This window comes from Pseudomonas sp. JV245A, from assembly GCF_032424515.1.
Lineage (GTDB): Bacteria > Pseudomonadota > Gammaproteobacteria > Pseudomonadales > Pseudomonadaceae > Aquipseudomonas > Aquipseudomonas protegens.
This window is the reverse complement of record NZ_VYKE01000019.1, coordinates 1-55,624: the sequence shown is the minus strand read 5'-3', so window position 1 is coordinate 55,624 and position 55,624 is coordinate 1. Positions and strand designations below refer to the sequence as shown.

The following is a 55,624-nucleotide window of genomic DNA, read 5'->3' as shown; positions in this document are numbered from 1 at the left end:
GTTGTCGCTGTACTTGACCAGTTTTTCTGCCACTTCCAGGCCGATGTTGGCCTGGGCTTCAGCGGTGGAACCGCCGATGTGCGGGGTCAGGATCACGTTGTCCAGGCCGCGCAGCGGGCTTTCGAACTCTTCGTCGTTGGAGCGCGGCTCCACCGGGAATACGTCGATGGCCGCGCCGATCAGGTGCTTGTCCTTGATCGCGTCCGCCAGGGCGTCCAGCTCGACCACGGTGCCGCGGGCGGCGTTGATCAGGATGCCGCCCTTCTTGATGGCGCGGATTTCCTTCTCGCCGATCATCCACTGGGTGGCCGCGGTTTCCGGCACGTGCAGGGTGACGATGTCGGACATGCCCAGCAGTTCGTGCAGGTTGCCCACCTGGGTGGCGTTGCCCAGTGGCAGCTTGGTCACGGTGTCGTAGAAAAACACCTGCATGCCCAGGCCTTCAGCCAGGACCGACAACTGCGTACCAATGGAGCCGTAGCCGACGATACCCAGCTTCTTGCCACGGATTTCGAAGGAGTTGGCCGCGCTCTTGATCCAGCCGCCACGGTGGCAGGAAGCGTTTTTCTCGGGGATGCCGCGCAGCAGCAGGATGGCCTCGGCCAGCACCAGCTCGGCTACCGAACGGGTGTTGGAGTAAGGCGCGTTGAACACCGCGATGCCGCGCTCGCGAGCGGCGGACAGGTCAACCTGGTTGGTACCGATGCAGAAGCAGCCCACTGCGACCAGTTTCTTCGCGTGGTCGAAGATCTCTTCGGTCAGTTGAGTGCGGGAGCGAATGCCGATGAAGTGTGCATCGGCGATCTTTTCCTTGAGCTGGGCTTCCGGCAGAGAACCGGTGAGGTACTCGATGCTGGTGTAGCCGGCGGCCTTGAGGACGTCGACAGCGGATTGGTGGACGCCTTCGAGGAGAAGGAACTTGATCTTGCTCTTATCGAGAGAAGTCTTGCTCATCTGCGTAAACCTGTGTCCCGGAGAAAAATGGCAGGGAAGTGGACAGCTTGAGCTGACCTGGGCGGCACTGGGCCGACACCGCAGAAAGGCCCTTGGGCACTCTCCTGCGGGGGCGGTATGCTAGCATACGCGCCCCGCTAAACACTCATTCCTGCGACGTGAAGCGTTCTCAGGATGACCATGAATTGTTCGAGAGTTCTGTCGATGACCAATCCTGCCCTGATTGATGAGCTGAAGACCCTGGTTGAGCCTGGCAAGGTGCTGACCGACGCTGACTCCCTGAATGCTTACGGCAAGGATTGGACCAAGCATTTCGCCCCGGCCCCGACAGCCATTGTGTTTCCGAAAACCATCGAACAGGTCCAGGCCATTGTGCGCTGGGCCAATCAGCACAAGGTTGCGCTGGTGCCTTCGGGCGGTCGCACCGGGCTTTCGGCGGCAGCGGTGGCAGCCAACGGCGAGGTGGTGGTGTCCTTCGACTATATGAACCAGATCCTCGATCTGAACCTGACCGACCGCACCGCAGTGTGCCAGCCGGGCGTGGTCACCGAGCAGTTGCAGAACCTGGCGCAAGAAAACGGCCTGTACTACCCGGTGGATTTCGCTTCTGCAGGTTCCAGCCAGATTGGCGGTAATATCGGTACCAATGCCGGCGGGATCAAGGTCATTCGCTACGGCATGACCCGCAATTGGGTGGCCGGCATGAAGGTGGTCACCGGCAAGGGCGACCTGCTGGAGTTGAACAAGGACCTGATCAAGAACGCCACCGGCTATGACCTGCGCCAACTGTTCATCGGCGCCGAGGGCACCCTGGGCTTCGTGGTCGAGGCCACCATGCGCCTGGACCGGGCACCGAAGAACCTCACGGCGATGGTCCTGGGCACCCCTGATTTCGACTCGATCATGCCCGTGTTGCACGCCTTCCAGGGCAAGCTGGATCTGACGGCCTTCGAGTTCTTCTCCGACAAGGCCCTGGCCAAGGTCCTGGCCCGTGGCGACGTACCGGCACCGTTCGAGTCCGACTGCCCGTTCTATGCGCTGCTGGAATTCGAAGCCACCACCGAGGAAGTGGCCAACCACGCCCTGGAAACCTTCGAGCACTGTGTCGAGCAGGGCTGGGTGCTGGACGGCGTGATGAGCCAGAGCGAAACCCAGTTGCACAACCTGTGGAAGCTGCGCGAATACATCTCCGAGACCATTTCCCACTGGACGCCGTACAAGAACGACATTTCGGTCACTGTGTCGAAAGTCCCGGCCTTCCTTCAGGAAATCGACGCCATCGTCGGCAAGCACTACCCGGACTTCGAAATCGTCTGGTTCGGCCACATCGGCGACGGCAACCTGCACCTGAACATCCTCAAGCCGGACAACCTGAGCAAGGACGAATTCTTTGCCAAGTGCGCGACGGTCAACAAGTGGGTGTTCGAGACGGTCGAGAAGTACAACGGCTCGATTTCCGCGGAACACGGCGTGGGCATGACCAAGCGTGATTACCTGACCTACAGCCGCTCGCCGGTGGAGATCGAGTACATGAAGGCGGTCAAGGCCGCGTTCGACCCGAACGGCATCATGAACCCGGGCAAGATCTTCGCGATCTGAAGCCGGGTAGTGTCCAGATAAAGCACACAAGCAGGAGTCGGTAATGAGCTATCAGCACCAGTATGTCGACGGTACCCGGATCCATTTTCCGGTGGGCAAGGTGGTGTGCATCGGTCGCAACTACGCCGAGCACGCCAAGGAGCTGGACAACCCGGTACCTACCGAACCCCTGTTGTTTATCAAGCCGGGCAGTTGTGTGGTGCCCCTGGAAGGTGGGTTCGCCATTCCCTCCGAGCGTGGTTCGGTGCACTACGAAGCGGAAATCGCGGTGTTGATCGGCAAGCCGCTCTCCACCAAACCCAGCCGCGAAGAAGTGCTGGATGCCATTTCCGGCTTTGCCCCGGCACTGGACCTGACCCTGCGGGACAAGCAGGCCGAACTCAAAGCCAAGGGCCTGCCCTGGGAAATCGCCAAGTCGTTCGACGGCGCGGCGGTGATCGCGCCCTTTGTGGTGGGCAGCACCTTCGCCGACCTGACCGACATCGGCATCCGCCTGACCATCAACGGTGAAGTACGCCAGGACGGCAACAGCGCCATCATGCTCAACCCCATAGTGCCGATGATCCAGTACATGGCCGGTTGTTTCTCCCTGCAGGCTGGCGATGTGATCCTCACGGGCACGCCGGTCGGGGTTGGGCCGCTGAATGTCGGCGATGAGCTGGTGCTGGAGCTTCCCGGTGCCAGTCGTTTCACCAGCAGCGTCCGTTGATCCGAATCTTTCTGCGCTGGGCCCGGTAATCCGGGGCCCGACGCAGAGAGATCAGCGCCTTTAACCGTTTTTTCACATTTTTCCCGGATAATTACGAAGCTCATGGTTCGCGGATCTGAAATTCGTGTGCTATTACCTTTGGCCGCGCTTCTGGAATCTGTGTGATGGACGTCCACCCTCTGCCCAAACCTCACCTCATCCGCCGCTTGCGATTGCGCATGCGCTGGTATTCCTGGCTGCTGTTGGCGGGCGTGATCTGCTATGGCGTAGCCAGCCTCATGCATTGGGATGACCGTGGAGCACTCTGGGTTCAGGAAGGTTTTGTCAGTACCGCTGAACGCAGCTCCAGTATCTGGCTGCCCAGCTACCGGGCGGTGATCGACGCCAAGGTCCTGCCAGGCATGGAGCGGGACGAGGCCTCCGATCTTTCCTATAACCCCCAGACCAAGACCTTGTTTTCGGTTATGGGCAAGCACCCATTTCTGGTGGAGTTGTCGCTGCAAGGCGACGTCCTGCGCAAGATGCCTCTGGTGGGCTGGAGCAACCCGGAAGGGGTTGCGGTCCTGGAGAATGGCCTGCTGGCGATTGTCGATGAGCGCGAGCATTCGCTGGTGATCGTCAAGGTCGATGCCAATACCCAGTCGCTGAATGTCGCGGACTTCCCCAAATACGACCTGGGCCCTTCGGCAGACCAGAACAAGGCGTTCGAAGCCATTGCCTGGAACCCGCGCAAGCAACAGTTGCTGCTGGGGGAGGAGCGCCCGCCGGCGTTGTTTACCTGGAGCAGCGACGGTAGCCAGGTACTCAAGGGCAACAAGCAGAAGCTGGCCAGCGACGAACTCGACTTGCGCAACCTTTCGGCCCTGGGTATCGACCCGCGCACCGGCCATACCCTGGTGTTGTCGGCTGATTCCCATCTACTGCTGGAGCTGGACGAGCAGGGCGAACAGGTCAGCTTCATGGCCCTGCTCGGTGGCTTCAATGGCCTGGAAAAAACCATTCCCCGGGCCGAAGGCGTGGCCATGGATGAGGCCGGCAACCTGTACATGGTCAGCGAGCCCAACCTGTTCTATCGCTTCGAGAAACAGTGAGCCCGGGCCTGTCACCCGAGCCGGGCCGCTCAGGGCATTAAGCTTGAATTCAGGCAGCTGTGATATTTCATCAGCCTGTCCTGATTTCGAGCCTGCCCGCCATGTATCGCCTCACCCGCTTGCGACCTCTTTACCTGATCCTCTGCCTGATGGCCGTGCTGCTGGCGGTGTTTGTCCATAACCACAGGTTGTGGCAGCGCGCATGGTTCGACTGGCAATCCTACTGGCAGGTGACGGCCCCCCAATCCCTGGGGCTGGGCGATTATCGGGTCGTGCTGGAGGCGCAGCCCATCGAGGGCCTGGATGAGGTCTCGGCGCTGACCTACGATCCGCTGCGCAACAGTCTGTTCACCGTGACCAACAAGAATTCCGAACTGATCGAGCTGTCCCTGGACGGGCATATCCTGCGCCGCATCGCTCTGGTGGGCTTTGGCGATCCGGAAGCGGTGGAGTTCATCAGTGCCAATACCTATGTGATCAGCGACGAGCGCCAGCACCGGCTGATCAAGATCCAGCTGGACGATGAAACCACGGCGGTGGATGCGGCAGAAGCCGAGCAGATCACCCTGGGCGTGCACCTTACCGGCAACAAGGGCTTCGAGGGGCTGGCCTACGACTCCCAGGGCAAGCGCCTGTTCGTCGCCAAGGAACGCGACCCGATGCTGATCTATGAAGTGCAGGGCTTCCCCCACCAAGATCCGGAACAGTCCTACGGGATGCATGTGGTGAACAACCCCAAGCGCGATGCCGGTCTGTTCGTGCGTGATCTCTCCAGCCTGCAATACGACGAGCGCAGTGGCCACCTGCTGGCACTGTCGGACGAGTCGCGGCTGGTGGTGGAGCTGGATGTCGAGGGGCGCCCGCTGAGTACCCTGGCCCTGGGCAAGTGGCGCCAGGGTCTGAGCAAGGCGGTGCCTCAGGCGGAGGGGATGGCCATGGATGACGCCGGCACCCTGTACCTGGTGAGCGAACCGAACCTGTTCTACGTCTTCAAGAAACCGATGTAGGAGCCGGCTTGCCAGCGAAGAGGCCTTCAAAACCGCCTTCGCCCGCGCGCCGGCTCCTATCCGCGGGGCAGGCTCAGGCCTTGAGGGTCTTCACCCCTTCGGCGGTACCCAGCAGCAGCACATCAGCGGGGCGTGCAGCGAACAGGCCATTGGTGACCACGCCGACAATGGCATTGATCTGGCTTTCCAGTTCCACCGGATTGGTGATCTGCATGTTGTGCACATCGAGGATGATGTTGCCGTTGTCGGTGATCACGCCTTCGCGGTACACCGGGTCGCCGCCCAGTTTCACCAGTTCACGGGCCACGTGGCTGCGGGCCATGGGGATCACTTCCACGGGCAGCGGGAAGTTGCCCAGCACCGGCACCAGCTTGCTGGCGTCGGCGATGCAGATGAACGTCTTGGCCACGGCGGCGACGATCTTTTCCCGAGTCAGGGCGGCGCCGCCGCCCTTGATCAGGTTCAGGTGCTCGTCGCTTTCGTCGGCGCCGTCGATGTAGAACTCCAGGTCGCTCACGGTGTTGAGCTCGTAGACCGGAATCCCGTGGCCCTTGAGGCGCGCGGCGGTGGCTTCGGAGCTGGCCACGGCGCCGTCGAAGGCGCCCTTGTGCAGGGCCAGGGCGTCGATGAAGCAGTTGGCGGTGGAGCCGGTACCGACCCCGACGATGCTCTTGTCATCGAGTTTCGGGAGGATAAGGTCGACGGCGGCCTGGGCAACGGCCTGTTTGAGTTGATCCTGGGTCATGCGGGCTCCGAAGCGGGCAAGGGGGGGGCACAAAGGCCGGCATTATAGGCGCCGCGGCAGATCAGGTCATTGCCCGTTTGGCTAATCGGCCGGGCTTCAGAGAAGGCGAGGGGGCGGCTAAAACCTCGGTATTCGTGTGGTCGCCCGGGCAAACGCTGGGTTAGACTCCCTGGCCCTGCCCAACCCGCTCAGTGATGCTTTCCGATGCTCGAACAGTACGTCAAGAAGATCCTCACCTCGCGCGTTTATGACGTTGCCGTAGAAACCCCATTGCAGACTGCCCGCCAGCTCTCCGAGCGGCTGGGCAATCAGATCTGGCTCAAGCGTGAAGACTTGCAGCCGGTGTTCTCGTTCAAGATCCGTGGCGCCTACAACAAGCTGACCCAGCTCAGCGATGCCGAGCGCGCCCGCGGCGTGGTCACTGCGTCGGCGGGCAACCACGCCCAGGGCCTGGCCCTGGCGGCCAAGGTGCTGGGGGTCAAGGCCACTATCGTGATGCCCAAGACCACCCCCGAGATCAAGGTCGAGGGCGTGCGCTCCCGTGGCGGCAAGGTGGTGCTGCACGGCGATACCTTCCCTGAAGCGCTGGCCTACTCCCTGAAGCTGGTGGACGAGAAGGGCTACGTCTACATCCATCCCTACGATGATCCGCACACCATTGCCGGGCAGGGCACGGTGGCCATGGAGATTCTGCGTCAGCACCCCGGCCCGCTGGATGCGATCTTCGTTCCGGTCGGCGGCGGCGGCCTGATCGCCGGCATCGCGGCCTATGTGAAGTACCTGCGCCCGGAGATCAAGGTCATCGGTGTCGAGCCGGACGACTCCAACTGCCTGCAGGCGGCCATGGCTGCCGGTGAGCGCGTGGTGCTGCCGACCGTGGGGATCTTCGCCGACGGCGTGGCGGTGGCGCAGATTGGCCAGCACACCTTCGACATCTGCAAGGATTATGTGGATGAAGTGATTACCGTCAGTACCGACGAGATCTGTGCGGCAATCAAGGATATCTACGACGATACCCGCTCGATCACCGAACCTGCCGGCGCCCTGGGCGTTGCCGGGATCAAGAAGTACGTCGAGCAGCGCGGTATCAGCGGGCAGACCCTGGTGGCCATCGACTCCGGGGCCAACGTCAACTTCGACCGCCTGCGCCACGTCGCCGAGCGCGCCGAGCTGGGCGAAGGCCGCGAAGCCATCATCGCCGTGACCATCCCCGAGAAGCCCGGCAGCTTCAAGGCCTTCTGCGAGGCGGTGGGCAAGCGCCAGATCACCGAATTCAACTACCGCTACAACACCGGCAGCGAGGCGCACATCTTCGTTGGCGTGCAGACCCACCCGGAAAACGATCCGCGCAGCGCCCTGATCGCCAGCCTGACCGAGCAGGGCTTTCCGGTGATCGACCTGACCGACAACGAACTGGCCAAGCTGCACATCCGCTACATGGTCGGCGGCCATGCCGAGAAGGTCAGCGACGAAGTGGTGCTGCGTTTCGAATTTCCGGAGCGTCCGGGGGCGCTGTTCAACTTCCTCAACAAGCTGGGCGGGCGCTGGAATATCTCGATGTTCCACTACCGCAACCATGGTGCGGCGGATGGCCGGGTAGTCGCCGGCCTGCAAGTGCCGGCCGATGAACGTCACCTGGTGCCCGCGGCGCTGGAGCAGATCGGCTATCCGTACTGGGATGAAAGCGACAACCCGGCCTACCAGCTGTTCCTCGGCTGAACGACTACGCTGAGGATCGGAGCCTTAAGGAAGCGAAAACATGGAAACACTGACCACGCTGAAGACGCTTCATGTACTGGCCACCGTGCTGCTATTGGGCAGTGCGCTGGGGCTGGCGATCTGGGTCTGGCGCCTGCGCCGCCAGGGGGATGCCACGGTTTATAGCCGGGTGCTGCACCGTCCGGGCCTGTTCGGCTGGCTGTTGCTGGCGCTGGGCATGCTGACATTGCCGTTCAGCGGTTGGTGGCTGGTGCATCTGGTGGGTTGGCCGCTGGGGCAGACCTGGGTCCTGGGTTCCAGCGTGCTCTACACCCTGGGGGCCCTGGCCTGGCTGTGGCTGATGGTGCGCCTCAACCGCCTGCGGGTGGCCAAGGTCGCCAGCGGCCTGGCGTTCACCCTGGTGCTGGCGGTGTTCAGCGCCGCATGTTTCGTGACCATTGCCGGTCTTATGGGCGCCAAGCCGGTCTAACTCTCAAGGATTGCCATGAAGGTCGTTCTGGTGGGGGCCACAGGGTTTGTCGGCCGTCATCTGCTGGCGGCATTGCACGCTGCCGGCCATCAGTTGATTGCCACCAGCCGCCGCCCGCAGCCCCAGGGGTTGCCCGGGGTGGAGTGGTGCCAGCTGGATCTCGATTGCCTGGGCCGCGAGCCCCAGCCCTTTGCCCTGCCTGCCGACACCGACCTGCTGATCAACGCCGCGGGGCTGTTGAGCACTGATGCGCGGGCGTTGAGCCTGACCCAGGACCTGGGTACCCGCGCGCTGTTCGATCTGGCGGCGGCCCGGGGCGTGCGGGTACTGCAGATTTCCGCATTGGGGGCCGGGATCCTGCCTCAGGTGCCGTTCCTTGCCAGCAAGGCGGCGGCGGATGATTACCTGCTGCAGTTGGGGGTACCGGCGGTGGTGCTGCGGCCCTCGCTGGTGCTCGGCGCTGGCGGTGCCAGCAGCGGCTGGCTGACGAGGCTGTCGCCCTGGCCGCTGATTCCCTTGCTGTCCGCCAAGGCGCAGATGCAGCCCTTGCATATAGAGGACTTGAGCGCCGCGGTGCTGGCGCTGCTCAGGCAGTGGCCGCAGGAATCCATGGTTCTGCCCCTGGTCGGCCCGGAACGCATGACCATGGCGCAACTGCTCGATCACCTGCGGTCGGCCCAGGGCTGGGCCCCGGCGCGCTACTTCAAGCTGCCAGCGGTCTTGCTGCGGCTGGTGGCCGCTGCTGGCGATCGCCTGGGCTGGCGAGCCTTGAACCGGCAGAGCCTGGCCATGGCCCGCCACGACAACCTGGCGGATCCGCAGGTGCTGGCCTCGGTCTGCGGGTATCACGCGGCGCCGCTGGCGGCCCGCTTGCAGGAGTGGCCGCAGGCGGCGCAAAGCACCCAACTGGCCCTGCGCCCGCTGTTGCTGGCAGTGATGGTGCTGATCTGGCTGGGTACCGCGCTGGTGTGCATCGGCCCGGGTTACGACTGGGGCCTGCGGATCATGGCCGAGGCTGGCGTGCATGGCGTCTGGGCGGCCCTGGCGGTGATCGGCGGTTCACTCTGTGATGCGCTGCTGGGTGTCGGCCTGCTGCTGCGGCGCTGGCGCCGGCGGGCCTTGCAGGCGCAGTTGGGGCTGATGCTCGGCTACACCCTGATCATCAGCCTGATCCTGCCGCACTTCTGGTTTGACCCTTATGCCGCCGTCGCCAAGAACCTGGTGCTGATGGTGGCGACCCTATGGCTGCTGTGGACCGAACCCCACCAATGAGCGCTTACCTGCTGTTGAAAACCCTGCATATCCTGTCCTCCACCGTGCTGTTCGGCCTCGGCGCGGGGTCGGCCTATTACGCCCTGCGGGCCTGGCGCAGTGGCCGGGTGGAAGTGATTGCCGTGACCTTCAAGCACCTGGTGTTCGCCGACTGGGCCTTTACCGCCACGACGGCGGTATTCCAGCCGTTGAGCGGGCTGGGGCTGGTGCACCTGGCAGGCTGGTCGCTGCAGCAGGCGTGGCTGATGTGGAGCCTGGGCCTGTATGTGGTGGCGGGGCTGTGCTGGCTGCCGGTGGTCTGGTTGCAGATCCGAGTGCACAAGATGGCCGAGCAGGCCCTGCAGGACGGGACGCCGATGCCGCTGCGAGCAACCCTTTATATGCGCTGGTGGTTCGCCCTGGGCTGGCCGGCGTTCCTGGCCTTCATGGCGATTTTCTATCTGATGGTGGCCAAGCCGGCGTAGGTTTTTTTCGCTGGCAAGCCAGCGCCTACAGCCGGCTCGCCGGCGAGCTGTCTAGTCGCGCAGGCTGATGACCTGCCAGCCACGTTTCTCGGCCTCGGCCCGCAGGTTCGGATCCGGGTCAACGGCCACGGCGGTAGTCACTTGCTCCAGCAGGGGCAGGTCGTTCATCGAATCGCTGTAGAAGTAGCTGTCTTCCAGGCTGTGGCCGGTCTCTTCCAGCCAGCGGTTGAGGCGGGTGACCTTGCCTTCACGGAAGCACGGCACATCGGTACTGCGCCCGGTGTAGCGGCCATCCTGCATTTCGCATTCGGTGGCGATCAGGGTTTCCACGCCCAGGCGTTCGGCGATCGGCGCGGTCACGAAACGGTTGGTCGCGGTGATGATCACCAGCTTGTCGCCGGCAGCGCGATGCTTGTCCAGCAGGGCCTGGGCCTTGGGCAGGAGGATCGGCTCGATGCAGTCGCGCATGAAGTCGCGGTGCCACTCTTCGAGCACGGCCATGTCGGTGCGGCCGAGGATTTCCAGGCAGAAGTTCAGGTAGGCGGCATTGTCGAGCTTGCCGGCCAGGTAATCCTGATAGAACTCGTCGTTGCGGGTCTTGTAGGCGACGGCGTCGAGGAAGCCCCGCTCGCACAGATAGTCGCCCCAGGCGTGGTCGCTGTCGCCGCCCAAAAGCGTGTTGTCCAAGTCGAATAAAGCCAGGCGCATTGCAGTTACTCGCTGAAAAGTCGCGGAAAAAGGTGCCCAGAATACGGTCTTTTCACAAGAGTGCACATAAGGTAAGCAGCCTCGTTGCTGCATTCCCAAGCTTTGTGGAACAATGCGGCGACATGCGTTTGCGAGGTTGTAGCCGTGATCGACCCCGATGGTTTCCGCCCCAATGTCGGGATCATTCTGACCAATGATGCCGGACAGGTGCTATGGGCTCGCCGTATCAATCAAGATGCCTGGCAGTTTCCTCAAGGGGGAATCAACCCCGATGAGACGCCGGAAGACGCCTTGTATCGCGAGCTGAACGAAGAAGTGGGGCTGGAGCGCGAAGATGTGCAAATTCTCGCCTGCACCCGGGGCTGGTTGCGCTATCGTTTGCCGCAGCGTCTGGTCCGGACCCACAGCCAACCGCTGTGCATCGGCCAGAAGCAGAAATGGTTTCTCCTGCGCCTGATCTCCAACGAGCAGCGGGTGCGGATGGATTTGACCGGTAAACCGGAATTCGATGGCTGGCGCTGGGTCAGTTATTGGTATCCGTTGGGCCAGGTGGTGACATTCAAGCGCGAAGTGTATCGCCGCGCTCTCAAAGAGCTTGCCCCGCGCCTGCTAGTGCGCGACTGACGACGGAGTTCGACCCCGAGCCATGCTCAATACGCTGCGCAAGATCGTCCAGGAAGTTAACTCCGCCAAGGATCTCAAGGCGGCGTTGGGGATTATTGTATTGCGCGTCAAAGAGGCCATGGGCAGCCAGGTCTGCTCGGTCTATCTGCTGGACCCGGAAACCAACCGTTTCGTCCTGATGGCCACCGAGGGCTTGAACAAGCGCTCCATCGGCAAGGTCAGCATGGCGCCCAACGAAGGCCTGGTAGGCCTGGTGGGCACTCGCGAAGAACCCCTCAACCTGGAAAACGCCGCCGACCACCCGCGCTATCGCTACTTCGCCGAAACCGGTGAGGAGCGTTACGCCTCGTTCCTCGGTGCGCCGATCATTCACCACCGCCGGGTGGTGGGCGTGCTGGTTATCCAGCAAAAGGAGCGGCGCCAGTTCGACGAAGGCGAAGAAGCCTTCCTGGTGACCATGAGCGCCCAACTGGCCGGGGTTATCGCCCATGCCGAGGCCACCGGTTCGATCCGTGGCCTGGGTCGCCAGGGCAAGGGCATTCAGGAAGCCAAGTTCGTTGGCGTACCGGGCTCGCCCGGCGCGGCGGTGGGCAGCGCGGTGGTGATGCTGCCGCCGGCCGACCTGGATGTGGTGCCGGACAAGCACGTCACCGACATCGACGCCGAACTGGCCCTGTTCAAGAGCGCCCTGGAAGGGGTGCGGGCCGATATGCGCGCGCTGTCGGAAAAGCTCGCCACTCAATTGCGCCCTGAAGAGCGCGCGTTGTTCGACGTCTACCTGATGATGCTCGACGACGCCTCCCTGGGCAGTGAAGTGAAGGCCGTGATCAAGACCGGGCAATGGGCCCAGGGCGCGTTGCGCCAGGTGGTCACCGATCACGTCAACCGTTTCGAACTGATGGACGATGCCTACCTGCGCGAGCGGGCCTCGGACGTCAAGGACCTGGGCCGCCGGCTCCTGGCCTACCTGCAGGAAGAGCGCCAGCAGACCCTGGTCTATCCCGACAACACCATCCTGGTCAGTGAGGAACTGACCCCGGCCATGCTCGGCGAAGTGCCGGAAGGCAAGCTGGTGGGCCTGGTCTCGGTGCTGGGTTCGGGCAACTCCCACGTGGCGATCCTGGCCCGGGCCATGGGCATCCCGACGGTGATGGGCCTGGTGGACCTGCCGTACTCCAAGGTCGACGGCATCCAGATGATCGTCGACGGCTACCACGGCGAGGTCTACACCAACCCCAGCGACGTGCTGCGCAAGCAGTTCGCCGATGTGGTGGAAGAAGAACGGCAACTGGCCCAGGGCCTGGATGCCCTGCGCGACCTGCCCTGCATCACCCCCGATGGCCACCGCATGCCGCTGTGGGTCAACACCGGCCTGCTGGCCGATGTAGCCCGGGCGCAGAAGCGCGGGGCCGAAGGCGTGGGCCTGTATCGCACCGAAGTGCCGTTCATGATCAACCAGCGCTTCCCCAGCGAGAAGGAACAGCTGGCGATCTATCGCGAACAGCTGGCGGCCTTCCATCCGCAACCGGTGACCATGCGCAGCCTGGACATCGGCGGCGACAAGTCGCTGTCGTACTTCCCGATCAAGGAAGACAACCCCTTCCTTGGCTGGCGCGGGATCCGCGTGACCCTCGACCACCCGGAGATCTTCCTGGTACAGGCCCGGGCGATGCTCAAGGCCAGCGAAGGCCTGAACAATTTGCGCATCCTGCTGCCGATGATTTCCGGCATCCACGAGCTGGAAGAAGCCTTGCACCTGATCCACCGGGCCTGGGGCGAAGTGCGCGATGAAGGCACTGACGTACCGATGCCGCCAGTGGGGGTGATGATCGAAATCCCCGCCGCGGTGTACCAGACCAAGGAGCTGGCGCGCCAGGTGGACTTCCTCTCGGTAGGCTCCAACGACCTGACCCAGTACCTGCTGGCGGTGGACCGCAACAACCCACGGGTGGCCGATCTCTACGACTACCTGCACCCGGCGGTGCTGCAAGCGCTGCAGAACGTGGTGCGTGATGCCCATGCCGAAGGCAAGCCAGTGAGCATCTGCGGCGAGATGGCCGGTGATCCGGCGGCGGCGGTGCTGTTGATGGCGATGGGCTTCGACAGCCTGTCGATGAACGCCACCAACCTGCCGAAGGTGAAGTGGATGCTGCGTCAGGTCAGCATGACCAAGGCCAAGGAACTGCTAGCGGAAATGATGACCATCGACAACCCGCAAGTTATCCACAGTTCGCTGCAACTGGCGCTGAAGAAACTCGGGCTGGCGCGGATGATCAATCCGGCTTCGAGCAAGACCCTGTAACCGGGTTGTTTTCTTCGCCGGCAAGCCGGCTCCTACAGAAGCGTTCGTGGGAGCCGGCGTGCCGGGGAACGCTTCAGACCTTCAGTTCGACCTCTCCCAGATGCCCGCCATAGGGGCCGAAGCTACGCTCCAGCAGATGCCGCGAGCCATCGGCGTGGACGATCAGTGCCGTGCTGGCTCGTGTGCCGTAGCTGGGGCTGGCGATGAACACGCTGGACAGCAGGCTTTCGGTGGCCAAGCCCACGCCGGTGTCCGGCAGGTCGGCGAAGGGCGCTGTCTGCGGGTCGCTCAACAGCGCCAGCAGTGCCTGGGGCTGTGGATCATGCAACACCTCCTGCAACGCCGCCCTGGCCTTGAGCAGCTTGGGCCAGGGCGTATCCAGCCCGGCATTGGAAAGGCCGTAGACCCCAGGCTCCAGCCGTTGCGGCTGCGGGTCCCGAGCGTTGTAGTGCCACAGCTGCTCGGCATTGCCCAGCAGCAGGTTGAACCCGGCGTACTCCACCGAGCGCCCGACTACATCGCGCAAATAATCATCCAGGGGCACGTCGCCGGCGAGAAAGCGCGCCACCAGTTCACCCCGCGAGCGCCGCGCCGGAGGCTGGTGCGGGTTGCGGATATTGGTCAGGGCGGCAAAGCGGCCATCGGCGCCGACCCCGAGCCAGGTGCCGCCGGCTTCCAGGTCGCGACCGGCGTGGATCTGCGGCAGTTCCGGCCACTGCCCCAGGGGCAGGCTCGGCCGCGCGTAGAATTCATCACGGTTGGCCGCGACGATCAGTGGCTGAGCATGACCCGGCCGCCAGGCGAAAACGATCAAGCACATTAAGGTGGCCCCCTGTGTGTTTTTGCCCACTTTACGCACAGATCCGGCGGGTATCCATCGCCATCCAGTGGAGTCCGGGGCGGCGCTTCCGTTACCATGCCGATCTATTTTTCGGATGCTCCCATGGAATTTCTGCTCTATCTGCTGCTGGGCGCCTGTGCGGGCGTGCTGGCCGGGCTGTTCGGCGTGGGCGGCGGGATCATCATAGTCCCGGTGCTGGTGTTCAGCTTCACCCTGCAAGGCTTCGATGTCTCGGTGCTGACCCATCTGGCGGTCGGCACCTCCCTGGCCAGCATCATCTTTACCTCGGTCAATGCGGTGCGCGAGCACCATCGGCGTGGCGCTGTGCGCTGGCCGATCTTCGCCTGGATGACCGTGGGTATCCTCCTGGGCGCCGGTTTCGGCGCACTGACCGCCGAGGCGATCTCCGGCCCGCACCTGCAGAAAATCATCGGTGTGTTTGCCCTCGTGGTGGCCCTGCAGATGACCCTGGAGCTCAAGCCCAAGGCCAGCCGCCAGGTGCCCGGCAAGCTGGGCCTGACGGCCGCCGGCGGTGTGATTGGCTGGGCCTCGGCGATCTTCGGCATCGGCGGTGGCTCCCTCACCGTGCCTTTTCTCACCTGGCGCAGCGTGCCCATGCAGCAGGCGGTGGCCACCTCATCGGCCTGCGGTTTGCCCATTGCCCTGGCCAGTGCCTTAAGTTTCATGATTCTGGGCTGGCATGATCCGCTGCTCCCGGCCCATAGTCTCGGTTTCGTTTATTTGCCGGCCCTGTTGGGCATTGCCCTGACCAGCATGGTGTTCGCCCGCATCGGCGCGCGCCTGGCCCACAAACTGTCGCCACGCCTGTTGAAACGCATGTTCGCCGCGCTACTGTTCTGCGTGGGGCTCAGCTTCCTGTTCTGAGTGGTGACGCAATCCTGGCTTAATCCTGGGCTGGCAGTTTGCCCCGGGAATCTGAAGTTCTAACCCTTACGAGGAGTCGCAATGCTGCCTTACCCGCAGATTGATCCGGTGGCCCTGGCCATCGGCCCGCTGAAAATCCACTGGTACGGCCTGATGTACCTGATCGGCATTGGCGGTGCCTGGTTGCTGGCGTCGCGCCGCCTGAACCGTTTCGATCCGACCTGGAGCAAGGAGAAGCTCTCGGACATGGTGTTCTGGATGTCCATGGGGGTGATAGTCGGTGGTCGCCTGGGTTATGTGCTGTTCTACGACCTGAGCGCCTATTTGGCCAACCCGACCCTGATCTTCGAAGTGTGGAAGGGCGGCATGTCGTTCCACGGTGGTTTCATCGGGGTGATGCTGGCGGCCTGGTGGTTCGGCAAGCGCAACAACAAGACCTTCTTCGAGCTGATGGATTTCGTCGCGCCGATGGTGCCGATCGGCCTGGGCGCCGGGCGCATCGGCAACTTCATCAACGCTGAATTGTGGGGCAAGCCCACCGATCTGCCCTGGGCCATGGTGTTCCCGCCGTTCAGCGATCCGGCACAATTGCCGCGCCATCCCTCGCAGCTGTATCAGTTCGCCCTGGAAGGCGTGGCGCTGTTCCTGATCCTCTGGCTGTTCTCGCGCAAACCACGGCCGACCATGGCGGTTTCCGGTATGTTCGCCCTGTTCTACGGGATCTTCCGTTTCATCGTCGAGTTCGTCCGGGTGCCGGACGCCCAGTTGGGCTACCTGGCCTGGAACTGGCTGACCATGGGTCAGGTTCTGTGCGTGCCGATGATTCTCGGTGGCCTGGGGTTGATCTGGCTGGCTTATCATCGCGCTCCGGCCAAGAGCGCGGCGCAATAAATTCGAACCCCGGGGCGTGCCCCGGGTTCAAGGATGCAGGTAATTCATGAAGCAATATCTTGATCTGGTGGCCCACGTCATCAACAACGGCACCAAGCAGGCCAACCGCACCGGTGTGAACACCATCAGCTTCCCCGGGGCCATGCTGCGCTACGACCTCAAGGAAGGTTTCCCGGCCATCACCACCCGCAAGATGGCCTTCAAGTCGGCCATCGGCGAGATGGTCGGCTTCCTGCGCGGGGTAAACAACGCCGCCGAGTTTCGTGCGCTGGGCTGCAAGGTCTGGGACCAGAACGCCAACGAAAACGCCCAGTGGCTGGCCAACCCGTTCCGCCAGGGCGACGACGACCTGGGCGAGATCTACGGCGTGCAGTGGCGCAAGTGGCCGGCCTACAAACAGATCAAGACCAGCAACCAGGCGGCCATCGACCTGGCGCTGAGCCAGGGCTACCGGCAGATCGCCGCGGGCGAGGAAGACGGCCAGGGCTACGTGGTGCTGTACAAGGCCATCGACCAGGTGCGCCAGTGCGTCGACACCATCATCAACGACCCGGGCAGCCGGCGGATCCTGTTCCACGGCTGGAACTGCGCCCAGCTGGATGAAATGGCCTTGCCGCCGTGCCACCTGCTGTACCAGTTCCACCCCAATGTCGAGACCCGGGAAATCTCCCTGACCCTCTACATCCGCTCCAACGACCTGGGCCTGGGCACGCCGTTCAACCTCACCGAGGGTGCTGCGCTGCTGAGCCTGATCGGCCGCCTGACCGGCTACACGCCGCGCTGGTTCACCTATTTCATCGGTGATGCCCACGTCTATGAAAACCATCTGGACATGCTCAACGAACAGCTCAAGCGCGAGCCGTTCCCGATGCCCAAGCTGGTGATTTCCGAGCGTGTGCCGGAGTTCGCCAAGACCGGCGTCTACCAGCCGGAGTGGCTGGAGCTGATCGAACCGAGCGACTTCTCCCTGGAAGGCTATGAGCACCACGCGCCCATGACGGCGCCGATGGCGGTCTGAGCATCCAGCTACTGCAGCAAGGGCCGCGCGGCCCTTGTCGATTGATCCTGTTGCCCTTATCGACCTGTGCCCGGAGCCGTTCCGGGCATGGCTGTGCCCGGCGGCCAGCTACGCTCTGAGTAGCGGCCCTGCCAGGTGCGGGGTGTGGTCCTTGTGACATTCAACGTGAGCCCCGAATGGAAGAACTCAATCACAGCCTGTTCCTGGCCATCAACGCCAGTGCCGGGGCGTCCATGCCGATGCGTGCACTGGCGGGTTTTCTCGCGCAATGGGTGGTACTCAGCGTGCCGCTGCTGCTGGTGGTGTTCTGGGTTTTCGGCGAGCGCCGCCAGCGCATGATCGTGTTGCTCGCCGGCCTGAGCATTGTCCTGGCCCTGGTCTGCAACCTGCTGATCCGTGAGCTGTGGTTCCATCCGCGGCCGTTCATGATCGGCCTGGGGCAGAACTTCCTCGCCCACGCGCCCGGGGCATCCTTCCCCAGCGACCACGCCAGTGGCATGTTCGCCATGGCTTTCGCGCTGATCCTGGCCAGCCTGCGCAAGACCGGGCTGGTGATGCTGGGCCTGGCGCTCCTGGTGAGTTGGGCACGGGTCTACCTGGGTGTGCATTTCCCTTTCGACATTCTGGGTGGCTGCCTGGTGGGGGGGCTCAGCGCCTGGCTGGTGCGCCAGGGGCTGGCCTGGCAGCAACTGGACCAGCGGCTGCTGGCAATCCTCGAAGGGGCTTATCTGCGGCTGACGGCCAGCGTTCGGCGCGGCGCCTGAAACCGCGCCAGGGGTTCAGTGCCCGTGGCTGCGCCCGACATGGGAGGGCTCGCTCTCATTGGGGGCCACCGAGCCGCTGACTTCCAGGCGCTGGAGAATTCCGCAGTGCTCAAGGTCCGGGCCCTCGCTGCAGCGCTGGCGCAGGTCCAGCAGTTGTTCCTGCAGGGCCAGCAAGCCGTCGATGCGCGCCTTGACGTGATGGATATGCTCGTCGATCAGGGCGTTGACGCTGGCGCACTGGCCCTGGGGGCTGTCGCGCAGGTTGAGCAGGCTGCGGATCTCCTCGAGGGTCATGTCCAGGCTGCGGCAATTGCGGATAAAGGTCAGGCGCTCGGTGTGGGCCTGGGTGTAGAGGCGATAGTTGCCTTCACTGCGGGCCGGTTCCGGCAGCAGCCCTTCGCGCTCGTAGTAACGGATGGTCTCGACCTGACAGTCGGTGAGTTTCGCCAGTTCGCCAATCTTCATTGCCGTCGTCTCCGAATGGGTGCTTGACCCTATAGTGGCTACAGGGTGTTCACTTGGCAACAAGCACCTTAATTCGGAAGGGACCCTAATGAGCGATTCTCTCCACAGCCCGCGCAAAACCGCGGATCAGCAGCCCCAGGCTGATCACGATCACGATCACGATCACGATCACAGTCATGGCCACAGCCATTCCCATGCGCCCGCGGGCAAGTTGCAGCCGGTCAAGGCACACGATCATGCCGCCCACGGCGCATCCTGCTGCGGTTCCGCCGACCTGGCGCCGTCCAGGGTCACCCTGAGCGAGACCCCGACCGCCGGCGCGCGCTTGAGCAGCTTTCGCATCGAAGCCATGGACTGCCCCACCGAACAGACCCTGATCCAGAACAAGCTGGGCAAGCTGGCCGGGGTCCAGGCGCTGGAGTTCAACCTGATGAACCGCGTGCTGGGGGTGACTCACGACCTGCCGAGCACCGCGCCTATCATCGAGGCGGTCAAGTCACTGGGCATGCACGCCGAACCCCTGGAACAGGAGGGTGACCAAGCCGCGCCTGCCGCAGCGCCTGTGAAGAAGCCCTGGTGGCCGCTGGCCCTGTCCGGTATCGGCGCGCTGGCTGCCGAGGTCATCCATTTCACCAATGCCGCGCCCGACTGGGTGATTGCCCTGGTGGCCCTGGTGTCGATCCTCAGTGGTGGCCTGACCACCTACAAGAAGGGCTGGATCGCCCTGAAGAACCGCAACCTCAACATCAATGCCCTGATGAGCATCGCCGTGACCGGCGCTGTGCTGATCGGCCAATGGCCGGAAGCGGCGATGGTGATGTTCCTGTTCACCGTGGCGGAATTGATCGAGGCCCGTTCCCTGGATCGGGCGCGCAACGCCATCAGCGGCCTGATGCAGATGACCCCGGAACGGGTCACGGTGCAGCAGGCAGACGGCAACTGGAGCGAACAGGAAGCGAAAAACGTCGAACTTGGCGCACTGGTGCGGGTGCGTCCCGGCGAGCGCATCGGCCTCGACGGCGAGGTCGTGTCCGGCAACTCCACCATCGACCAGGCGCCGATCACCGGTGAAAGCCTGCCGGTGGAAAAGACTGTGGGCGACAAGGTTTTCGCCGGCACCATCAACCAGGCCGGCTCCCTGGAATACCGAGTGACTGCCGCCGCCAACAACTCGACCCTGGCGCGGATCATCCACGCTGTGGAACAGGCCCAGGGCGCCCGGGCTCCGACCCAGCGCTTCGTTGACAGCTTCTCGAAAATCTACACCCCGGCGGTATTCGCCTTCGCCCTGGCGGTGGCGCTGATTCCGCCGCTATTCATGGGCGGCGTCTGGTTCGACTGGATCTACCGCGCCCTGGTGCTGCTGGTAGTGGCTTGCCCCTGCGCCCTGGTGATCTCCACCCCGGTGAGCATTGTCAGCGGCCTGGCGGCTGCCGCGCGCAAGGGCATCCTGGTCAAGGGCGGGGTCTACCTGGAAGGCGGCTACAAGCTCGACTACCTGGCCCTGGACAAGACCGGCACCATCACCCACGGCAAACCGGTGCAGACCGACTTCCTGTCCCTGGACCCGCTGGCCCAGGACACCGCCCCGGCCCTGGCCGCAAGCCTGGCAGGGCGTTCCGACCACCCGGTGTCCCTGGCCATTGCCCAGGCGGCTGTGGATAAGCAGTTGGCCATGCACCCTGTGGATAACTTCGAGGCCCTGACCGGCCGAGGCGTACGCGGCGAGATCAACGGCGAGCTGTACCACCTGGGCAACCATCGTCTGGTGGAAGAGCTGGGCCTGTGCTCCCCGGCTTTGGAAGAAAAACTCTTCGCCCTGGAGAAACAGGGCAAGACCGTGGTCCTGCTGCTGGACCGCAATGGCCCGCTGGCGCTGTTCGCCGTGGCCGATACGGTGAAGGAATCCAGCCGCGAAGCCATCCAGCAATTGCATGAGCTGGGGATCAAGACCCTGATGCTCACCGGCGACAACCCCCATACCGCCCAGGCCATCGCGGCCCAGGTGGGTATCGACCAGGCCCGGGGCGACCTGCTGCCCACCGACAAGCTGCAGGCCATCGAAGACCTGTACGCCCAGGGCCATCGGGTGGGCATGGTGGGCGACGGCATCAACGACGCCCCGGCCCTGGCCCGTGCCGAAATCGGTTTCGCCATGGCTGCGGCGGGCACCGACACCGCCATCGAGACCGCGGATGTGGCCCTGATGGACGATGATCTGCGCAAGATCCCGGCGTTTATCCGCCTGTCGCGCCAGACCTCGGTGGTGCTCAAGCAAAATATCGTCCTGGCCCTGGTCATCAAGGCGATCTTTCTTGGGGTAACCTTTGCCGGGCTGGCCACCATGTGGATGGCAGTGTTCGCCGACATGGGCGTGAGCCTGTTGGTGGTGTTCAACGGTCTGCGCCTGCTGCGCAAATAAGCAACGAGAGAACCCTGTGCTGAGTGCCGAGCTGAAGGCTTTTTACATGGTCGCCCGCCTGGGCAGCATTACCCAGGCGGCGAAGAAGCTCGGCCTCAGCCAGCCCACGGTGACTACCCAGGTCCGCAACCTGGAGAGCCAGTACGCGGTGGAGCTGTTCTACCGAGGCGGGCGCCGCCTGAGCCTGAGCGATGAGGGCGCGCGCCTGCTGCCGATGGTCAAGGAGCTGCTGCAGAAAGAGTCGGACATCGAATTCTTCCTGCGCAACTGTGGGCAGGTGCAGGGCACGCTGCGCATCGCCGCCACCGCGCCGTACTACATCCTCGATCTGGTGAAGACTTTCCGCCAGCGCCTGCCCCAGGTGGAGGTCTCGGTGGAAATCGGCAACTCCCAGCAGGTCCTGGAGGCGCTGGAAGACTATCGGGTGGATGTGGCCGCTTCCTCGCAACTGCTGGAGGATTCGCGGTTGGTCCGCCGGGTGCTGGGCAGCGATCCGCTGGTGCTGGCGGTGCATCGCAATCACCCCCTGGCGGCGCTGGATCACGTGCCCCTCAACGCCCTGGCCGGGCACACGCTGCTGATGCGCGAACCCGGCTCCACCACCCGCAGCCTCACCGAAGGTCTGCTGAAGAACGCCAACGTCAGTTTTGGTCCGCTGCTGGAGATCGGCAGCCGTGAATCGATCCGCGAGGCGGTGCTGCGCAATATCGGCATCAGCATCATTGCCCGCCAGGAAGTGCCCCACGACCCGCAGCTGCGGGTACTGACCATCGAAAACGCGCCGCAGATCGCCGAGTACCTGTATTGCCTCAAGGAGCGCAAGAACGCGCGCCTGCCCGCCGCCTTTCTCGGCCTGGCCCAGGAAATGGCTCCCGCCTGAAAGATCTGCATCGGCCATGCCGATGCCTTCGTGAGCACATGATTCACAAGTGAACCCAAATCCCTGAATACCACTATCGGTCGTTTTTGCCTTACTGCCATATGACCGACGCATTGCAACTCTAGGATTTGCCTCATCTGCTAGATGAGGTGCGTCCATGAACAACTGTGCTGCAAATGCCCTGAGCAATCCCGGTGCGCCGATGAAAGTGCGCGGTATCCACAAGCGCTTCGGTGCCTTCACCGCGCTGGATAACGTGTCCCTGGACGTCGCCGCCGGGGAGCTGGTGTGCCTGCTGGGGCCATCCGGCTGCGGCAAGACCACCTTGCTGCGCTGCATCGCCGGCCTGGAACGCCAGGACCAGGGCGAGTTGTACCTCGGGGATCGGGACGTGTCGCTGCTCGCGCCCCAGGCCCGGGACTACGGGATCCTGTTCCAGTCCTACGCGCTGTTCCCCAACCTCACGGTAGAAGCCAACATCGCCTACGGCCTGTCCGGCAGTGGCCGCGAAGAAGCGCGCAAGCGCGTGGCGCAGATGCTGGAACTGGTGGGGCTGACCGGCAGCGAGAAGAAGTACCCCGGCCAGCTGTCCGGCGGCCAGCAGCAGCGCGTGGCCCTGGCCCGTGCCCTGGCACCGGCGCCGTCGTTGCTGTTGCTGGACGAGCCGATGTCGGCGCTGGACGCCCGGGTCCGCGAGCACCTGTGCACCGAGCTGCGCCAGCTGCAGCGGCGCCTGGGGATCACCACCCTGATGGTTACCCACAACCAGGACGAAGCCATGCTTATGGCCGACCGCATTGCCGTGATGAATAACGGCAAGGTCGAGCAGTACGCCACGCCTCAGGAAATCTACGACCGTCCGGCCACGCCGTTCGTCGCCGAATTCGTCGGCCAGGGCAACTGGCTGCCCTTCAGTCGCAACAGCGACAGCCATGCCCAGGTTGGCGGCATGAATGTGCGCCTGGCCGACGGCTCGGCCAAGACCGCCTCGGGCCGGCTGTTCTGCCGTCCGGAAGCCATCAGCGTGAATCCGCTGGTGCACGAGGAAAACCTGTTCCCGGCCAAGGTCCGCGAGATCACTTTCCTCGGCAATCGCTGCCGCATGAGCTTCGAACTCAACGAGCTGCCGGGGCATGCGCTGCTGGCCGAGCTGGCCCCGGAAGCCATGCCGCGTCTGGGCGCCCAGGACATCTGGGTCGCCTTGCCGCCGCGCAGCCTTCAGGTGTTTGCCTAAGATGAGCGTGCCAATGTCCCTGCCGCTACCCGTCAAGCGGGCGCGCCAGGCTTCTCGTGCCGAGATCGGCGACCGTATTTTTGTCGTCGGCGGCAAGGTCCTGCTTCTGGTCCTGTTGGGTGTAGCGGTGCTGTTGCCCCTGTTGGCGATCTTCTGGCGGGGCTTCAGCGCCGAGGCCGGGCAGGGTGGAGGCTGGCTGGCGGCTCGCGAGCTGGTGGCCAGCGAAAACTTCCACTGGTTGCTGGGCAACAGCCTGAAAGTCTCCCTTAGCGTGGCCGCTATCGTCGTGCCCCTGGCCTACCTGTTCGCCTACGCCCTGCAACGCACGCTGATTCCCGGCAAGGGCATCTGGCGCGGCCTGTCGCTGTTGCCGCTGATGGCGCCGTCGATGCTCCCGGGCATTGCCCTGGTCTATCTGTTTGGCAATCAGGGGATGCTGCGTGGCCTGTTCGCCGAGAACATCTACGGCTTCTGGGGCATCGTCCTCGGCGAGGTCATCTACACCTTTCCCCATGCCCTGATGATCCTGCTCTCGGCGCTGTCCCTGGCGGACGCGCGGCTGTTCGACGCCGCGTCGAGCATGGGCGCCAGCCCCGCCAAGGCCTTTCGCAGCATCACCTGGCCGGCCACTCGGCAGGCGGTGTTCGCCGCCTTCTGCCTGGTGTTCACCCTGACCATCACCGACTTCGGCGTGCCAGTGGTAGTGGGTGGCGACTATCAGGTGCTGGCCCTGGAAGCCTACAAGGCGGTGGTGGGGCAGCAGCAGTTCGGCCGCGGCGCGTTGATCGGCATGGTCCTGCTGTTGCCGGCCCTGTTCAGCTTCGGTGTCGACGCCTGGCTGCGCCGGCGCCATGGCGACTCCATGAGCGGCCGTGCCCAGGTATTCAAGCCAGCGCCGTCGCGGCTGCGCGATGGCTGCTACCTGGCCATTGTGTTGCTGATCTGCGCGGCCCTGCTGCTGGTGTTCGGCATGGCGGTGTTTTCGTCGCTGGTGAAATTCTGGCCCTACAACCTGTCGCTGTCGCTGAACCACTACCAGTTCAACGACACCGCCGGCGGTGGCTGGCTGGCCTACCGCAACAGCTTGACCATGGCCCTGTGCACGGCGCTGATCGGCAGCGTGGTGATCTTTACCGGCGCCTACCTGATGGAGAAGACCCGCGGCCAGCGCGGCTTGAACCTGGCGCTGCGCATGCTCAGTTTCGTGCCCATGGCGGTGCCCGGGCTGGTGCTGGGCCTGGGCTACGTCTTCTTCTTCAACCTCAATGGCAACCCGCTGCATGTGTTCTACGGCACCATGACCCTGCTGGTGGTGTGCACCATCGCCCACTACCTGACCACCGCGCAGATGACCGCCACCACCGCCCTGCGTCAGTTGGATGCCGAATTCGAGGCGGCCGCGCTGTCGCTCAAGGCGCCGCTGTACCGGCATTACCTGCGGGTTACCGTGCCGATCTGCCTGCCGGCGCTGCTGGATATCGTGCGCTACCTGTTCGTTTCGGCCATGACCACGGTGTCGGCGGCGATCTTCCTCTACAGCCCGGACACCATCCTTGCCGCCGTCGCCGTGCTGAACATGGACGACGCCGGCAACGTCGGCGGTGCCGCGGCGATGTCGACTCTGATCCTGTTCACCTCCGCCGGCGTCTCGCTGCTCCTGGCCTGGGCTTCGCGCGGCCTGCTGCGCCGTTCCCAGGCCTGGCGCCAGGGCACGCCGGGCCACTGATGCGCTTCACCCACCCCCACTCTGATCTGCACTCACTAAGGAACCGCACCATGTTCAAGCCCCTGGCTCTTGCCGCTGCCGTCCTCTCTGCTGTCAGCCTGAACGCCTTTGCTGCGAAAACCGAGCTGACGGTCTACACCGCCCTCGAAGCCGAGCAACTGAAGTCCTACAAGCAAGCCTTCGAAAAGGCCAATCCGGACGTGGAGATCAAGTGGGTGCGTGATTCCACCGGGATCATCACCGCCAAACTGCTGGCGGAAAAAGCCCGCCCGCAGGCCGATGCGGTCTGGGGCTTGGCCGCGTCCAGCCTGGCGATCCTCGACCAGCAGGGCATGCTGCAAAGCTATGCGCCCAAGGATCTGGGCAAGATCGGCCCGAACTACCGCGACGCCGCCAACCCACCGGCCTGGGTCGGCATGGACGTCTGGGCCGCCACCATCTGCTTCAACACCGTGGAGGCCGAAAAGCAGGGCCTGACCAAGCCGGTGAGCTGGCAGGACCTGACCAAGCCCGAGTACAAGGGCAAGATCGTCATGCCCAACCCGGCCTCCTCGGGCACCGGCTTCCTCGACGTCAGCGCCTGGCTGCAGACCTTCGGCGAGAAGCAGGGCTGGCAGTACATGGATGAGCTGCACCAGAACATCGGCCAGTACGTCCACTCCGGTTCCAAGCCCTGCAAGCTGGCCGCTGCCGGTGAATTCCCGATTGGCATCTCCTTCGAGTACCCGGCCGTGCAGCTCAAGCGCCAGGGCGCGCCGCTGGACATTGTCCTACCGAAGGAAGGCCTGGGCTGGGAAATCGAAGCCACCGCGGTGATCAAGGGCACGCCTCATGAAGAGGCGGCGAAGAAACTCGCCGACTTCTCCGCCAGCCCCGAGGCCATGGAGCTGTACAAGGAAAACTTCGCCGTGCTGGCCCAGCCGGGCATCGCCAAGCCGCAGACCGAACTGCCGGCCGACTACGAGCAGCGCCTGATCAAGAACGACTTTGCCTGGGCCTCGAAGAACCGCGACGAGATCCTCGCCGAATGGCGCAAGCGCTATGACGGCAAGTCGGAAAAGGTTGCCAAGCAGTAGCCGATCAATCGCCTTCGCCGGCTTGCCGGCGAAGGCGCTCCCCATCCAGGAAACAACTCATGACCAATCACAGCGATCTGCTGATCGTCGGCGCCGGCATCCTGGGCCTGTCCCATGCCTATGCCGCCGCCAAACGCGGTCTGCGGGTGCACGTTTTCGAGCGCAGCGCCACGCCCCTGGGCGCTTCGGTGCGCAACTTCGGCCAGGCCCTGGTCACCGGCCAGCCGCCGGGCACCATGCTGGAGCTGGCCAGGGCCAGCCGCGAGATCTGGGCCGACTGGCAACAGTTGGCGGGCCTGCAACTCAAGCGCAACGGCTCTTTCCTGTTCGCCCGCAGTGAAGCCGAGGAGCAGTTGCTCGAAGCCTTCTGCGCCGGGCGTGCGCTGGAGCACGGCTACCGCGTCGAGCTGCTCCAGGGCGCGGCGCTGAATGATCTGTACGGCGGCCAGTTCCGCCATCACCGGGCGGCCTTGCACGGCCTGGACGACCAGCAGCTGTATTCCCGTGAAGCGATCCCGCAGTTGATCGACTACCTGCGCCGGGACCTGGGGGTGCAGTTTCACTTCTCGACCCTGGTGCGGGATATCCAGCCGGGCCAGTTGCGCAGCACCGCCGGCAACTTCCACGCGCCGCGGATCGTGCTGTGTTCGGGGCACGATTATCAGACCCTGCTGGCGGATCAGATCGCTGCCTTGCAGCCGCAGATCTGCCGCTTGCAGATGCTCCGGGCGCGGCCCGAGGCCAATCTCAACCTGCAACATGCCCTGCTGACCGGTCTGAGTTGCGTGCACTACGGGGCCTTCGCCGACCTGCCGGAAGCCGCCGCGGTGCAAGCGCAGATTCTGCGCGAGGCGCCCCATCTGCACGAGCATGGTATCCACCTGTTGATCAGTCCGACTCCCTACGGTGAGCTGATCATCGGTGATTCCCACGATTACGGTAGCGATCCTTCACCGTTCAATGCTGAACAGGTGGACAACTGGCTGCTCGAACTGGCCGAGCAGACCCTGGGTTGCAGGGTCCGGGTGGTGGAGCGCTGGCAGGGTGTCTACGGCGCTCGCGGCCCGGCGCCGTTCTCCTTCCTGGAGGCGGCCCCCGGGGTCCATGTGGCCCTGATGCACACCGGGGTCGGCATGAGCGTTGGCCCGGCCATGGCCGAGGGCAATATCGCCCGACTGCTGGAGGAAGCGTGATGGAGCGGCGACAGCAGGTGGTCGACGAGGTCTTCGGCCTGTACGAGCGTTTCGGCGACTGCGACTACATCGGCGAGCCGGTGTCGCAGATCGAGCACATGTCCCAGGCCGCGCAGTTGGCCCTGGCGGAAGGTTATGACGACGAGGTGGTGCTGGCGGCGTTCTTCCACGATATCGGGCATATCTGCCAGCAGGATGCCGAGAACATGGGCGGCTTCGGCGTGGTCAGCCATGAGCGCCTGGGGGCGGACTACCTGCGCCGGGCGGGTTTCAGCGAACGCCTGGCGCGGCTGGTGGAATACCACGTCCAGGCCAAGCGCTACCTGACCTTCAAGGACCCCGGTTATTACCAGCGGCTGAGCGAAGCCAGCCGGCGCACCCTGGAATACCAGGGTGGGGTGATGAGCGCGGCAGAGGCGGCAGCCTTCGAACTCGACCCGTTATGGGCGGTGAGTTTGCGCATGCGCCACTGGGACGAGCAGGCCAAGGAAATGTGGGTGCCGGTGATGGATTTGCAGGTGCTCAAGGGCAAGGCGCTGGCATTGCTTTAGCGGGTACAGGCTTGGTTTTTGTAGCCGCTGCCGTAGGCTGCGAACGGCTCCGAAGGAGGCGCCGCTGTTGGGGTTGTTGAAGGTCCTGCGGCCCTTTGCGCAGCCTCGCGGGCTCGGCAGCGGCTACAGCAGATGTTGAGCCAGCCCCTCGATCTGCTCCTGGCGCTCGGCCTGGCTCAGGCGCTTCTGCGGATTGAGCGATGACCACTGCGGGTGCGCCCGGGCCTTGTTCAGGGCCTCTGGCAACTTGCCTTCGCGCCAGCTCTTGTCCTCCGGCGTGGCCAGGCGAATGCTGTCCATAGCCGCATGCCCGCGCAGGTTCAGGGCCTGTACCAGCTGGCGCTGACGCAGGGCCAGCAGGCGCAGCACGCTGTCGTCCACGGTCAGCTCGCGCTGGCCCTTGAGTTTGCCCAGCAGGCGGCTGCCATAGCTGCGGGCGGTTTGCAGGGCGCCGCCGGCAATAGCCCCGGCCAGCGCCGCGGCCCCCAGGGTCAAACCACCCACCAGCAAATCCACCCCTGCGCCGGCCGCGGCTCCGGCGGCGATGCCGCTGCCCACCCGCACCCCCAGTTGCTTGAGGGTTTCCGGGTTGAACAGGTCGTCGCCCCAGCGCCCGTCCAGTAGCGGCAGGTCGCTGGCCGACGCATCCTCGGGGCGGAAGGCGTAGAGCTTGAGCAAGGCCTCGACGCAGCGCTGCTCGCGCTGGCGGATGGCCTGGCGTAGTTCGCCTATGGCCTGTTGTTCCTGTTGGGCGTCGCTGGCTACGCTGCGGCGGCAGGCGGCGCAGTCCACCAGCAGCTCGGCAATCAGCCGCGCTGCGCTGTGCTGGCGGGCCAGGCGCTGGGCCTCTTGGTCGTCGATCAAGCGTTGCAGGGCCGGGCGTGCGTGCTCCAGCAGCAGCGCCAGGCTTTCATACAGGCGCCGTTCGCCGTCCTCCGGTGGCGCCACGCTGTCGAAGCGCACCAGGGCGTGCAGCCCCAGGCGGGCCAGGGCATCGCGCCAGTCGCCTTCGCGCTGGTCGGCGCTGCTGACGAAGTTCAGCACTGGCAGCAGCGGCTTGCCGCAACCGGTGAGCACTTCAAGCTCATCGCGGTACTTGGCCAGCACCGGCTCGCGGGCGTCGATCACATACAGGCCGGCGTCCGAGGCCAGCAGCTGGCGCAGGACCTTGGCTTCCTGTTCGAAGCGCTGGCGGGCCTCGCTGCCGTCGAGAAACCGCGCCATCCGCGCCGGGCCGTCCAGGCGTTCGCCCGGGCGCTCCAGGCGCTCCAGGTAATCCAGCAGGGCGATGGCATCTTCCAGGCCAGGGGTGTCGTAGAGCTCCAGCAGGGCTTGGCCATCCACCGAAAGGCGGGCGCCTTCCACGTGCCGGGTGGTGCTGGGGCGATGGGAAACCTCGCCAAAACCCACGTCCCGGGTCAGGGTGCGCAGCAGCGAGGTCTTGCCGACGTTGGTGTGGCCGACCACGGCGAGTTTCAGTGGCTTGTGGCGGGTATCAGTCATGACCGTTCTCCAGCCAGTCGAGGGGGGCGCAATCGGCGAAGGGCAACTGCAGCTGGTGCAGGGCGCTGTGCCAGTCGCCCAGGCGATCGGCGTCCAGGGCCTGGCCGGGCGGGGCTTGCAGCAGCCAGACCCGGGTGGCGCTGGCGTTGCGCGCCAGTTCGGCGATCAGCCCCAGGCTGCCTCGGTCCGGCGAGCGCCGCGGGTCGCAGGCGATCACCAGGCGCGACGGGGGGAAACGGCTCATCTGCTCCAGCAGGCGGCTGCGCGACTCGCGACTGTCGAGGATGCCGACGTCCTTGACGCTCTCGGGCAGTTGCGGCGGCCAGGGGCGCTGGTTGTCCAGTTCGATGGCCACCAGCAGGGCGCCGCTGCTGTCCTGGGCACTGACGCCGCCTTCGACCCGGTGCAACTGCTCGGGGGCCGCATCGTTGACCCCCAGGCGCTCGCTGCTGGGCATCAGGCGCTCACGCAATTGGGCGTAGCCCGGCAGGTTGAGGTCCAGTTGCAGGCGCGCCTGCCCATGTTTCCAGCGCCAGCGGCAGAACAGCATCAGCAGCAGGCGCGGCAGCACGCCGTAGATCGTCACCAGCACCACCAGCCAGATGGCCCAGGACTGGCGGATCAGTTCGGTGTTGTAGACATCCCGGGTGCTGGCCTGGATGCTCGCCACGCTCGGCGCGCCAAAGCCCAGGCCACGGGGCAGGGCACTCAAGGTGTTGGTAATGGCCACGAAGGCATCGCTGCCCAGCAGGGTGCTTTCCCAGATAAAGCTGTAGCGGTGGGTGGTCAGCAGCAACAGCAACATGACCACGGCGCTGAACAGGGCCAGGCACCACAGGCCGTTGATCAGGCTGCCCAGGGCCCAGCGGTTGAGCTTGCGCCGTTGCAGCAACAGCAGCAGGGCCGGCGGCAACTGCGCGGCCTTGGCATCGCGGGAGAATTTCTCGCTGAGCCACAGCCACAGGCGGCCCAGGCTGGCGCCGTGCTCGCCGGCGAACAGCAGGCCTGCCAGCCAGCTCAGCAGCAGGATCAGGTTGATTCCCAGCAGGCTGCCCAGGGCCCAGAACACGTTCACCGGTTGCTGGGTGCTGCCCAGGGCGCTGAAGGCCAGGCCGGCACCGCTGATCACCGCCAGAACCGAGAGCGCCAGCAGGGCCAGGCGTGCGCCCTGCTGCCAGTGCAGCAGGGCGCTGTGCAGGCCGTCACGCTGGGCCAGCCACAGGGCGCGGTTCTGGATCCGGGTCGCCAGGTCGCCGCCCTGGTTGCGGGCTAGGCGATTGGCTTCCTGATCTTCCAGCGGGCCGGCGTGTTCCTCGCGCAGGCGCACGGTTTCGGTCAGCCACAGGCGTTGCAGGGGAGTCAGTGCAGTCACGCGTCATTCCATCGCTCAAAAGTGCGCTGAGCATAACTGCTGCAGCGCGGATCGGGGTACGTTGCCAGGTCCTGGTCCTCTGGTATCCTCGCCGGCATGAAAAAATCTCTCCCTCTCAGCCTGATCGCGGCCCTCGCACAAAACCGCGTGATCGGCGTCGACAACAGCATGCCCTGGCATTTGCCGGGGGATTTCAAATTCTTCAAGGCCACTACCCTGGGCAAGCCCATCATCATGGGGCGCAAGACCTGGGACTCTCTCGGCCGGCCGTTGCCGGGGCGGTTGAATATCGTGGTCAGTCGTCAGACCGGCCTGATGCTCGAAGGTGCCGAGGTCTACCCCTCCCTGGAGGCGGCAGTGGCCCGGGCCGAGGAGTGGGCACTGGAGCAGGGCGCCAACGAGCTGATGCTGATCGGTGGCGCACAGCTTTACAGCCAGGGGCTGGAGCAGGCGGATCGCCTGTACCTGACGCGGGTAGCCTTGAGCCCGGAAGGCGATGCCTGGTTTCCGGAATTCGATGAGCAACAGTGGAAGCGGGTGTCAGAGGTGCCGAACCCGGCGGAAGGGGACAAGCCGGCGTACAGCTTCGAGGTGTGGGAGAAGCGCTGAGCGCTCCGCCAGCCAGCCGGGCTCCCGAAGGAACCGGCGGGCCGGCGAAGAGATCAATCAGGCCTGAGCCAGTTCTTCGTGCTCATCGGCGTCCAGCAGCGCCTTGTCGGTCTGCTGCATCACCTGGCTGGTGATCGCGCCTGCGGTCATCGAACCGCTGACGTTGAGCGCGGTGCGGCCCATGTCGATCAGCGGCTCCACGGAAATCAGCAGCGCCACCAGCGACACCGGCAGGCCCATGGCCGGCAGCACGATCAGCGCGGCGAAGGTCGCGCCGCCGCCCACGCCTGCAACGCCGGCGGAACTCAGGGTGACGATGGCCACCAGGGTGGCGATCCACAGCGGGTCCAGCGGGTTGATGCCCACGGTCGGGGCAACCATCACCGCCAGCATGGCCGGGTACAGGCCGGCGCAGCCGTTCTGGCCGATGGTGGCGCCGAACGAGGCGGCAAAGCTGGCGATGGACTGGGGAATGCCCAGGCGCCGGGTCTGGGCCTCGATGCTCAGGGGAATGCTGGCGGCGCTGGAGCGGCTGGTGAAGGCGAAGGTCAGCACTGGCCAGACCTTGCGGAAGAAGCGCAGCGGGTTGATCCCGGCCAGTGCCACCAGCAGGCCGTGGACCACGAACATCAGCCCCAGGCCGATATAGGACACCACCACGAAACTGCCCAGCTTGATGATGTCCTGCAGGTTGGAACCGGCCACCACCTTGGTCATCAGCGCCAGCACACCGTAGGGCGTGAGCTTCATCACCAGGCGCACCAGGCGCATCACCCAGGCTTGCAGGGTGTCGATGGCGTTGAGCACTTTCTGGCCCTTGTCGGCATCGTCCTTGAGCAGCTGCAGCGCCGCGACGCCGAGGAAGGCGGCGAAGATCACCACACTGATGATCGAGGTCGGCTTGGCCCGGGCCAGGTCGGCGAAGGGGTTCTGCGGGATGAACGACAGCAGCAGCTGCGGCACGTTGAGGTCGGCCACCTTGCCTGCGTAATCGCTCTGGATCACTTGCAGGCGGGCCATTTCCTGGGTGCCGGCCACCAGCCCTTCGGCGGTCAGGCCGAACAGGTTGGTCAGGCCGATGCCCACCAGCGCGGCAATGGCAGTGGTGAACAGCAGGGTGCCGATGGTCAGGAAGCTGATCTTGCCCAGGGACGAAGCATTGTGCAGGCGGGCCACGGCGCTGAGGATCGAGGCGAACACCAGGGGGATGACGATCATCTGCAGCAATTGCACGTAGCCGTTGCCCACCAGGTCGAACCAGGCGATGGAGGCCTTGAGCACCGGGTTGCCGGCGCCGTAGATACTGTGCAGGGCGATGCCGAAGACCACGCCCAGCACCAGGGCCAGCAGGACTTTCTTGGCCAGGCTCCAGGTGGTATGGCGGGTTTGTGCCAGGCCCAGCAGCAAGGCCAGGAACACCAGCAGGTTGAGGAACAGCGGCAGATTCATTGGGGCTCCGATAAGGCTTGTGCCAATCGCGGCTCAGGGCGATTGCGAACCGGCAAGCCTAACAGCTTGAAATCTATTGAATTAATAACGATATCGCATGGCAACTGTCGTTTTTGGAATAAGCGATTGACGTTCAGGCGCATGTGGCTGGCGCTTACGGGACGCAAGCGGTCGCGTGGAGACGAGAACTGTCACAGGGATTTGTTAGCGTCGAAGGCTTTCACTCAGGGAGAAAACCGCCGATGAAACTCGCTCCGAAATTGCTCGCAGTCGCACTCTGCCTGGGCCTCGCCGGCCAGGCCCTGGCCACCGAGTTGAAGCACTGGCCCGCGGAACAGGCCAAGCAGCTGGACGCGATGATCGCGGCCAATGCCAACAAGGGTAACTACGCGGTGTTCGACATGGACAACACCAGTTACCGCTACGACCTGGAAGAATCCCTGCTGCCCTTCATGGAAAACAAGGGCCTGATTACCCGCGACACGCTTGACCCGTCGCTCAAGCTGATCCCGTTCAAGGACACCGCCGAGCACAAGGAAAGCCTGTTCAGCTACTACTACCGCCTCTGTGAAATCGACGACATGGTCTGCTACCCCTGGGTCGCCCAGGTGTTCTCCGGCTTTACCCTCAAGGAGCTCAAGGGCTATGTCGATGAGCTGATGGCTTCCGGCAAGCCGGTGCCGAGCACCTATTACGACGGTGATGTGGTCAAGACCATCGAGGTCAACCCGCCCAAGGTCTTCACCGGCCAGGCCGAGCTGTACAACAAGCTTATGGAGAACGGTATCGAGGTCTATGTGATGACCGCCGCCTCCGAAGAGCTGGTGCGCATGGTCGCCGCCGATCCCAAGTACGGCTACAACGTCAAGCCGCAGAACGTCATCGGCGTGACCACCCTGCTCAAGGATCGCAAGACTGGCGCCCTGACCACCGCGCGCAAGCAGATCAGCGAAGGCAAATATGACGAGAAGGCCAACCTCGGCCTTGAACTGACCCCCTACCTGTGGACCCCGGCCACCTGGATGGCGGGCAAGCATGCGGCGATCCTGACCTACATCGACGAGTGGAAGAAACCGGTGCTGGTGGGCGGCGACACCCCCACCAGCGACGGCTACATGCTGTTCCACGATGTTGACGTGGCCAAGGGCGGCATCCACCTGTGGATCAACCGCAAGGACAAGTACATGACCCAGCTCAACGGCATGATCGCCAAGCACGCCGCGGCCCAGGCCAAGGAAGGGTTGCCGGTGACCGCCGACAAGAACTGGGTGATCGTCAAGCCCGAAGACATCCAGTAAGCCTGCCCGCTACACCGCCCCTCTGTAGGAGCCGGCTTGCCGGCGAAGAGGCCATTGGGTTTGGCGTCGCTCTCGCGGACGCCTTCGCTGGCAAGCCAGCTCCTACGTTAGGCCGGCGATCTATTTGTAGGAGCCGGCTTGCCGGCGAAGAGGCCTTTGGATCTGGCGTCGCTCTCGCGGACGCCTTCGCTGGCAAGCCAGCTCCTACGGTAGGCCGGCGATCTATTTGTAGGAGCCGGCTTGCCGGCGAAGAAGCCTTTGGGCCGGGCGTCGCTCTCGCGGACGCCTTCGCTGGCAAGCCAGCTCCTACGGTAAACCGGCGATCTTTTTGTAGGAGCCGGCTTGCCGGCGAAGAGGCCTTTGGGCCGGGCGTCGCCCTCGCGGATGCCTTCGCTGGCAAGCCAGCTCCCGCAAGGGGTGTCTGTCGTTCGGTGCGGAGCCGGCGTCCGCTATAGGCGGAGAATGTTTCAACTTGTGACTGCCAAACCCCCTCTGCCATAATCGCGTCCGTTTCCCATCCCCCCGCCTGCTCTCCCTTGTGCCGGGTTTGTCCCCGACTGCACGTAATGGACTACGTTGTGAGCTATCTCTCGATCGAATTCGGCCTCTGCTTCATCCTGTTCTTCGTTCTGTACTGGGGCCTGGGCTTCAGCCTGCGCTTGCAGAACGTCCTGCTGCTGGTCGCCAGTTACGCGATCCTTGCCAGCTTCAGCCTGAACTTCCTCTACATCCTGCTGGGCTACACGGCCCTGGTGTACCTGCTCGGCCTGTTGAGCCAGCGTTACCCCGGGCGCGGCTGGGTCAACGGACTGATGCTGCTGCTGGTGCTCGGGGCCTTCTACCTGTTCAAGTACCAGGATTTCTTCACCAGTACGGTGCAGAACGCCTTCGCCCAGTTCGGTGTCGAGGTGTCGCTGCCGCTGCTGGAGGTGCTGCTGCCGGTGGGGCTGTCGTTCTATGCCTTCCACTCGGTCAGTTACCTGGTGTCGATCAACCGCCGTGAGCTGACCCCGGGCTCGCCCTTCGACCTGGCGCTGTACCTGGCCTTCTTCCCCAGCCTGATCGCCGGTCCGGTGAACCGGGCGATTCCCATGCTGGCGCAGATCAACCCGCCGCAGTTGCGCCAGGTGCTGGAGCCGCAGCGCGCCCTGGGCCTGATCGCGGTGGCGGTGGTCAAGCTGTTCTTCCTCAGTTCCTGGCTGGCCAACGAATGGGTCGACCCGGTATTCGACAGCCCGGTGGCCTATTCTGCCGAGCAGATCCTGCGTGCGGTCTACGGTTATTCGTTCCTGATCTACTTCAACTTCAGCGGCTACACCGACCTGGTGACGGGCATCGCCCTGCTGCTGGGCTTCCGCCTACCGCAGAACTTCAACTACCCCTACGCGGCGCGCAACCTCAAGGAATTCTGGGGCCGCTGGCACATCAGCCTGTCGACCTTCATCCGTGACTATGTGTACATCCCCCTGGGGGGCAACCGTGGCCCGGTGTGGCGCGGCAACCTGAACATGCTGCTGGCGATGCTGATTTCCGGCCTGTGGCACGGCGCCAGCGCCAACTTCATCATCTGGGGCGCGCTGCACGGTATCGGCCTGGCCCTGTACAAGCTGTGCAGCCCGCTGCTGGCCCGGGGCCCGAGCTGGATCGGCGCCGACCTCATGGCGCGGCTGCTGACCTTCCACTATGTGGCGTTCGCCTGGATCTTCTTCCGCTGCGCGACCCTCTCCGATGCCATGGACATGCTCAAGGGCCTGGGCGAGCTGTCCTTGGGCGGCCTGCTCGGCGGCGGCGCCAGCCTGCTGGGCTGCCTGCTGTTCGTGGCCTTCTACCCACGGATCGTGGCGCTGCTGCGCCGCCTGTTCGATGCCGCCACCGGTTTGCCGTGGCTGTTCTATCCAGTGCCGCTGGGGCTGTTTATCTGCGTGGTCATCTTCGCCTCTCCGTCGGGCGTGCCGGGGTTCATCTATGCCAGTTTCTAACCGTTCGCCCTTGTCGATCAGCCTCGGTAGCGCGGCCAAGGTCTTCTACGCCCTGGTGGTCACCAGCCTGCTGCTGGTGTGGTTCAACCAGCAGTCGATCCGCCTCTACTGCCAGCAGAAGTACCACGACGACTGCGAGGTCCCCGGGTTGTCGCAGAACCCGCAGTGGCGCTTTGGCGCGCAACTCAACCAGGCCCTGGAAAATGCCCGGGTGGCCTTTGTCGGCAGCTTTACCGGCCAGGTGATGGTGGCCGAGGCCGCCGCGGAGCAAGAGCTGCCTCCTTTGCCGACGCTGGCCGAGGAGCCTGCGCCCGTACCTGCGCCGGTTGCGACCGCCCATGCTGCGCCGGTGCATCCGGCCCCCGTGCATCCCGCTCCGCAGGCGCCGGCTGCAGTGCACCCGCAGCCGGTGGCCGTGGCCCCGGTGGTCAGCCACCCGCCCAAGGTCGAGCCGGGGGCAACCACGCCGCTGATGGCCAGCCTGGCCACCGGGGATGAAGTGTTCTTCGTCGGTGATTCCCTGATGCAGGGCGTGGCGCCGCACATGGCCAACACCTTGCGCAAACGCTACAACGTCAAGAGCCTGAACCTCAGCAAGCAGAGCACCGGCCTTGCCTACCCGAGCTTCTTCAACTGGCCCAAGACGGTTGAAAGCACCCTGGCCAGCAACCCCAACATTCGCCTGATGGTGATTTTCCTCGGCCCCAACGACCCCTGGGACATGCCGGTGGTCAAGGGCAAGCCGTTCCTGCGCTTCAAGACCCCGGACTGGGAAGAAGCCTATCGCCAGCGCATCGATTCGATCCTCGACACCGCCCAGGCGCATAATGTGCAGGTGATCTGGGTCGGGCCGCCGAACATGGAGAAGCCCAAGCTGTCTACAGCCATGGCCTACCTGAGCCAGCTGTACAAGGGCCAGATCGAGCAGTACCACCAGCACTACGTCTCGGCCAACGAGATTCTCGGTTACCAGAGCGACGAATTCTCCTATTACCGCACCACCGGCGATGGCAAGAAGGTCAAGACCCGAGTCGACGACGGTATCCATTTCACCACCACTGGGCAGAAGCTGATCGCTGAGCGTGTGATCTCGCTGATCAACTTTCCCAGCCAACAATTGACGGAGCACTGACTATGGGGCGACTGCAAGGCATTGCGCTGTTGCTGGGCATCACCTTGCTGAGCAGTTGCAGCCCGACCACCGAGGTCCAGGCCACTCCCGCTTCGGCGCTGGCCAAGTCCGGGATGACGGCGAAAAAAGTCCTGACCACCGGGACCGACCCGAACCTGGCGCTGCTGGCACGCAAATTCAGCACTTCCAACCGCACCCCCATCACCATTGTGCAACTGGGCGACTCCCACACCGCCGCCGACCTGTTCAGCGGTGAGGTGCGGCGCCTGCTGCAGGCGCAATACGGCGATGGCGGCATCGGTTTCGTGGCAGCCACGCCGGTGCCCGGCACCCGCTATGAGCGGGTGATTCTCGGTGCCGCCAAGCGCCAGTGGTCCCTGGTATCGGCACGCAACCAGCAGAGCAACCAGTTTCCCCTGGGCGGCTACCTGTCGCTGCCCCTGACCCCAGGCGCGCGGGTGCATATCGCCGAACGCCAGCCGAGCAACCAGCAGTACCGGATTTCCGCGCTGTACCAGGCGTCCAGCAACAGCACCCTGACCGCCCGGGACAACCTCAACAAAAGCAGCCGCATGCTGGCCGCTACGGGGGGGCAATGGCGCTTCAGCCCGCCGTTCAACAACCTGACCCTGCCCCTGGACCTGAACGTGGCCAATAACCAGGGCCTGGCCCTGGGCGGCTGGAACATCCTCGGGCAGAAGAGCGCCGGGGTGATCTATTCCGCCCTGGGGATCAACGGTGCACGCCTGGACGTGCTGGACAAGTGGCAGCCCGGCTGGCTGGAAGCCCTCAAGGCCCTGCGCCCGGACATGGTGGTGCTGGCCTACGGCACCAACGAAGCCTTCGACGACGACCTGGATCTGCAGTTGTACCGCAGCCAGTTGCAGGAGAAGGTCGCGCTGTTGCGCAAGAACCTGCCCAAGACCGTGATTTTGCTGGTGGGGCCGCCGGATTCCATCAAGCGTCGCAATGCTGGCAGTTGCGCGGCCTCCCAGCCCCAGCCGTTGCGGCAGATCATCCAGATCCAGAAGGATGTGGCGAAGAACAGTCGCACCCTGTTCTGGGACTGGCAGGCGTTCATGGGAGGGGACTGCTCCATCAGCAAATGGCAGGGCAGCGACCTGGCCCGCAACGACCTGATCCACCTGACCGCCGATGGTTATCGCAAGAGCGCCGATGGCTTGTATCGCTTCCTGCGCGGGCAGTTGGGCGAACGCATGCCTTGAGCTCCCGGCACCGCTTCAGCGGCGGCGCCACCACCTTGAATGCTGCTGTAGGAGCTGGCTTGCCAGCGAAGGCGCGGTCGAGGGTGATGCAAGGTTCAACGCTGCCTTCGTCGGCAAGCCGGCTTCTACGGGGCCAGGCTGCCAGCGCAAGCGCCGGCAAGGTCAAAAAAAATGCCCCGCACTTGGCGGGGCATTTTCATTGGCGGGCTACGATCACAGGCCGTCGAGCATGGCCTTGTTGCGCACCGCACCCTTGTCGGCGCTGGTGGCCAGCAGGGCGTAGGCCTTCAGCGCGGTGGTCACCTTGCGCGGGCGTGCTTCCACCGGTTTCCAGCCTTTCTTGTCCTGCTCGACACGGCGGGCCGCCAGTTCCTCGTCGCTGACCAACAGGTTGATCGAGCGGTTGGGAATGTCGATCAGTACCTTGTCGCCGTCCTGCACCAGGCCGATGGCGCCGCCGGCTGCCGCCTCTGGCGAGGCGTGGCCGATGGACAGGCCCGAGGTGCCGCCGGAGAAGCGGCCGTCGGTGAGCAGGGCGCAGGCTTTGCCCAGGCCCTTGGACTTCAGGTAGGAGGTCGGATAGAGCATTTCCTGCATGCCCGGGCCGCCTTTCGGGCCTTCGTAACGGATGATCACGATGTCGCCTTCCTTCACCTCGTCGGCGAGGATGCCGCGCACCGCGCTGTCCTGGCTCTCGAAGATCTTGGCGTTGCCTTCGAAGACATGGATCGACTCGTCGACACCGGCGGTCTTCACCACGCAGCCGTCCAGGGCGATGTTGCCGTAGAGCACGGCCAGGCCGCCTTCTTTCGAGTAGGCATGCTCGACACTGCGGATGCAGCCGTTTTCACGATCATCGTCGAGGCTGTCCCAACGGGTCGACTGGCTGAACGCCGTCTGGGTCGGGATGCCCGCCGGGCCGGCCTTGAAGAAGTGATGCACGGCTTCGTCGCTGGTCTGGGTGATGTCCCACTGGGCGATGCCTTCGGCCATGGTCTTGCTGTGCACGGTGGGCAGGTCGGTGTGCAGCAGGCCGCCACGGGCCAGTTCGCCGAGGATGCTGAAGATGCCGCCGGCGCGGTGCACGTCTTCCATGTGGTACTTCTGGATGTTCGGCGCCACTTTGCACAGCTGCGGCACGTGGCGCGACAGGCGATCGATGTCCCGCAGGTCGAAGTCGATCTCGGCTTCCTGGGCGGCGGCCAGCAGGTGCAGGATGGTGTTGGTGGAACCGCCCATGGCGATGTCCAGGGTCATGGCGTTCTCGAACGCCTTGAAGTTGGCGATGTTGCGCGGCAGGACCGACTCGTCGTTGTCGCCGTAGTAGCGCTGGCACAGCTCGACGATGGTGCGCCCGGCCCGCAGGAACAGCTCTTCGCGATCGCTGTGGGTGGCCAGGGTCGAACCGTTGCCCGGCAGGGCGAGCCCCAGGGCTTCGGTCAGGCAGTTCATGGAGTTGGCGGTGAACATGCCGGAGCACGAACCGCAGGTCGGGCAGGCGCTGCGCTCGTACTCGGCAACCTTCTCGTCAGAAGCGCTGGAGTCGGCGGCGATGACCATGGCGTCCACCAGGTCCAGGCCGTGGCTGGCGAGCTTGGTCTTGCCGGCTTCCATCGGGCCGCCGGAAACGAAGATCACCGGAATGTTCAGACGCAGGGCGGCCATCAGCATGCCGGGGGTGATCTTGTCGCAGTTGGAAATGCACACGATGGCGTCGGCACAGTGGGCGTTGACCATGTATTCCACGGAGTCGGCGATGATCTCGCGGCTCGGCAGGGAATACAGCATGCCGTCATGGCCCATGGCGATGCCGTCGTCCACGGCGATGGTGTTGAATTCCTTGGCCACGCCACCGGCGCGTTCGATCTCGCGAGCCACCAGTTGGCCCAGGTCCTTCAGGTGCACGTGCCCCGGGACGAACTGGGTGAAGGAGTTGGCAATGGCGATGATCGGCTTCTTGAAGTCGTCATCTTTCATCCCCGTGGCGCGCCACAGGGCGCGGGCGCCGGCCATGTTGCGGCCATGGGTGGATGTTTTCGAGCGGTAATCAGGCATGGAGCACTCCGGGCGGCTAATCAGGTAACAAATGGGGAGTGAGCTTCTATTGACCTCGGGAACACTCAGAAATGGCCGTGTGTCCGAAAGCTGCCGATGACGCCGCGGGATCGCCGCGCGCCTCAGCCTGAGCTCATAAACCCGCCGGGGGATGACTGGCGATGAATTCGCCGATTCTACACCGCTGGCGTCAGGAAGGAATGCCGAGGCCGCTCTCTGGCATTGATTGCCTGGATATCACCGGACGCTGCCATCCTGGTTTAGACTCGCCGCCCTTCGATTACCTTCCAATGGAGCTGGAATGTCCGCGACTCTGCAATCCTTCAAGTTCTGCCTGGGCGTCGGCCTGCTGCAGGGGCTGCTGCTGATGTGGCTGTTGTTGTACAGCGATTGGTCCGGCCTGGGCATTGTCGCAACGGGCGCTGCGCTACTGGTGGGCGGCGGGGGGTTGCAAATGCTGGCCGGGCAGCAGCGCCAGTGGCGCACCTGGGGGCTCATGTTGCTGCTGGGCCTGGGGGCGGCGGGGCTGGTACGGCTGTATGACGAGCTACCCTCCAGCCCACGGATGGAGTACTGCGTGGCGGCCGGGCTGCTGGTCGCCGTGGCCGTGGTGAGCCGGGTGCAAGGGCGGGCACGATTGGGCCGGCGCCTGCTGGGCAATGTCCTCTGGCTGGTGCTGGCCTTGCCATGGCCCTGGCTGGTGCTGAAGCTGTTCGAGCTGTGGCTTGCTTACCGTCATCTCGACCCTTTCAAGAGCGGGTGGATGTCCCTGCTGTTCTTTGCCGGCCCGACCCTGGCCTTCTCCCTTGGCCTGTGCCTGACTGGCCGCGGGCTGGCCCGTTTCAGCGAGGGAGCTGCCACAAGCGCCTGATGGCCACCAGGACCCGGGCCAATCCGGGCTTCAGGCCAGGCGCAGGTTCCGGGCGCGGCGGCTGATGCGCTGGTTGACCAGCAGGCCGACGCTGCTCAGGGCGATGAAACTCAGGGCCAGGGTGGTCTGCAGGTCGCTGGCGCTGAGGTTGATCACGGCGCTGATCAGCCCGCCCATGACGAAAATCAGCGTGTTGCCGGCCGAGGCCGAGGCGCCGGCATTGTCCGGGAACAGTTCCATGGCCCTGGACGTGGCGGCGGGCCGGGTGATGGTGGTGCCGGCGGTGCAGATGATCATCGGCACCAGCACCGTGCTGATGGACAGGCCGAACTGGCTGGCCAACAGCAGCATGACCAGCCCGGCGAGGAAGATCAGGCACAACCCGGTAATGATCTGGGTGCCGGGCTCCAGGTATTTGTTGAGCACCCCGGCTACCACTCCGCCAATCACGTAGGCCGCGCCGTAGAGCAGCAGGGTCAGGGAAAACTCGTAGCTGCTGAGCTGCAGTTGCTCCAGGAAGATCAGCGGCGACACCACGATGAACGAGAAGTGGCAAGCGAAGACGATGGCCGAGATCAGCCAGTAGGCGACGAAACTGAAGTTGCTGCAGACCCGTCGGTAGGCCTGGAGGATGCCGGTGCGCGGGCCGCTCCTGACGATCGGCGGGTTTTCCAGGGTGGCCAGCGCCTTGAGAAACACCAGGACGGCAATCGCGCTGAACACATAGAAGCTGCCTGGCCAGCCCATCAGGCTTTGCAGCAGGGTCCCGGCCAGGGGCGAGAGGGAAATGCACAGGCCGCTGGCGGTGACCATGAGGATCCGCAGGCGGTCGCGCTCCTGGCCGACGAACAGGTCCTGGACCAGCGCCTGGGACAGCACGAAGCAGCCACAGCCCAGTGCCTGGACCACGCGAAACACCAGAAACCAGTTGTAGTCCCTGGCCCAGACGCAGCCCAGAGCGCCGCCGACCGATACGGCCATGCCGGCCAGCAGCAGGGTCTTGCGGCCCAGGGCATCCGACAGCGGGCCGATCAGCAATTGGGAGATCGAGATGCCGATGGCGAACAGGCTGACGGACAGGGCGATGTCGGCGGCGCTGGTAGCAAAGTGTTGGGACAGTGCAGGAAAAGAAGGCAAGAGCACGTCGATCGGGAACACCCCGAGCATGACCATGGCCATGAGCAAGACAATGGCGCCGACCTTCCTGGTCGTGGAGGCAGAGTCATCCCTGATTTCAGGCATCGATCAGTCCTGTCTGGGTGAAGAGTCGGCGGTTGTCGTCGTGCTCGAAGAAACCTGCGCGCTTCATGGCTTGCAGGGTGGCGCCGGCGATCGAGCGGGCGCGCAGCACTTCTGCACTCGGCTGAATCAGGCTGTGGATGGCGGCATGTGCCGCGGCGAGGGGAATGCCGGCCTCGTTCAGGCTTGCGCTCAGCCACTCCTGGTCCACGGCAGCGAAGATGAAAATGATATCGATCAGTTGGCTGGCGGAAAAAACCTGCTGCTGCGGCGACAGTCGTGCCCAGACATAGTCGAACACTTCGCTGAAATAACGACTGTGCCGGGCCTCGTCTTCCAGGTGCTCCCTGAACATCTGGTAGACCGTGGACACCAGCCCGTCACCGGTGATGCTCAGCAACTCCTTGGCAATGATGGTTTCGGAGACGAAACCCAGCAGGAACCAGACCAGGGACCGTTGAGAATCGGCGCAGCGGGCCAGCAGGTCGTGCATCAGGCGGATGCGCCTGGGCAGTGGCTGCCAGGCTGGCATGGCGTAACCATTCGCCACCTGCTCCGCCAGCTTGAAGGAGAACAGGGCGTGATAGCCCTCGTCGGTATACAACTGCAGGGCCGCGATTTTCATCGTCTCCGGCAGCTCGATCGCCAGTTCCCCGTGGATCAGGGTTTCCACCGAACGGTTGACGATCTTGTGCTCCAGGATCGTCGTGTAATGCAGGAAGTACACCAGGTGGTTGGCCGCCAGGCGCTGCTGTACCGTCCTCCCGGCGTGCTGGACGGCCGGGTCGGCGAAGTAGGGGATGAAGGCCGGCGGAAACCAGTCACGGGTCTGCAGTTCCTGTTCGAGCTCGCTGTGGGGCGGTAGCTGGTAGCTGCTCTTGCGCGAGCGCACCGCGGAGCGGTTGTCCCAGTCGCCGAGGGAGTAGGGACGCCGGCCTGCCGGGGCCTCTTTGGACGATGCAGCGGGGTGCATTACTGTTCGCGCTCCCGCTGTTCGATCAGGGCCTTGAGTTCCTTGCATTGCACCTGGCCATCACCTTGGCCGCAGCCGACAAAGAACAGCGGCTGCTCCGCGGCGTCCTGCAGCCCCAGCAATTGCTCCACGCGCTCGTCGCTCAGGGCTCCCGTCAGCCAGGTGTCCAGGCCCAGGGCAGTGGCCGCGAGCTGGAAGGTTTGCGAGATATGCCCGGCCTCGACATAGGCCATGCGGTAGGCCCGGGAGTGTTCGTATTTCCACCACAGCTTGTCGAAGCGGCAGGTCAGGAACAGGCCCAGGGGCAGTTCGTTGACGAAGTGCTGGCCAGCCAGCAGCAGGCCCAGGGGCTCTTCGGGAAGCGGGTGCACGGGCCGCAAGGCGTGCAGCTCCGGGTGGTAGTAATAGAGGCCCGGCTCCAGGCCGCTGACCCTGGCGGCATAGACATAGCCCTCGCAGGCGTTCAGGCCACCGCCGGAAGGGCTGCTGCGCCTTGGCCGCAGGGCTTTGGGGACGGTCTCGTCCGTGTCGGCTTCCCGTTCCTTGAGGTAGCCCAGGGACAGGTAGAGCAGGGTGCTGAGCTCTTCCAGGGCCACGGCCTGCTGGGAAAAGGAGCGTGAAGTCTTGCGCTGCAGCAGCACCTGGTTCAGGGAGCTGGCGGTTTCCAGTACCGGCGCGGGCAGGCGGATCAGACCATTGTGGGAGGTTTCGGCAAAGCGGGCTGAGGGGGCCGGGGTGTCCAGTACCTGATCGCAATGCTCGAGGTATTGGGCGGACCACTCATGAATATCCTGGGGCACTTGCTCGAAGGGCAGGTTCTTGGTGCCGATGTGGAAGATCCGCGACAGTTCATCCCAGCCCCATTCAAGTGGCTCGAAAGTCTCGTTGGACAGGAGCCCGGCGGCGGCGAATGCACTATCTATTTCATTCTTGTCGTCATACTGCGAAGGGTCTTCGACAAGTTGTATGAGGCGTGTGGAATAGATCGAGTCCAGTTCGAACTGAGTGTGATCTTTATAGTTCCAGATAACAGTGAAGGGCGGGCGGGCAAGTATGAAAAAGTTCGGGTTTATTTGCATGTTCTTTTAAAACTCTGAACTTGACCAAAGATGAAGCTGGGTAGCCGGCACTCCCCAGTTCATCAATTACTTAGCGGGATTTAGCCGCTGCGAGGCAAGCCAGGTTGGCGATCTTTTTCGATTCGAGGGAGATAGCTTTCATTGTTATTGCTCCTAAACGATTTGAATGAATGTCGCTTCCTAAGCGACTTCCGAAGAGTAGACAGCAATAGAGAGGAATCAAGTAGTTATTAGGTAAGTGATTGCCTAGAGCACTGTAGGATATTGGCTAGTTACTTTGATGGATCATAGATATATGGGCGCGGGTTTCCCTGGGATATCCAATGGCCCGGGCGGCGAGAGGCGAGAGGGGAGCGAGGCGCTCGAGCGGTTGCCCAGGGATGCTGTGGCGTCCCTGGGCAGGCAGTGGCTCAGCTGTTGGGCAGCAGGCGGCAGGTGATGCTCTTGATGTAGCGGGTTTCCGGGATGGCCGGGTGTACCGGGTGGTCCGGGCCCTGGCCGCCGCGCTCCAGCAGCTGGATGTTGCGGTCCAGGTGGCGGGCGCTGGTCAGGAGGATGTTCTGCAGGTCGTCCTCGGGCAGGTGCATCGAGCACGAAGCGCTGACCAGGATGCCGTCCTTGTTGAGCAGGCGCATGGCTTGCTCGTTCAGGCGGCGGTAGGCGCCTTCGCCGTTCTTCAGGTCTTTCTTGCGCTTGATGAAGGCGGGCGGGTCGGCAACGATCACGTCGAAGCGCTCTTCGCTGGCCTTGAGTTCCTTCAGGGCTTCGAAGACGTCGCCTTCGATGCAGGTCATTTTCTCGGCAAAGCCGTTCAGCGCGGCGTTGCGCTCCACGCCGTCGAGGGCGAAGGCCGAGGCGTCGACGCAGAACACTTCGCTGGCGCCGAAAGCCGCGGCCTGCACGCCCCAGCCGCCGATGTAGCTGTACAGGTCCAGCACGCGCTTGCCCTTGGCATAAGGCGCCAGGCGGGCACGGTTCATGCGGTGGTCGTAGAACCAGCCGGTTTTCTGGCCCTGGATCACCGGGGCTTCGAACTTCACGCCGTTCTCTTCCAGGGCGACCCACTCCGGCACCAGGCCGAACACGGTTTCGACGTAGCGGCCCAGGCCTTCGGCGTCACGGGCGGCGGAGTCGTTCTTGAACAGGATGCCGCTGGGCTTGAGCACCTGGGTCAGGGCGGCAATGATGTCGTCCTTGTGGGTTTCCATGGTCGCGGAGGCGATCTGTACCACCAGGATGTCGCCGAAACGATCGACCACCAGGCCCGGCAGCAGGTCGGAGTCGCCGTACACCAGGCGGTAGAACGGTTTGTCGAACAGGCGCTCGCGCAGGGACAGGGCCACGTTCAGGCGGTGCACCAGCAGCGACTTGTCCAGGGCCAGCTTGGCATCGCGCGACAGCAGGCGGGCGCAGATCAGGTTGTTCGGGCTCATGGCGACCACGCCCAGGGGCTTGCCGCCGGCGGCTTCCAGCACTGCCTGGTCGCCTGCCTTGAAGCCGTGCAGAGGGGTGGCGGCTACATCGATTTCGTTGCTGTAGACCCACAGGTGGCCGGCGCGCAGGCGGCGATCGGCGTTGGCTTTGAGGCGCAGGCTTGGCAGGGACATGACGTCGCTCCGGAAAAAAGGGCGCGATTATACCCCGTCGCGGGGCGCAAGCGATGGCCAATGGACCTGCGGCGGGAGCCCTTTGCCGCAACCATTGGGTAAAGTTCCTGTCCGGTCGCCCAACATTCCCGTGTTAGAGGTTAGAATCCCCGGCTCACCCAGAGCGTGTACTTATGTCCCAAGAGCTATCAGCCGAACAGATTCAACAGGCCCTGCAAGGCATCAGCGTGCCGCCCCAACCGCAAATCATGGTGGATTTGCAGATGGAGCAGTACATGCCCGATCCCGATCTGGAGGTGATCGCCAAGCTGATCTCCCAGGACCCGGGCCTGTCCGGCGCGTTGCTGAAGATCGTCAATTCACCGTATTACGGGCTGAGCAACAAGATTGCTTCGATCCAGCGGGCGGTGAATCTCCTGGGCAGCCGTTCGATCATCAACCTGATCAATGCGCAGTCGATCAAGGGCGAGATGAGCGATGAAACCATCGTCACCCTCAACCGCTTCTGGGACACCGCCCAGGACGTGGCCATGACCTGCCTGACCCTGGCCAAGCGCACCGGCTCCCAGGCCGTGGACGAGGCCTATGCCCTGGGCCTGTTCCATGACTGCGGCGTGCCGCTGATGCTCAAGCGCTTCCCCGACTACATGACTGTGCTGGAAGAGGCCTACGGCAGCGCCGGCCCGGAGCAGCGGGTGGTGGACACGGAAAACCGTGCCTTCAATACCAACCACGCGGTGGTCGGCTACTACACGGCCAAGTCCTGGCGCCTGCCGGAGCACGTGACCAACGCCATTGCCAACCACCACAACGCCCTGGCGATCTTCAGCGACGAATCCTCGCGCAACAGCCAACTGAAGAACCTGCTGGCGATCCTCAAGATGGCCGAGCACATCTGCGCGTCCTACCGGGTGCTGGGCAACCAGGTGGAAGACCACGAGTGGAACAGCATCGGCCACCTGATTCTCGATTACGTCGGCCTGTCGGACTACGACTTCGAGAACCTCAAGGAAACCGTGCGCGAGCTGGGCGCGCACTGATCGTTCATTTCGCGATGAGTACCAGGGGCGCATATGCCTGAATTACCGGAAGTCGAAACCACCCGGCGCGGAATCGCGCCGCATCTGGAAGGCCAGAAAGTCAGCCGGGTCATCGTCCGTGACCGGCGCTTGCGCTGGCCGATCCCCGAAGATCTGGACGTGCGCCTGTCCGGGCAGCGCATTGTGCTGGTGGAGCGGCGGGCCAAATACCTTTTGATCAATGCCGAAGTCGGCACCCTGATCAGCCACCTGGGAATGTCCGGCAACCTGCGTCTGGTGGAGGTCGGGCTGCCGGCGGCCAAGCACGAACATGTGGATATCGAGCTGGAGTCCGGCCTGGCCCTGCGCTACACCGATCCGCGGCGCTTTGGCGCCATGCTCTGGAGCCACGACCCGCTGAATCACGAATTGCTGGTGCGCCTGGGGCCCGAGCCGCTGACCGACCTGTTCGACGGCGAGCGCCTGTATCAGCTGTCCCGCGGACGTTCCATGGCGGTCAAGCCGTTCATCATGGACAACGCGGTGGTGGTGGGGGTGGGCAATATCTATGCGACCGAGGCGCTGTTCGCCGCGGGCATCGACCCGCGCCGCGAAGCCAAGGGGATTTCCCGGGCGCGCTACCTGAAGCTGGCGATCGAGATCAAACGCATCCTGGCGGCCGCTATCGAGCGCGGCGGCACCACCTTGCGCGACTTTATCGGTGGTGACGGCCAGCCGGGCTACTTCCAGCAGGAACTGTTCGTCTACGGGCGTGGCGGGGAGAACTGCAAGGTCTGCGGCACCGGGCTGCGGGAAATCAAGCTGGGCCAGCGGGCCAGTGTCTATTGCCCGCGTTGCCAGAGCTGAGAAGCTTCGCCGGCAAGCCGGCTCCTACAGGTGTTTGTGGGAGCCGAAAGGGCGCCATATCACTCAAGCCTTGCCGGTGATCTTCCGGTACTTGGCCATCAACTCTTCTTCGGTTTCCGGGCGGGCTTCGTCCAGCGGAATGCAATCCACCGGGCACACCTGCTGGCACTGCGGCTCGTCGTAGTGGCCGACGCACTGGGTGCACAGGTTCGGATCGATGACGTAGATCTCTTCGCCTTGGGAAATCGCCGCGTTAGGGCACTCGGGTTCGCAGACGTCGCAGTTGATGCAATCGTCGGTGATGATCAGGGACATGGGGTACTCCGGCCTGGGCGGCAGGCCCGGGCATGTAAAAACGAATGCGCGCAATTGTGCCGTATTGACGCCCACAGTGCACGCGGGCGCGATGGCTGACGTCAGGCGAGGGCCCCGGTGCGGGGCCGCGCGGCTTATTTCTTGAAGCGCAGGGTCAGCGCGTCGGCGACCGCCGGGTGCACGAACTTGGTGATATCACCGCCCAGGGCAGCGATTTCACGGACCAGGGTCGAGGAAATGAACGAGTAGCGCTCCGACGGAGTGAGAAACAGGCTTTCCACGTCCGGGGCCAACTGGCGGTTCATGTTGGCCAGCTGGAATTCGTATTCGAAGTCCGAAACCGCCCGCAGGCCGCGCAGGAAGACATTGGCGTTCTGCTCCTTGGCAAAATGCGCCAGCAGGGTGGAGAAGCCGACGACTTCAACGTTGGGCAGATGCTTGGTCACCTCGCGCGCCAGTTCCACGCGCTGCTCCAGGGGGAACAGCGGGTTTTTCTTGGGGCTGGCGGCAACGGCGATGATCACATGGTCGAACAGGCGCGAGGCGCGTTCGACCAGATCGCCATGGCCCTTGGTAATAGGGTCGAAGGTACCTGGGTACAACACTCGGTTCATCGCGTCGTCCTGGCGGGAATCCGTTGGGGAGTCGGATGGTATCGCAGCCTTCCCGGTCGGCCAAGTCGCCTTTTAGGGAAGAAAGCACTATAGACGACGAGAATATCCCGCTTTTTCACACTGCTTTCAGGCGCTCCGCCAAGGCGCTGGCCAATTGCGCCGTGAGCCCATAGACCGACAGCTGCGGGTTGGCGCCGATGCTGGTGGGAAACAGCGAGCCGTCGTGGACCGACAGGTTGTGCAGTTGATGGTGGCGCCCGAGGCTGTCGGTGACCGCGGTTTTCGGATCTTCGCCCATGGCGCAACCGCCCATCACGTGGGCACTGCCCAGGCGGGTGCGGTACAGGGCCAGGTCCAGGCCGTCGATCTGCGCCCGCACTTCGTCGAGGCTCTTGGCGAAGCGTGCATCGCTGTGCAGCGGCTTGACCGCCTTGGCGCCGCCAGCGAACTGGATCTCCGCCATGCTGTGGAAGGCCCGGCGCAGTCCGTCCCAGGCGTAGGGTGAAACCTGATAGTCGAGGACCGGGGTGCCGTCACCCCGCAGTTCGACGTTGCCGCCGGTGCTGTCGGGGTGAAAGCCGTCCCGCAGCAGGGCAAGCATGGCGTGGGTGTGGGGCAATTGCTCCATGGACAGCCCGCTCTGCGGCCCGAAGCCGCCCAGCAGGGTGCTGGCCAGGGCCGGCTGCAGGGGCGGCACTTCAAGTTTGTAGGACATCTTGCCGGTGGTGCCGTCCTGCCACTGGAAGTGGTCGGAATAGATCGACTGCGGCGCGCCGTAGAACGGGTTGATCACCTCGTCGAACTGCCCGGCGGAGAAGTTGACCAGGTGCAGGAAGGTGCGTTTGCCCAGCCGCGAATGCGGGTCCGGCGCATCGGAACGCAACAGCAGGGCCGGGCTGTTGATGCCGCCACCGGCCAGCACGTAATGCTTGGCCTTGACCGTGATGGTGCGCCCGGTGGGGGCCACGCAGCGGGCGTCCATGGCCTGGCATTGCAGGCTGGTGACCTTGTCGTCCTTGATCTGCAGGCGCTCCGCCCGGGCCAGGTACAGCAGCTCGCCACCTTTCTCCAGGGTCGCCGGAATGGTGGTCACCAGCATCGACTGCTTGGCGTTGGTCGGGCAGCCCAGGCCGCAGTAGCCCAGGTTCCAGCAGCCGCGCACGTTGCGCGGAATCACGTGCCAGCTGTAGCCCAGGGCTTCGCAGCCCTTGCGGATCACGTCGTTGTTGGCGTTGGGCGGCATGACCCAGGGCGCGACGCCCAGGCGCTGTTCCATTTTCTCGAACCAGGGCGCCATTTCGGCCGAGCTGTGGCCCACCACCCCGTGCTCACGGGCCCAGTGCTCCAGGGTCGGGTCAGGCGTGCGGAAGCTCGACGTCCAGTTGATCAAGGTAGTGCCGCCCACGGCGCGGCCCTGGAGGATGGTGATGGCGCCATCCTTGCTCATGCGCCCGATGCCCTCCTGATAGAGGCTGGTGTAGGCCTGGTCTTCGAGCATCTTGAAGTCGTCGCTGGTCTTGAGCGGGCCTTCTTCGATCAGCAGCACCTTGTAGCCGGCGGCGCTGAGGATCTCGGCAGTGGTGCCGCCCCCGGCGCCGCTGCCGATGATGGCGACATCGGCTTCCAGGGTCAGGTCCTGCTCCAACTGCGAGCCGTTGTAGGTTTTCCAGCCACGATTCAGGCCTTCGCGGAACAGATCAGGTACAGGCATATCGGGTGCTCTCTTATTATTGATGGCTCGGCGCGCATCCACTGTAGCCGCTGCTGAGCCTGCGAAGCTGCGAAAAGGCCCCAGGGCCTTGCTTGACGATCTGCAGCCGAACCCCCAGTGCCCCGCGAGCGTCCCGCTCGTTCGCAGCCTGTGGCAGCGGCTACAAAGGCCGGTCAGACCTTCGGTGGCCCGGGATAACCGCAATGGGCCCAGGACTCGGGCCGGGTGTACCAAGCCATCATCACCAATTGCAGCAACGAGGCATGGCCCATGCGCAGCAAGGCCAGGAAGCTGTTTTCCCAGCGTCTGAGGAAATTGCGGATGTCATCCGCGCTGGCGTTTTCCCAACTGCCCCAGATCCCCGTCAGCGGACCGCGGGTGACCGCCATGCCCAGTACATCGAACAGCTGCTGGGTGAGCTTGAACATCTCGGTCGACAGGTGATTGAGGGCGTTGTCCAGGTTGGCCAGGGTGCCTTCGATGGCGGCGGGCATCTTGTCCGCCGGTACGGCGCCTTCGAGCATCACCGGGATCAGCGCCCGCAGGAACGGCAGGTCATTGCTGCGCAGCATGGTGAAACCGCTGGCGGGCGTGCTGGCGGAGCAACCGCTGAGGCTGGCGCCGAGCCCGGCAGTGGCCAGGAAAGCGCTGGCGCAGAGGCCGATTTTCAGCAGGCCGCGCCGTGACAGCGCGGGTGTTTCAGACAGGCTAGGGGTCATTGTTGTTATTACCCGGCGTTGTACTGGTTAACGAATGAACAGCTTCTGGATGAGCTTCTGGATCGATTTGCCATACGGCGGGTAGATCAGGCGGGCGGCGTTGAACCGCTGCTTGATGAACACCCCCTTGGCCTTGCTGAAGGTCAGGAAGCCTTCATGCCCGTGGTAGTGGCCCATGCCGGAAGGGCCGATGCCGCCGAACGGCAGGTCGTCCTGGGCCACATGCAGCAGGGTGTCGTTGAGGCACACGCCGCCGGAGTGGGTTTCGTTGAGCACCCGTTGCTGCTCGGCCTTGTCGTAGCCGAAGTAGTACAGCGCCAGCGGGCGCGGACGCTGGGTGATATAGGCGAAGGCCTGGTCCAGGGTCCGGTAGGGCACGATGGGCAGGATCGGGCCGAAGATCTCGTCCTGCATCACGGTCATGTCATCGCTGACATTGAGCAGCAGGCTGTGGCACAGGCGTCGTTCCTGGCTCTGCTCGAACAGTGGCACCAGCTGCGCGCCCTTGCTGGTGGCGTCGCTCAGGTAACCGTTGAGCCGCGCCAGCTGGCGCTGGTTGATGATGGCGGTGTAGTCGGGGTTGTCCGCCAGGGTCGGGAAGAAACCGCGTACCACCTGGCGATAGGCTTCGACAAAGGCGCCGACGCGCTCTTCCGGCACCAGTACGTAGTCCGGGGCGACGCAGGTCTGCCCGGCGTTGAGGGTCTTGCCGAAGGCGATGCGTTCGGCCGCGTCCTTGAGGGGCACGGTGCTGGAGACGATGGCCGGGGATTTGCCGCCCAGTTCCAGGGTCACTGGGGTCAGGTTTTCCGCGGCGGCGCGCATCACGTGCTTGCCGATGCTGGTGGCGCCGGTGAACAGCAGGTGGTCGAAGCGCAGCTTGGAAAACGCCATGCCCACCTCGGCCTCGCCCAGCACCACGCACACCAGGTCCTCGGGGAAGACCCGGGCCAGCAGTTGCTTGAGCAGTTGCCCGGTGGCGGGTGTGGACTCACTGAGCTTGAGCATCACTCGGTTGCCGGCGGCCAGCGCCCCCACCAGCGGGCCCATGCACAGGTACAGCGGGTAGTTCCACGGCACTATGATCCCGACCACCCCCAGGGGCTGGTAGACCACCTTGGCCGAGGCCGGCTGGAAGGCCAGGCCCACGGCGCGGCGGGACGGCTTCATCCATTTCTTCAGGTGTTTGCTGGCGTAGTGGATGCCGTGCAGGCTGGGCATCAGCTCGGCCAGCAGGGTTTCGTCGGCGCTGCGGTTGCTGAAGTCCTGGCTGATGGCATCGATCAGGGCCTGGCGCTCGTTGTTAAGCAGCTCCCGCAGTGCCTTCAGCCATTGCTGGCGTTGCGCTGCGGGGGGCATCGGGTTGGCGGCAAAGGCCCGGCGCTGGGCTTCGAACAGCTCAAGCAGCTCGTCCTGTTGCTGAAGGGAATCCTGCAGGTAAGCGATTTCGGCAGACATGGACGGGCTCCGTCTTTGTAAGGTGGCTAGTTTTTTAGAGCTTATGCTCTAAAATGTCAATTGCCCTCCTGCGCCGGTGGCGATTTATCCCCGGGGGGATAGAACGTAAGATGCACGCCAGCCTTCTGATTAAAGCCCACGCCCATGGCCCCACGCATAAAAACCCGCGAACGCATCGTCCAGTTCAGCCTCGAACTCTTCAACCAGCAGGGCGAGCGTAACGTCAGCACCAACCATATTGCGGCGCACATGGAGATTTCCCCGGGCAACCTGTACTACCACTTCCCCAACAAGCAGGCGATCATCGCCGTGCTGTTTGCCGAGTACGAAAGCCTGGTGGACAGCTTCCTTCGACCGCCCCCCGGGCGCGCGGTCACCGTGCAAGACAAGCGCTACTACCTGCAGGCTCTGCTGGCGGCCATGTGGCGCTATCGCTTCCTGCACCGCGACCTGGAGCACCTGCTGGACAGCGACCCCGAGCTGGCTGCGCGCTACCGACGTTTTTCCCAGCGCTGCCTGATCCAGGGCATGGCCATCTACGGGCGTTTCGTCGACGCCGGGATCGTCGCCATGGACAAGGTGCAGATCGAATCCCTGACCCTCAATGCCTGGATCATCCTCACCTCCTGGGTGCGTTTTCTGTGCACGACCCGGGAAAACTCCACGCACCTGAGCGAAGAAGCCATCAAGCGCGGGGTGTACCAGGTGCTGGTGCTGGAGGCCGGTTTCGTCACCGACCAGGCCCGGGAAGCGGTCAACGGCCTGTTCGAAGAGTTTTATGTGCCCTTGGCCCAAGCCCTGGAAGAAGTGCAGTAGGATCAACCTCCAACTTATTCACAGGAGCCCGCCATGCCCCTCGCGCAGTTGATCAGCCCGCTTGCCCTGGACCAGAAGAAACAGCAGCCCGGCCTGGTGATTCTGGATTGTCGCTTTGCTCTGGAAGACCCGGATTACGGCCAGCGCAGTTACGCCGACGGGCATATCGCCGGGGCGCATTTCGCGGACCTGAACCGGGATCTGAGCGCGCCGGTGATCAAGGGCGTGACCGGTCGGCATCCGTTGCCGGAGCCCGCGCAGTTGGTGGCGCGCCTGCAGGCCTGGGGCATCGATAACGACAGCGAGATCGTGCTCTATGACGATGGTCCCGGTGCCTACGCCGCTCGTGCCTGGTGGTTGCTGGCCTGGCTGGGCAAGCGTGATGGCGTTTTCATTCTCGATGGTGGCCTGAAAGCCTGGCACGCCGCTGGCCTGCCGCTGAGCCTGGATGCCCCGGAAAACGCGCCGGGGCAGTTCGTCGGGCACCCTGATCACAGCCTGCTGCTGGATGCCGAGCACCTGGGCAAGCGCCTGGGCCAGGCGGACCTGACCCTGCTGGATGCCCGTGGCTTGCCGCGCTTTCGTGGCGAAGTGGAACCCATCGACCCGGTGGCCGGGCATATTCCCGGGGCGCAATGCGCGGCGTTCACCGACAACCTGGGGGAGGATGGGCGCTTTCTACCGGCCGATCAGCTCAAGCAGCGTTTCGCGCAGAAACTGGCCGGGCGTGACCCGCAGCAACTGGTGGCCTATTGCGGTTCTGGCGTCACCGCCTGCCACAACCTGTTTGCCCTGAGCCTGGCCGGCTACCCCCTGGGGCGGCTGTATGCCGGTTCGTGGAGCGAGTGGATCACTGATGCGCAGCGGCCTGTCGCCACCGGTGACTGACGGCCTTTACCCGTAGCCCCTTCGCTGGCAAGCCAGCTCCTACGGCCCGCAGGCCCCCGCGAACCTGTAGGAGCGAGCTTGCTCGCGAAAGCCGCACCGCCCTACTGCAGAACGGCACTGCGATAAGCCGCCGGCGCTACCCCATACACCTGCTTGAACTGCCGACTGAGGTGACTCTGGTCGGCAAACCCCAGTTGTGTCGCCACTTCCAGGGGCAGGCAGCCATCACGCAGCAAGGCCCGGGCCTTGGCGATGCGCTGTTGCATCAACCAGGTGTGGGGCGGAATCCCCGTAGCCCGGCGAAACACCCGGGCGAAATGGAACGGTGACAGGTTCACCGCTGCTGCCAGTTCCTCCAGTGAAGGCGGCGCCGCCAACTGCGAGCGCAGCAACTCCTTGGCCTGGACGATGGCCCGGTGTTCCTGCCCCGGTTCACCTGGTGCCCGCACTCCGGCGTGCCGTTGCAACAGCAACAGCAGCATTTCTCGCCATTGGGTCTGTTGTTGCAGGGCCGTGGCCGGGCTTTCCAGCAGGTGGTGCAGCCGGGCAAAACCCTGTACCAGGTCCGGATCGCGGTACAAGGTGGCGCCGAAGGCCGGCAGGCTGCCGCTGGGCAGTTCCAGTTCATCCAGCAGGCCGAATATCTGCTGGTTCTCCGGGTAGAAGGCGCGGTACAGCCAGCCGTCTTCCACGCCCTTGGCCCCGGTGTGCAGCTCGTCCGGGTTGATCAGCACCAGGGTGCCGCTGCCCGCCAAATGCTCGGCTCCGCGATAGCGGTAGCGCTGGGCACCGGCCATGATCATGCCGATCACATAGCCCTCATGCACATGGGGCACGAAACGCTGCTCGATGTAACGCGCGGCCAGCAACTCGACCCCGGCCAGGGGCGCACTCTGCCAGAAGCGGATCGATTCCCGGGCTGGCTTATCCATGGCGATCCAGGCCAGCCAACCACTGCGGGATCCGCCGCTCCAGGTAATAGCCGGGGTGTTTCAGGCTGCCGTCGACAAAACCCACATGGCCACCCTTGGCCTGCAGCTCGAGCTGGGTGCTGGCGGATAGCTCGCTGGCTTCGGGCAGGCTGTGACGGAATACGAAGGGGTCGTCCGCGGCCTGGATGATCAGGGTCGGGGTGCGGATTTGCCCCAGGAAATAGCGGCTGGAGGCACGGCGGTAATAGTCCTGGGCATCGGCAAAGCCGTGCAGCGGCGCGGTG

At 64.2% G+C, this 55,624-nt stretch carries 51 protein-coding genes (1 of these 51 cut by a window edge); 31 read left to right on the top strand and 20 right to left on the bottom strand.

Translation table 11 applies throughout. The annotated features are described in order from the left end of the window. Window positions 1-954, bottom strand: partial view of a phosphoglycerate dehydrogenase gene (serA, locus tag F6S12_RS08465; RefSeq protein WP_011064084.1) — the 5' portion only. 276 nt of this gene lie to the left of the window's left edge; 954 of the gene's 1,230 nt are visible here — the first part of the coding sequence; its start codon is at window positions 952-954; its stop codon lies beyond the left edge, outside the window. Window positions 955-1,158: 204 nt separating this feature from the next. Here serA and F6S12_RS08460 point away from each other — a divergent pair, with 204 nt between their 5' ends. The 4 genes from F6S12_RS08460 (at window position 1,159) to F6S12_RS08445 (ending at window position 5,360) form a co-directional block, all read left to right on the top strand. Then, complete coding sequence (locus F6S12_RS08460; RefSeq protein ID WP_019093428.1) at window positions 1,159-2,553, top strand: FAD-binding oxidoreductase; 1,395 nt, start codon at window positions 1,159-1,161, stop codon at window positions 2,551-2,553. Window positions 2,554-2,596: 43 nt separating this feature from the next. Further along, complete coding sequence (locus F6S12_RS08455; RefSeq protein WP_152686517.1) at window positions 2,597-3,262, top strand: fumarylacetoacetate hydrolase family protein; 666 nt, start codon at window positions 2,597-2,599, stop codon at window positions 3,260-3,262. A gap of 164 nt (window positions 3,263-3,426) precedes the next feature. After that, window positions 3,427-4,353, top strand: a complete 927-nt coding sequence (locus F6S12_RS08450) for an SdiA-regulated domain-containing protein (protein WP_125062287.1) — start codon at window positions 3,427-3,429, stop codon at window positions 4,351-4,353. Window positions 4,354-4,454: 101 nt separating this feature from the next. After that, window positions 4,455-5,360 (top strand): SdiA-regulated domain-containing protein, encoded by a 906-nt coding sequence (locus F6S12_RS08445; RefSeq protein ID WP_152686516.1) that lies wholly within the window; start codon window positions 4,455-4,457, stop codon window positions 5,358-5,360. Window positions 5,361-5,433: 73 nt separating this feature from the next. Here the strand turns inward: F6S12_RS08445 and rpiA are convergent, their stop codons facing one another. Beyond that, entirely contained in the window at window positions 5,434-6,105 is a 672-nt protein-coding gene (gene rpiA / locus F6S12_RS08440; protein ID WP_016963479.1) for a ribose-5-phosphate isomerase RpiA, read from the bottom strand. Window positions 6,106-6,309: 204 nt separating this feature from the next. Here rpiA and ilvA point away from each other — a divergent pair, with 204 nt between their 5' ends. From ilvA to F6S12_RS08420, 4 genes are read left to right on the top strand one after another with little or no spacing between them, the layout of a single operon-like run. Further along, window positions 6,310-7,824, top strand: coding sequence for a threonine ammonia-lyase, biosynthetic (ilvA, locus tag F6S12_RS08435; protein ID WP_011064078.1), 1,515 nt, complete (start codon window positions 6,310-6,312; stop codon window positions 7,822-7,824). 40 nt (window positions 7,825-7,864) lie between these two features. Continuing rightward, window positions 7,865-8,293 carry a DUF2269 family protein gene (locus F6S12_RS08430; protein WP_011064077.1) on the top strand — a complete coding sequence of 143 codons (429 nt, stop codon included), beginning with the start codon at window positions 7,865-7,867 and terminating at the stop codon, window positions 8,291-8,293. 15 nt (window positions 8,294-8,308) lie between these two features. Next, window positions 8,309-9,565 carry an SDR family oxidoreductase gene (locus F6S12_RS08425; RefSeq protein ID WP_123472640.1) on the top strand — a complete coding sequence of 419 codons (1,257 nt, stop codon included), beginning with the start codon at window positions 8,309-8,311 and terminating at the stop codon, window positions 9,563-9,565. After that, the gene (locus tag F6S12_RS08420) at window positions 9,562-10,029 is read left to right on the top strand and encodes a DUF2269 family protein (protein WP_011064075.1); all 468 of its coding nucleotides are present in this window, start codon (window positions 9,562-9,564) and stop codon (window positions 10,027-10,029) included. Before F6S12_RS08425 ends, F6S12_RS08420 begins: the two co-directional genes overlap by 4 nt. Before the next feature lie 51 nt (window positions 10,030-10,080). On the opposite strand, the gene F6S12_RS08415 is transcribed toward F6S12_RS08420, so the two are convergent. Beyond that, window positions 10,081-10,737, bottom strand: a complete 657-nt coding sequence (locus F6S12_RS08415) for an HAD family hydrolase (RefSeq protein ID WP_019093432.1) — start codon at window positions 10,735-10,737, stop codon at window positions 10,081-10,083. 144 nt (window positions 10,738-10,881) lie between these two features. Between F6S12_RS08415 and F6S12_RS08410 the strand changes: the two genes are divergently transcribed. Both F6S12_RS08410 and ptsP read left to right on the top strand, forming a co-directional pair. Continuing rightward, on the top strand, window positions 10,882-11,361 hold the full coding sequence (locus tag F6S12_RS08410; protein WP_011064073.1) for an RNA pyrophosphohydrolase: 480 nt from the start codon (window positions 10,882-10,884) through the stop codon (window positions 11,359-11,361). A gap of 22 nt (window positions 11,362-11,383) precedes the next feature. After that, entirely contained in the window at window positions 11,384-13,663 is a 2,280-nt protein-coding gene (ptsP, locus tag F6S12_RS08405; protein ID WP_011064072.1) for a phosphoenolpyruvate--protein phosphotransferase, read from the top strand. 73 nt (window positions 13,664-13,736) lie between these two features. Here the strand turns inward: ptsP and F6S12_RS08400 are convergent, their stop codons facing one another. Continuing rightward, window positions 13,737-14,483, bottom strand: a complete 747-nt coding sequence (locus tag F6S12_RS08400; RefSeq protein ID WP_152686514.1) for an NRDE family protein — start codon at window positions 14,481-14,483, stop codon at window positions 13,737-13,739. A 123-nt stretch (window positions 14,484-14,606) separates the two neighbouring features. On the opposite strand from F6S12_RS08400, the gene F6S12_RS08395 reads away from it, so the two are divergent. The 4 genes from F6S12_RS08395 (at window position 14,607) to F6S12_RS08380 (ending at window position 18,062) form a co-directional block, all read left to right on the top strand. After that, entirely contained in the window at window positions 14,607-15,389 is a 783-nt protein-coding gene (locus F6S12_RS08395; protein ID WP_026020005.1) for a sulfite exporter TauE/SafE family protein, read from the top strand. Window positions 15,390-15,470: 81 nt separating this feature from the next. Continuing rightward, window positions 15,471-16,280 carry a prolipoprotein diacylglyceryl transferase gene (gene lgt / locus F6S12_RS08390; protein ID WP_011064069.1) on the top strand — a complete coding sequence of 270 codons (810 nt, stop codon included), beginning with the start codon at window positions 15,471-15,473 and terminating at the stop codon, window positions 16,278-16,280. 46 nt (window positions 16,281-16,326) lie between these two features. Then, complete coding sequence (locus tag F6S12_RS08385) at window positions 16,327-17,298, top strand: thymidylate synthase (RefSeq protein WP_015637397.1); 972 nt, start codon at window positions 16,327-16,329, stop codon at window positions 17,296-17,298. A gap of 176 nt (window positions 17,299-17,474) precedes the next feature. Further along, the gene (locus tag F6S12_RS08380; RefSeq protein WP_169892457.1) at window positions 17,475-18,062 is read left to right on the top strand and encodes an undecaprenyl-diphosphatase; all 588 of its coding nucleotides are present in this window, start codon (window positions 17,475-17,477) and stop codon (window positions 18,060-18,062) included. Between the two features lie 15 nt (window positions 18,063-18,077). On the opposite strand, the gene cadR is transcribed toward F6S12_RS08380, so the two are convergent. Further along, window positions 18,078-18,527 carry a Cd(II)/Pb(II)-responsive transcriptional regulator gene (gene cadR / locus F6S12_RS08375; RefSeq protein ID WP_047289796.1) on the bottom strand — a complete coding sequence of 150 codons (450 nt, stop codon included), beginning with the start codon at window positions 18,525-18,527 and terminating at the stop codon, window positions 18,078-18,080. A gap of 88 nt (window positions 18,528-18,615) precedes the next feature. On the opposite strand from cadR, the gene F6S12_RS08370 reads away from it, so the two are divergent. The 7 genes from F6S12_RS08370 to F6S12_RS08340 all read left to right on the top strand — a co-directional run bounded on the left by F6S12_RS08370 (window position 18,616) and on the right by F6S12_RS08340 (window position 27,609). Beyond that, window positions 18,616-20,949, top strand: a complete 2,334-nt coding sequence (locus F6S12_RS08370) for a heavy metal translocating P-type ATPase (protein WP_072443536.1) — start codon at window positions 18,616-18,618, stop codon at window positions 20,947-20,949. 16 nt (window positions 20,950-20,965) lie between these two features. Next, on the top strand, window positions 20,966-21,829 hold the full coding sequence (locus F6S12_RS08365; protein WP_011064064.1) for a LysR family transcriptional regulator: 864 nt from the start codon (window positions 20,966-20,968) through the stop codon (window positions 21,827-21,829). 157 nt (window positions 21,830-21,986) lie between these two features. After that, complete coding sequence (locus F6S12_RS08360; RefSeq protein ID WP_315868839.1) at window positions 21,987-23,063, top strand: putative 2-aminoethylphosphonate ABC transporter ATP-binding protein; 1,077 nt, start codon at window positions 21,987-21,989, stop codon at window positions 23,061-23,063. A 1-nt stretch (window position 23,064) separates the two neighbouring features. After that, on the top strand, window positions 23,065-24,789 hold the full coding sequence (locus tag F6S12_RS08355) for a putative 2-aminoethylphosphonate ABC transporter permease subunit (protein WP_315868838.1): 1,725 nt from the start codon (window positions 23,065-23,067) through the stop codon (window positions 24,787-24,789). A gap of 50 nt (window positions 24,790-24,839) precedes the next feature. Next, window positions 24,840-25,865, top strand: a complete 1,026-nt coding sequence (locus F6S12_RS08350) for a putative 2-aminoethylphosphonate ABC transporter substrate-binding protein (RefSeq protein WP_011064061.1) — start codon at window positions 24,840-24,842, stop codon at window positions 25,863-25,865. 59 nt (window positions 25,866-25,924) lie between these two features. Next, the gene (locus F6S12_RS08345; protein WP_011064060.1) at window positions 25,925-27,058 is read left to right on the top strand and encodes a TIGR03364 family FAD-dependent oxidoreductase; all 1,134 of its coding nucleotides are present in this window, start codon (window positions 25,925-25,927) and stop codon (window positions 27,056-27,058) included. Beyond that, window positions 27,058-27,609: a phosphonate degradation HD-domain oxygenase gene (locus F6S12_RS08340; protein ID WP_315868837.1), complete on the top strand. Its 552-nt coding sequence runs from the start codon at window positions 27,058-27,060 to the stop codon at window positions 27,607-27,609. The genes F6S12_RS08345 and F6S12_RS08340 overlap by 1 nt, the downstream gene beginning before the upstream one ends. Window positions 27,610-27,732: 123 nt before the next feature. On the opposite strand, the gene F6S12_RS08335 is transcribed toward F6S12_RS08340, so the two are convergent. Together F6S12_RS08335 and F6S12_RS08330 are read right to left on the bottom strand one after the other, a co-directional pair. Continuing rightward, window positions 27,733-29,112, bottom strand: coding sequence for a GTPase/DUF3482 domain-containing protein (locus tag F6S12_RS08335; RefSeq protein WP_053154379.1), 1,380 nt, complete (start codon window positions 29,110-29,112; stop codon window positions 27,733-27,735). Further along, window positions 29,105-30,484 carry a DUF2868 domain-containing protein gene (locus tag F6S12_RS08330; RefSeq protein WP_315868836.1) on the bottom strand — a complete coding sequence of 460 codons (1,380 nt, stop codon included), beginning with the start codon at window positions 30,482-30,484 and terminating at the stop codon, window positions 29,105-29,107. Before F6S12_RS08330 ends, F6S12_RS08335 begins: the two co-directional genes overlap by 8 nt. Before the next feature lie 96 nt (window positions 30,485-30,580). On the opposite strand from F6S12_RS08330, the gene F6S12_RS08325 reads away from it, so the two are divergent. After that, entirely contained in the window at window positions 30,581-31,093 is a 513-nt protein-coding gene (locus tag F6S12_RS08325) for a dihydrofolate reductase (RefSeq protein ID WP_053160339.1), read from the top strand. A gap of 57 nt (window positions 31,094-31,150) precedes the next feature. Here the strand turns inward: F6S12_RS08325 and F6S12_RS08320 are convergent, their stop codons facing one another. After that, on the bottom strand, window positions 31,151-32,542 hold the full coding sequence (locus tag F6S12_RS08320; RefSeq protein ID WP_041120276.1) for an L-cystine transporter: 1,392 nt from the start codon (window positions 32,540-32,542) through the stop codon (window positions 31,151-31,153). 242 nt (window positions 32,543-32,784) lie between these two features. Between F6S12_RS08320 and F6S12_RS08315 the strand changes: the two genes are divergently transcribed. From F6S12_RS08315 to F6S12_RS08300, 4 genes are all read left to right on the top strand, one after another. After that, window positions 32,785-33,840 carry a hypothetical protein gene (locus F6S12_RS08315; RefSeq protein WP_011064054.1) on the top strand — a complete coding sequence of 352 codons (1,056 nt, stop codon included), beginning with the start codon at window positions 32,785-32,787 and terminating at the stop codon, window positions 33,838-33,840. Between the two features lie 578 nt (window positions 33,841-34,418). Further along, window positions 34,419-35,819 carry an MBOAT family O-acyltransferase gene (locus F6S12_RS08310; protein WP_026020235.1) on the top strand — a complete coding sequence of 467 codons (1,401 nt, stop codon included), beginning with the start codon at window positions 34,419-34,421 and terminating at the stop codon, window positions 35,817-35,819. Further along, the gene (locus F6S12_RS08305; protein WP_053154373.1) at window positions 35,806-36,951 is read left to right on the top strand and encodes an SGNH family hydrolase; all 1,146 of its coding nucleotides are present in this window, start codon (window positions 35,806-35,808) and stop codon (window positions 36,949-36,951) included. The genes F6S12_RS08310 and F6S12_RS08305 overlap by 14 nt, the downstream gene beginning before the upstream one ends. 2 nt (window positions 36,952-36,953) lie before the next feature. Then, window positions 36,954-38,177 (top strand): SGNH/GDSL hydrolase family protein, encoded by a 1,224-nt coding sequence (locus F6S12_RS08300; protein ID WP_011064051.1) that lies wholly within the window; start codon window positions 36,954-36,956, stop codon window positions 38,175-38,177. A 213-nt stretch (window positions 38,178-38,390) separates the two neighbouring features. On the opposite strand, the gene ilvD is transcribed toward F6S12_RS08300, so the two are convergent. Then, window positions 38,391-40,232, bottom strand: coding sequence for a dihydroxy-acid dehydratase (gene ilvD / locus F6S12_RS08295; RefSeq protein WP_015637385.1), 1,842 nt, complete (start codon window positions 40,230-40,232; stop codon window positions 38,391-38,393). 301 nt (window positions 40,233-40,533) lie between these two features. Here ilvD and F6S12_RS08290 point away from each other — a divergent pair, with 301 nt between their 5' ends. Then, window positions 40,534-41,103: a hypothetical protein gene (locus tag F6S12_RS08290; RefSeq protein WP_315868835.1), complete on the top strand. Its 570-nt coding sequence runs from the start codon at window positions 40,534-40,536 to the stop codon at window positions 41,101-41,103. Window positions 41,104-41,133: 30 nt separating this feature from the next. Here the strand turns inward: F6S12_RS08290 and F6S12_RS08285 are convergent, their stop codons facing one another. From F6S12_RS08285 to F6S12_RS08270, 4 genes are all read right to left on the bottom strand, one after another. Further along, window positions 41,134-42,345 (bottom strand): multidrug effflux MFS transporter, encoded by a 1,212-nt coding sequence (locus F6S12_RS08285; RefSeq protein ID WP_015637383.1) that lies wholly within the window; start codon window positions 42,343-42,345, stop codon window positions 41,134-41,136. Next, the gene (locus tag F6S12_RS08280; protein WP_315868834.1) at window positions 42,338-43,315 is read right to left on the bottom strand and encodes a diiron oxygenase; all 978 of its coding nucleotides are present in this window, start codon (window positions 43,313-43,315) and stop codon (window positions 42,338-42,340) included. The genes F6S12_RS08285 and F6S12_RS08280 overlap by 8 nt, the downstream gene beginning before the upstream one ends. Beyond that, window positions 43,315-44,394 (bottom strand): SagB family peptide dehydrogenase, encoded by a 1,080-nt coding sequence (locus F6S12_RS08275; RefSeq protein WP_315868833.1) that lies wholly within the window; start codon window positions 44,392-44,394, stop codon window positions 43,315-43,317. The genes F6S12_RS08280 and F6S12_RS08275 overlap by 1 nt, the downstream gene beginning before the upstream one ends. A gap of 410 nt (window positions 44,395-44,804) precedes the next feature. Next, entirely contained in the window at window positions 44,805-46,001 is a 1,197-nt protein-coding gene (locus tag F6S12_RS08270; protein WP_011064045.1) for a class I SAM-dependent rRNA methyltransferase, read from the bottom strand. 227 nt (window positions 46,002-46,228) lie between these two features. Between F6S12_RS08270 and F6S12_RS08265 the strand changes: the two genes are divergently transcribed. Both F6S12_RS08265 and mutM read left to right on the top strand, forming a co-directional pair. Next, window positions 46,229-47,041 (top strand): HDOD domain-containing protein, encoded by an 813-nt coding sequence (locus F6S12_RS08265; RefSeq protein ID WP_162865006.1) that lies wholly within the window; start codon window positions 46,229-46,231, stop codon window positions 47,039-47,041. Between the two features lie 33 nt (window positions 47,042-47,074). After that, the gene (gene mutM, locus F6S12_RS08260) at window positions 47,075-47,887 is read left to right on the top strand and encodes a bifunctional DNA-formamidopyrimidine glycosylase/DNA-(apurinic or apyrimidinic site) lyase (RefSeq protein WP_011064043.1); all 813 of its coding nucleotides are present in this window, start codon (window positions 47,075-47,077) and stop codon (window positions 47,885-47,887) included. Between the two features lie 63 nt (window positions 47,888-47,950). Here the strand turns inward: mutM and F6S12_RS08255 are convergent, their stop codons facing one another. The 5 genes from F6S12_RS08255 to F6S12_RS08235 form a co-directional block, all read right to left on the bottom strand. Continuing rightward, window positions 47,951-48,202, bottom strand: a complete 252-nt coding sequence (locus F6S12_RS08255; protein ID WP_011064042.1) for a YfhL family 4Fe-4S dicluster ferredoxin — start codon at window positions 48,200-48,202, stop codon at window positions 47,951-47,953. Window positions 48,203-48,336: 134 nt separating this feature from the next. Continuing rightward, entirely contained in the window at window positions 48,337-48,816 is a 480-nt protein-coding gene (gene coaD / locus F6S12_RS08250; RefSeq protein ID WP_003176711.1) for a pantetheine-phosphate adenylyltransferase, read from the bottom strand. Between the two features lie 115 nt (window positions 48,817-48,931). Then, window positions 48,932-50,527: a GMC family oxidoreductase gene (locus tag F6S12_RS08245; protein ID WP_053154363.1), complete on the bottom strand. Its 1,596-nt coding sequence runs from the start codon at window positions 50,525-50,527 to the stop codon at window positions 48,932-48,934. A gap of 173 nt (window positions 50,528-50,700) precedes the next feature. Further along, entirely contained in the window at window positions 50,701-51,246 is a 546-nt protein-coding gene (locus F6S12_RS08240; protein ID WP_315868832.1) for a twin-arginine translocation pathway signal protein, read from the bottom strand. Window positions 51,247-51,273: 27 nt separating this feature from the next. Next, window positions 51,274-52,749, bottom strand: coding sequence for a coniferyl aldehyde dehydrogenase (locus tag F6S12_RS08235; RefSeq protein ID WP_315868840.1), 1,476 nt, complete (start codon window positions 52,747-52,749; stop codon window positions 51,274-51,276). 99 nt (window positions 52,750-52,848) lie between these two features. Between F6S12_RS08235 and F6S12_RS08230 the strand changes: the two genes are divergently transcribed. Next, window positions 52,849-53,520, top strand: coding sequence for a TetR/AcrR family transcriptional regulator (locus tag F6S12_RS08230; RefSeq protein ID WP_011064038.1), 672 nt, complete (start codon window positions 52,849-52,851; stop codon window positions 53,518-53,520). 33 nt (window positions 53,521-53,553) lie between these two features. Further along, on the top strand, window positions 53,554-54,408 hold the full coding sequence (locus F6S12_RS08225) for a sulfurtransferase (protein ID WP_053160329.1): 855 nt from the start codon (window positions 53,554-53,556) through the stop codon (window positions 54,406-54,408). A gap of 101 nt (window positions 54,409-54,509) precedes the next feature. Here the strand turns inward: F6S12_RS08225 and F6S12_RS08220 are convergent, their stop codons facing one another. Both F6S12_RS08220 and F6S12_RS08215 read right to left on the bottom strand, forming a co-directional pair. Further along, on the bottom strand, window positions 54,510-55,340 hold the full coding sequence (locus F6S12_RS08220) for an AraC family transcriptional regulator (RefSeq protein WP_011064036.1): 831 nt from the start codon (window positions 55,338-55,340) through the stop codon (window positions 54,510-54,512). Then, the coding region (locus F6S12_RS08215) for an alpha/beta fold hydrolase (RefSeq protein WP_409999837.1) at window positions 55,333-55,624 on the bottom strand (292 nt) is incomplete at its 5' end. The genes F6S12_RS08220 and F6S12_RS08215, both read right to left, overlap by 8 nt.

Excerpts from the sequence above, each read along its gene's own strand:
- F6S12_RS08460 (WP_019093428.1), top strand. The coding sequence starts at position 1,159 with ATGACCAATCCTGCCCTGATTGATGAGCTGAAGACCCTGGTTGAGCCT.
- F6S12_RS08455 (WP_152686517.1), top strand. The coding sequence starts at position 2,597 with ATGAGCTATCAGCACCAGTATGTCGACGGTACCCGGATCCATTTTCCG.
- F6S12_RS08450 (WP_125062287.1), top strand. The coding sequence starts at position 3,427 with ATGGACGTCCACCCTCTGCCCAAACCTCACCTCATCCGCCGCTTGCGA.
- F6S12_RS08445 (WP_152686516.1), top strand. The coding sequence starts at position 4,455 with ATGTATCGCCTCACCCGCTTGCGACCTCTTTACCTGATCCTCTGCCTG.
- rpiA (WP_016963479.1), bottom strand. The coding sequence starts at position 6,105 with ATGACCCAGGATCAACTCAAACAGGCCGTTGCCCAGGCCGCCGTCGAC.
- ilvA (WP_011064078.1), top strand. The coding sequence starts at position 6,310 with ATGCTCGAACAGTACGTCAAGAAGATCCTCACCTCGCGCGTTTATGAC.
- F6S12_RS08430 (WP_011064077.1), top strand. The coding sequence starts at position 7,865 with ATGGAAACACTGACCACGCTGAAGACGCTTCATGTACTGGCCACCGTG.
- F6S12_RS08425 (WP_123472640.1), top strand. The coding sequence starts at position 8,309 with ATGAAGGTCGTTCTGGTGGGGGCCACAGGGTTTGTCGGCCGTCATCTG.
- F6S12_RS08420 (WP_011064075.1), top strand. The coding sequence starts at position 9,562 with ATGAGCGCTTACCTGCTGTTGAAAACCCTGCATATCCTGTCCTCCACC.
- F6S12_RS08415 (WP_019093432.1), bottom strand. The coding sequence starts at position 10,737 with ATGCGCCTGGCTTTATTCGACTTGGACAACACGCTTTTGGGCGGCGAC.
- ptsP (WP_011064072.1), top strand. The coding sequence starts at position 11,384 with ATGCTCAATACGCTGCGCAAGATCGTCCAGGAAGTTAACTCCGCCAAG.
- F6S12_RS08400 (WP_152686514.1), bottom strand. The coding sequence starts at position 14,483 with ATGTGCTTGATCGTTTTCGCCTGGCGGCCGGGTCATGCTCAGCCACTG.
- F6S12_RS08395 (WP_026020005.1), top strand. The coding sequence starts at position 14,607 with ATGGAATTTCTGCTCTATCTGCTGCTGGGCGCCTGTGCGGGCGTGCTG.
- lgt (WP_011064069.1), top strand. The coding sequence starts at position 15,471 with ATGCTGCCTTACCCGCAGATTGATCCGGTGGCCCTGGCCATCGGCCCG.
- F6S12_RS08385 (WP_015637397.1), top strand. The coding sequence starts at position 16,327 with ATGAAGCAATATCTTGATCTGGTGGCCCACGTCATCAACAACGGCACC.
- F6S12_RS08380 (WP_169892457.1), top strand. The coding sequence starts at position 17,475 with ATGGAAGAACTCAATCACAGCCTGTTCCTGGCCATCAACGCCAGTGCC.
- cadR (WP_047289796.1), bottom strand. The coding sequence starts at position 18,527 with ATGAAGATTGGCGAACTGGCGAAACTCACCGACTGTCAGGTCGAGACC.
- F6S12_RS08370 (WP_072443536.1), top strand. The coding sequence starts at position 18,616 with ATGAGCGATTCTCTCCACAGCCCGCGCAAAACCGCGGATCAGCAGCCC.
- F6S12_RS08360 (WP_315868839.1), top strand. The coding sequence starts at position 21,987 with ATGAACAACTGTGCTGCAAATGCCCTGAGCAATCCCGGTGCGCCGATG.
- F6S12_RS08355 (WP_315868838.1), top strand. The coding sequence starts at position 23,065 with ATGAGCGTGCCAATGTCCCTGCCGCTACCCGTCAAGCGGGCGCGCCAG.
- F6S12_RS08350 (WP_011064061.1), top strand. The coding sequence starts at position 24,840 with ATGTTCAAGCCCCTGGCTCTTGCCGCTGCCGTCCTCTCTGCTGTCAGC.
- F6S12_RS08345 (WP_011064060.1), top strand. The coding sequence starts at position 25,925 with ATGACCAATCACAGCGATCTGCTGATCGTCGGCGCCGGCATCCTGGGC.
- F6S12_RS08340 (WP_315868837.1), top strand. The coding sequence starts at position 27,058 with ATGGAGCGGCGACAGCAGGTGGTCGACGAGGTCTTCGGCCTGTACGAG.
- F6S12_RS08335 (WP_053154379.1), bottom strand. The coding sequence starts at position 29,112 with ATGACTGATACCCGCCACAAGCCACTGAAACTCGCCGTGGTCGGCCAC.
- F6S12_RS08325 (WP_053160339.1), top strand. The coding sequence starts at position 30,581 with ATGAAAAAATCTCTCCCTCTCAGCCTGATCGCGGCCCTCGCACAAAAC.
- F6S12_RS08320 (WP_041120276.1), bottom strand. The coding sequence starts at position 32,542 with ATGAATCTGCCGCTGTTCCTCAACCTGCTGGTGTTCCTGGCCTTGCTG.
- F6S12_RS08315 (WP_011064054.1), top strand. The coding sequence starts at position 32,785 with ATGAAACTCGCTCCGAAATTGCTCGCAGTCGCACTCTGCCTGGGCCTC.
- F6S12_RS08305 (WP_053154373.1), top strand. The coding sequence starts at position 35,806 with ATGCCAGTTTCTAACCGTTCGCCCTTGTCGATCAGCCTCGGTAGCGCG.
- F6S12_RS08300 (WP_011064051.1), top strand. The coding sequence starts at position 36,954 with ATGGGGCGACTGCAAGGCATTGCGCTGTTGCTGGGCATCACCTTGCTG.
- ilvD (WP_015637385.1), bottom strand. The coding sequence starts at position 40,232 with ATGCCTGATTACCGCTCGAAAACATCCACCCATGGCCGCAACATGGCC.
- F6S12_RS08290 (WP_315868835.1), top strand. The coding sequence starts at position 40,534 with ATGTCCGCGACTCTGCAATCCTTCAAGTTCTGCCTGGGCGTCGGCCTG.
- F6S12_RS08285 (WP_015637383.1), bottom strand. The coding sequence starts at position 42,345 with ATGCCTGAAATCAGGGATGACTCTGCCTCCACGACCAGGAAGGTCGGC.
- F6S12_RS08280 (WP_315868834.1), bottom strand. The coding sequence starts at position 43,315 with ATGCACCCCGCTGCATCGTCCAAAGAGGCCCCGGCAGGCCGGCGTCCC.
- F6S12_RS08275 (WP_315868833.1), bottom strand. The coding sequence starts at position 44,394 with ATGCAAATAAACCCGAACTTTTTCATACTTGCCCGCCCGCCCTTCACT.
- F6S12_RS08270 (WP_011064045.1), bottom strand. The coding sequence starts at position 46,001 with ATGTCCCTGCCAAGCCTGCGCCTCAAAGCCAACGCCGATCGCCGCCTG.
- mutM (WP_011064043.1), top strand. The coding sequence starts at position 47,075 with ATGCCTGAATTACCGGAAGTCGAAACCACCCGGCGCGGAATCGCGCCG.
- F6S12_RS08255 (WP_011064042.1), bottom strand. The coding sequence starts at position 48,202 with ATGTCCCTGATCATCACCGACGATTGCATCAACTGCGACGTCTGCGAA.
- coaD (WP_003176711.1), bottom strand. The coding sequence starts at position 48,816 with ATGAACCGAGTGTTGTACCCAGGTACCTTCGACCCTATTACCAAGGGC.
- F6S12_RS08245 (WP_053154363.1), bottom strand. The coding sequence starts at position 50,527 with ATGCCTGTACCTGATCTGTTCCGCGAAGGCCTGAATCGTGGCTGGAAA.
- F6S12_RS08240 (WP_315868832.1), bottom strand. The coding sequence starts at position 51,246 with ATGACCCCTAGCCTGTCTGAAACACCCGCGCTGTCACGGCGCGGCCTG.
- F6S12_RS08230 (WP_011064038.1), top strand. The coding sequence starts at position 52,849 with ATGGCCCCACGCATAAAAACCCGCGAACGCATCGTCCAGTTCAGCCTC.
- F6S12_RS08225 (WP_053160329.1), top strand. The coding sequence starts at position 53,554 with ATGCCCCTCGCGCAGTTGATCAGCCCGCTTGCCCTGGACCAGAAGAAA.
- F6S12_RS08220 (WP_011064036.1), bottom strand. The coding sequence starts at position 55,340 with ATGGATAAGCCAGCCCGGGAATCGATCCGCTTCTGGCAGAGTGCGCCC.